The sequence below is a fragment of the Patulibacter americanus DSM 16676 genome (assembly GCF_000420025.1).
Taxonomy (GTDB): domain Bacteria; phylum Actinomycetota; class Thermoleophilia; order Solirubrobacterales; family Solirubrobacteraceae; genus Patulibacter; species Patulibacter americanus.
The window spans coordinates 1-56,289 of record NZ_ATUD01000016.1; the positions used below are offsets into that span (position 1 = coordinate 1).

Genomic DNA, 56,289 nt, shown 5'->3' on the forward strand with positions numbered 1-56,289 from the left:
TCGCCCGCGTCGCCGATCGACTACCTGCGCCTGCCGCTGCACACGCTGAAGGTCGGCTCCTACGGCACCCACCACGCCCTCGGCCTGGCCAAGAAGCACCGCGCCCGCTTCCTCCTCTTCTCCACCTCCGAGGTCTACGGCGACCCGAAGGTCCACCCGCAGGACGAGTCCTACTGGGGCCACGTCAACCCGATCGGCCCCAGGGGCGTCTACGACGAGGCCAAGCGCTACGCCGAAGCCCTGACGATGGCCTACCACCGCCAGCAGGGCGTCGACACCGCGATCGTGCGGATCTTCAACACCTACGGCGCGCGGATGCGCCCGCACGACGGCCGCGCGATCCCGACGTTCTTCCGCCAGGCGCTGGCCGACGAGCCGATCACGATGTTCGGCGACGGCAGCCAGACCCGGTCCTTCTGCTACTCCAGCGACCTGATCCGCGGCATCATCGCGCTGGCCGAGTCCGGCGAGCACGACCCCGTCAACATCGGGAACCCCGGCGAGTTCACGCTCATGGAGCTCGCGAAGACCGTCATCGACGTGACCGGCTCCAAGAGCGAGATCGTCCACCAGCCGCTGCCCAAGGACGACCCGCAGCAGCGCCGCCCCGACATCACACGCGCCAACCAGCTGCTGGGTTGGGAGCCCACCATCGACCTGCGCGACGGGCTGCAGAAGACCATCGAGCTCGCCGGCCGCGAAGGCCTCCTCGGCATCGAAGTGCGGGGCGTCTGACTGTGCGCATCCAGCTCTGGTCCTACAACTACGCGCCCGAGCCGCAGGGCATCGCGCCGCTCAGCGCGATGCTGGCCGAGGCGCTCATCGCCCGGGGCCACGACGTGCTCGTCGTCGCCGCGCATCCGCACTACCCCGAGCCGGCGTGGGGCGTGCGCGTGCGGCCCTACCGCGAGAACCGCAACGGCGTGCCGGTGCTGCGCCTGCCCCTGTGGCCGGGCCGGTCCTCGGGACTGGCCCGTGTGCGGCAGGAGCTGACGTTCACCGCCGCGCAGTCGCTCGCCGCGCCGCTGCTCCCGGACGCCGACGTGATGATCGCCGTCACCCCGTCGTTCCCGGCGCTGGCGCCCGCGATGGCCTTCTCGAAGGCCCGCGGCATTCCGTGGGTCATGTGGCTGCAGGACATCGTCACGGACGGCGCAGCCACCACCGGTCAGCTCTCCGAGGGGCCCGCGCTCAAGGCGGCCCGCCGGTTCGAGCGTGCGGCCTACGCGTCGGCCAGCAAGATCGTCGTCATCTCGGACGAGTTCCGGCGCAACCTCGAGCGCAAGGGGGTTCCGGCGGACAAGATCGTCCGGGTCTTCAACCCCTCCAGCCGCCAGGCGGACACGCCGAACGACGTGCGCGCGAACGCGGCGGCCGACCGGCCGAGCGTCCTGGTGATGGGCAACATCGGCCACAGCCAGGGTCTCGACAAGATCGTCGACGCCTGGCAGGACAACGACGAGCTGGCCGCCCGCGGCGCCCGCCTGGTGATCGCCGGCGGTGGCGTCGCCGCCGATGACGTCCGCGCCCGGATCCGCACCGACCGTGTCGAGATGACCGGCGTCCTCTACGACGAGGAGCTGACCCCGGTGCTCCGCGAGGCCGCCATCGGCGTCGTCAGCCAGCGCGCCGACGTCGCCGAGTTCAACCTGCCGTCCAAGCTCATGAACTACATGGCTTACGGCCTTCCCGTTGTCGCCTCGGTCCGCATCGGTAGCGAGACGGGGCGGATTGTCGAGGAGTCCGGGGGAGGGTGGGTCACGGACGCCTCGCAGCCCGAGGCGTTCCCGGCGCGCGTCGCGGAGGCGCTCCGAGATGGAGACGCGCTCGCCGACCGTGGCGAATGCTCTTTCCGGTTTGCTCACGACTCCTTCTCGCCGACGATGGTGGCGGAACGGTTCGTGAACGTGATCGAAGGTATGGAGGCAGGACCAAGTGGCGGTGCAGGGAGTAAGCTGCGCGCCTCGTCGGCCGACACGGTTCAGTCGCGTCCTGCTTCGAACACGTGAACCGGTGACCACACCCATGTCTCAGACTTTTGGTGCCGACCGTAATGAGTCTGCGGTGACGCACTACGCGCGGATCGTACGGCACAACCTCGCGCTAGTACTGGTGCTGACGCTCGGTGTGCCGCTCGTGGCGGTGCTGGTCTCCTTGACGCAGGAAGACCGCTACGCAGCGACCAGCACGGTGCTGGTGAGTCGCCAGAGCGTTGCGAACCAGCTTTCCGGCGGGACGGATGTCGGGCTCCAACAGCAGAGCTTTCAGCAGATCCTTGTGACACAGGCGCGCCTGGCGCGGACGCCGACGGTGTTGGGGAAGACGCTCTCCGCTATCGGCCTCCCCGCGACGGACGGGACGGTCAAACAGCTCGAAGCCGACACGACGGTCGAGGCCGAGCAGGACAGCGACCTGCTCAACTTCACCGTCACGAGGGGTGCGCCCGACCAGGCTCGACGCCTGGCGGTCGCCTACGCGAATTCGTACATCGCGTACCGGCGCGATCTCGATGGCGCTGCCCTCGAAAAGGCGCTGGAGGACGTGGACGCTGCGCTTGTTGCCGAGCGAGCCGCTGCTCGACCGTCATCCGCCCGTATCGAGCGGCTGAGCGCTAGTCGGCAGGATCTCGAACAGCGTCTCGTCCTTCAGACCGCGAACGCTCAGGTGGTTGCGGTGCCCAGCGAAGCGCCCCAGGTGCAGCCGCGTCCGGCACGGAACGGGCTGGTGGGTTTGATCCTCGGCGCCCTGCTCGGGATCGGGGCTGCGCTGCTCCGGAATGCCGTCGACACGCGCGTCCGCTCTGGATCTGAGGCGGAGGCTGTGCTCGACACCCCGGTGCTTAGCCGGCTTCCCCGTCCACGTGGTCGGAACCGGAAGGGTGATTCCGCCGCGTTGGTGATGCGCGCAGCGCCCGGCGGTCCGGAGGCCGAGGGGTTCCGCATCCTGCGGGCGAACCTGAACTTCGGGTTGGTCGCGCACTCCGCCAAGACCGTGATGGTCACGAGCGCGGTTCAGGGGGAGGGAAAGTCGACAACCGTCGCAAACCTCGCTCTGGCGACCGCCATGTCGGGCAAGCGGGTTGCAATCGTCGACTTCGACCTTCGACGCCCCACGCTCGCAAGGCTGTTCGAGATTAACTCGGGTGTCGGCATCACCACGACCGTCGTCGACGGCGCCACTCTCGACGAGGCCCTCGTGGAGGTGGACCTCCCCGGGCTGTCCGAGGGCGCGGCGCTTCCACGGACACGCGGTTCCCTCCACGTCCTGCCCAGCGGATCGCTGCCCCCTGATCCTGCAGAGTTCGTCGGGTCGAACGCCGTCGTTGAGGTCATCCGCGACCTGCGGGAGCGCTTCGACATCGTCTATATCGATGCCCCGCCGGTGCTGGCTGTCAGTGACGCGACCATCATCGCTTCCTACGCCGACGCTGCCTTTATCTGCGTGCGGATCGGCGTCGTCCGCCGTGCGATGTTGCGCGAGACCCATCGGGCGCTCGACCGCCTCGACGTCGCGATACTCGGGCAAGTCGTCACAGGCGCCGAGACTGATGCTGAGGGTCGCTACGGCGACTACTACACGTACAGTGCCTCGACATCGCAGCCGGGCGAGACGGTCGCGGCTCCGTCCGCTCCGTAGGCGATCTGGAACTCGGGTGCGGATGGGCGGCGCAGTGAATCGGCTGCTTGATCGCTCTGGGCGGAGTCACACGGGTTCAGCCTCGGCGATTCTGGTCGGGCTCGGCGTCGCAACTACGGTTGGCGTCGCCGTAGCTCAGTGGCCGCGTGCGACGTTGATCGCCGCGATGGTCGTCGTGGTCGGGCTCGTCGTATCGCGTGGAACATTGGCCGCGAATCGCCGGCTTCTGTCGCTGGGGCGGTCGCTGACACGCGCCACACCGCGTCTCGACACCCTGCAGTACGTGGGCGTGGGCTCGCTGGCGGTGGCCATGCTGACAATCAGCTGGAACGGCGTTCGGCTTGCTCCGGGGCTCACCGTCTCCGATCCGTTCCTCATGGTGGCTGCGGCGGCCTGGATCGCGTCCCCGCGGACCCGGACCCGGCTGTCCGTGGTGCCGGGCTGGATGGTGTGGAGCGTCTACCTGTTGCTGCTCGCGATGCTCGTCTCCGCGCTGACAGGCCTAGGCCCTCTGGCCGACGCTTCTGAGGGTGTGCGGCTCGGCGTCGCCGTCGTTCTCACGACCCTCGTGATCGGCACGGTCGGCCACGGCAGCGGCTTGCTCGGTTTCTTTGTCGACCTGTGGCTCGCTTCGGTCGCCGTGAGTGCCGCCGTGGGCGTAGCCGACATCGTGGCCGGTACGTCGATCGGGACCTCACTGACCGGGGTGGAGATCGTCGACCGTGCTGCGGGCCTCACGACCCAGGTCAACCACCTGGCGGTGTCGGCGGCGATGGCGGTTCCGGTCGCGTTCTCGCGGTTCGCACACGCACACACCCCGAGACAGCGGTTGGTCTACGCCGCGCTCTTCACGATTGCGGTCATGGGTTGCTTGGTGTCAGGCTCCCGAGCTGGAGTGATCGGCCTCGTCGTGGGCCTCGCGGTGCTCCCCTTGATCCAGCCGTCATCGAGCGGTCGCATAGCACGGTGGATGGCGATTGCCGGGGCCGTAATCTGCGTGGTGCTGCTCGCCATCCCGGGCGACAGCACTACGATCGCCGTGCAACGGCTGACCGGGTCGTCTGGAGTCGCGGCCAGCGTTTCGGACTCCGATCGCGAGCGAAGCGTCGCTATCCGCGATGCTCTCGAACGCATCAACGAGTCCCCAGTGGTGGGATCGGGCTTCGGCGAGCTGCGCCGGGCGCACAGCGTCTATCTCCAGCTCTATGCCGCTGGGGGCGTGCTGGGAATCCTGGCGTTCGCGTTCTTCACGTTGGGGCCGATCCGCGAAGGTCTTCGGCTCGCACGTGCCGCATACCTGTCAAGTGCGCTGGCCGGTGTCGCGGCCGCATCGTCGGCATCGATCATCGCGCTGGTGGTGATGTCCATCCGCTCGAACCAGCTGTTCGACCGCTATCTCTTCGTACCCGCTGGCTTGATCCTTGCGGTGCACCTCTTGGGACGCGACGCTTCCCCGGCGTCGGAGGAGGGACACCCGCAGGAAGATGAACGTGCGTCTTCGAGGCGAGGCCCGGCAGCGTTCTCCGATCAAGCCCACGTCCCGAGGGGTGCCTCAGCGGGCCACGGCCCGGTACAAGCAAAGCACTGATTCGCCGTAGGCTCGGAACGAGAATTGCTCCACTGCGGCGCGATAGGCGTTGTGGCCCATCGCGTGACGGCCTGCCGCGTCATCCACAGATCGTCGAAGAGCCCGTTGCAACGCTTCAGGGTCGTCGGTGGGCACCACGATTCCCGCTCCGTAGCGTTCCACGACATCGGCAACCCCGGACGTCCGAGTGACGATGACCGGGGTTCCACTAGCCATGGCCTCTGCAGCCACCATTCCGAAGCACTCGTACTGAGAGGGCATGGCAAGGAAGCGGATCGAGGCGAAGAAGGCGGCCTTCTGATCCGCAGGCACGAACCCGACGAACCGCACGCGGTCGTCGACTCCCAGCCGTCGAGCGTGCTCGCGGAGTTCCGCGTACTGCTCCGGGGGGTGGTTGCCCCCGACGACCAGAGTTGCCGGGCCGTCCGTCGATGCGACCGCGTCGAGGAGGAGCCCGACCCGCTTCTTCTCGTGAAGGCGGCCAAGGAAGCCGAAGTCAATGGGCGGCTCCGAGACCGGCCTATCGTCGGCTTCCAGCTCGGCGGCCCGCATGACGGGGTGCGGCACGACAGCTGCCAGGTCTGCCGAGAGTCGGCTGTCGCGGCGCTCGAGTTCGGACGCCACGATCACCTTGCGGATCGAGCGGAGCAGCAGCCACCGCACAGCCCGTTTCTGCAGCGTTCGCAGCCGCGAACGTGAGACCACGATGTCGAACTCCGTCAGCGACTCATGGGGGGTCATGACGACGGGGCGACGCCACAACAGGCCCGCCAAGACGCCGGCCACGGTGCCCACGGACCACACGTAGTGCACGTGGATCACGTCGAACGCCCGGCCGTTGCGGAGGATCCAGCGCACGAAGCCGACGCTGATGCCCCAACGTGCGGCGAGCTCAGCCGCGACCCCGATGCGCTTGAAGCGCAGGTGGCGCACGCCGGCCTGCTCCAGGCCAGGAGGAGCGAACCCTCGGTCGCCGAGCACGTCCGTAGAGACGAGCGTCGTCTGAACGCCGGCCTCCTGCTCGGCGATCGCGGCGTTCGTTGCCGAGTACGACGGCCCGCCCACGTGGGGCTCGACCGTGGTGATGATGCGTAGGACCTTCATTGGTGCGTCTCCGTCAGCCGGATGGGTCACGGGACAGTGGTGCTTGCGGCAGGCCCGTCGATGGCCCAGCCGCCTGGGCGTAGCGTGAGGTACCCGAGGACGGCGGCACTGACCGCGTACGAACCGACCAGCACCCAGGCGACCCCGTAGAGCCCGAACGGACCGGCAAAGACGAGGAACCCCGGAACGAGGACGAGCCAGGACAGCATCTCCGCGCGCGACCCTGCGCTCTCGAAGCCTGCGCCCCGCGTCGCGTCCGTGAGCACCCGTCGGACGCACAGGAGGAACGTGGCGATTAGGAGGACACGGAGGGGCCCGGCCGCCGCCTCGAATTCTTGCCCGAATGCGATGGTCACCAGCGGGTGCGCCAAGATTGCGAGCCCGCCGCAGACCACGAAGCTGAACAAAGAGCCGAGGCCGAGGAACCCCAGGGTGGCTGTTCGTTTCTCGACGGGTGAGGTGGCCCGGCTCACGCTTGGATATGCGACCAGGCCAACAGCTTGCGCGACGAAGCGAGGGAAGTTCGTGAACGCGAGTGCAGCGACGTACAACCCCAGGCTGTGAGAGGAGAGCACGAGCCCCACGACGAGTTGATCGACACGGAACGTCTCGGTCGGGGACGCCCATCCGAGGAGGCCGCGCAACCCGAACCGCCGCATGCTGGCGACGTCGGGGCGTCGATTCTGCGTCGCGGCGGCGGGCGCACGTTGGAGACATTGGACTAGCACCCATATCGTCACGGCGGCCGACGCCGCGTAGCTTCCGATCCACGCCCACGTGACTGCGAGCAGGGTCGGATTCCCGATGACGGCCAGCGCGATGAGAGCTGCGGCATAGAGCGCGAGCGGGAGCGTTCGAAGCAGGTTCAGTGTGCGGAACTCCCGCAAGCCCTGGAGCACCGCGAGCCCGAACATCTGGGCGAGCATCGGGGGCAGGACGACGAGCGAGAGCCACGCTGCCGCCGGCGGGAGAGACGTGAACGACACGAGCGCCGCCACGGTCGCGGCGTGCACTAGGGACACGACGGCTATCTGCACCAACACCGGCCTGCGCAGCTCGCGAGCCAACGCCCGGGCATCGGTGTCCCGCTGCGCCGCCTCCTTCGTGACGGCAAGGGGCAGACCCAAACTGCCGAGCTGCGACAGGGTGAGCGTGACGGTCCAGATCAACGCGAGGTTGCCCCGGTCACCAGGACCGAGCAGGCGCGCTGCGGCGATGCCGCTGATGAGCACGCACGCCTGGATGAGGACCGAGGATCCAAGCCCGTCGATGATCGCCCGGACCTGCGGGCTGCGGAGTCGCGCGATCACCGAGTGGCGGTCAACAGGTAGTGCGTGGCGAGGTCTTCGGCACGACGCCGCTCGATCGCGTCCTCGTAGGCGAGGTACGCCCGGCTCGCCACTTTCGAGAACCCGAAGTACCGGGCCCCGGCGTAGAACGGGGCCACGTCCACGGCGGTCCACTCTCGCAGCATCGTCCGCAGCCTGCCCGCCGTGCAGCGGTCGTAGTAGGCCGGGAAGACCGGGTTGCGATCCGAGCGGCCCATGACCTTCTTCACGATCGGCGCGCCGATGTGGAAGGGGATGGCGCGGTTGACGAGGGCGAACGCGGAGCGGCCACCCGAGAACATCGCGACAAGGACGCCGCCCGGCTTGAGGTAGGCCCGCATGCAGACGAACGCGGCGCCCAGATCCTCCACGTGTTCCAGGACCTGCCAGCTGACGATGAGGTCGAAGCGGCCGATGAGCTCGTCCTGCAGCGCCCCGACGTCGGCGACGGCGTGTTCGTCGTAGGCGCGGGGGCCGGCGGCCTCGAGCTCCTCACGGGAGAGGTCCAGGCCCACGTACGTGGTGCCGCCCGGGCGCTCGTCGGGGAGGATGGTCGGGTTGCGGCCCGAGCCGACGTCGAGGATCGCCATGCCGGGGCGCAGCGTCCGCTCGATCGCGTCGCGGAACGGGGCGTCCCACACGGCCTGGTAGCGCGGGGGCAGGGGGACGCGGTCGGGCGGGGCGGACCCGTCGCCGCGGGTCTGCGGCCGGAGAGCCATCAGGCGACCGCGCTCCACTGCTCCACGTTGGCGTCGTGGATCTCCTGCAGCACCTCACGGATCCCGTACTCCAGCTTGAAGCTCGGGTACTTCGCCTCGAAGTCGGAGAAGTCGCTGACGTACCAGCGGTGGTCGCCGGCGCGGTTCTCGGACGAGAGCGTGTACTCCAGCTCGCGGCCGGCGATCTCCTGGCACAGCGCGATCGCCTCGAGCATCGAGACGTTGCTCTGCCGCCCGCCGCCCAGGTTGTAGACCGCCGAGGCCGTCGGGTCGCCGTGGAACAGGTCGAACGCCTTGACGACGTCGGCGGCGTGGATGTTGTCGCGCACCTGCTTGCCGTCGTAGCCGAAGATCGTGTACGGCGTTCCGGAGACGGTGCACTTCATGAGGTAGCTCAGGAACCCGTGGAGCTTGGCGCCGGCGTGCGCGGGACCCGTCAGGCAGCCGCCGCGGAAGCAGACGGTCGGCATGTCGAAGTAACGCCCGTACTCCTGCACCATCACGTCGGCCGCGACCTTCGACGCGCCGAAGACGGAGTGCATGGTGCGGTCGATCGACATCGAGGTGTCGATGCCGCCGTAGAACTCGTGGTCCTCGGGCAGCTCGAGTCGCGTCTCGGTTTCGATCAGCGGCAGGAAGTTCGGCCGGTCGCCGTAGACCTTGTTCGTCGACATGTGGATGAACGTCGCGTCGGCCTTCTCGTGCCGGACGGCCTCGAGCATGTTCAGCGTGCCGTTCGCGTTGACCGTGAAGTCAGCGATGGCGTCGGACGCCGCCCAGTCGTGCGACGGCTGCGCCGCGGTGTGGACGACGAGCTCGAGCCCGCCGGCGTTGTCGCGCACGAGCTTGCGGACGCCCTCCGTGTCGCGGATGTCCATGTCGACGGTGCGAAAGTGCTCGGGGTAGCTGTCGGCCAGCCGGCTCGACGTCCGCGAGGTCGAGGCCTCAGGCCCGAAGAACTGGGCCCGCATGTCGTTCTCGACGCCGATGACGTCGAAGCCACGCCCGACGAAGTGCTCGACCGTGGCGGATCCGATGAGGCCACCGGACCCGGTGACGATTGCGAGAGGCATGTGCGACTTACCTTTGGGACGAGGCGTGAAGGACGGGGCGTGCGCGGTCGCCCGGGGCGACGGCGTTGATGAACAGGAGGTCGGCCTGGAGCGTCTGACCGCCCTGGCCGGTGGCGAGGCCGTGGACGCCGGCGAGCCGGAACCCGTGGGAGAAGAGAAAGGCGATCACCTCGTCGGCGAGGGCCTGTCCCTCGTAGAGCTCCACGAAGGAGCACTCGACGAAGATGGTGTCGACGGCGGCGGCGAGGGCGTCGCCGGCGCCGCGGAGCACGTCGAGCTCGAGGCCCTGGACGTCGATCTTCAGGAGCACCGGCCCCGCGAGCCCCTCGTCGATGACGTCGTCGAGGGTGACGACCGGGACCTCGAGCTGGCGGGCCTCCTGCGTGCCCGGGAACTCGGCGAGCTGTCGCTCCCCGATCGGCAGGAGCGACGACGAGTCGTCGGCGGCCGACACATGCATGCTCGCCGTGCCCGCCTCGGCGCCGACGGCGACGGGACGCAGCTCGACGCGGTCACCCAACACGCGGCGGAGGGTCTGCTGCGATGCCGGCAACGGTTCGAAACAGACGATGCGCGCGTCGGGATAGCGGTGACGGGCGTGCAGCGCGAACTGCCCCCGTGAGGCGCCCACGTCAAGCACGGTCGCGTACGGTCCGCCGAGCGGCGCGCGTTCGTGCTCCACGGTCGGGACGACGCCCGCCCGCACCGCGGGCCAATGGCTCGGAGTCCGTGCGAGGGCGAGGGCCTTGGACGCGCGGACGCGTGCGAGCCGGATGCGGCTGTGAAGGGATGCGCTCATATGAAGGTGGGTCGAGAGGGCGGGCGGCGTCGGGACCGGCGGGTCAACGCGCACCACGGCCGGCGATGACGGCGGGCAGGGTCTGGAGCAGCAGCTTCACGTCGCCCCAGAGCGACCAGTTGTTCACGTAGACGTAGTCGAGCTTCACCATCTCCTCGAAGGGCACGGACTTGCGACCGAGCACCTGCCAGAGGCCCGTCAGGCCGGGGGTGATGTCGAGGCGGCCGCGAGCCCAGCCGCCCACGCGAGCGTCGTCGCGGACGGAGAGCGGGCGGGGACCGACGAGCGACATGTGGCCTGCCAGCACGTTGTAGAGCTGGGGCAGCTCGTCGAGGCTGGTGCTGCGCAGGAACCGTCCGACGCGGGTGATTCGCGGGTCGTGCTCGAGCTGCAACCAGTGCGGGTCGGAGCTGTCGGCCATCAGGCGCTCCGTCATGGCGTCCGCGTCGGGGACCATCGTGCGGAACTTGAGGAGCTGGAACCGCCGGCCGCCGCGGCCGATCCGCTGCTGGCGGAACAGCACGGGGCCCGACGAGTCCATGCGCACGGCCACGGCGATGGCGACCATCACGGGCAGTAGCAGCACGATCCCCGAGGCCGCTCCGAAGAGGTCCAGGGCGCGCTTGAGCGTGCGGGCCGTGCGCGAGAGCGCCGGCGGCTGCAGCGACACGACGGTCGCGCCGCGGACCTGATCGATGGCGGCGCCGACGCCGACGATGTCGAAGTGCTCGGGCAGCACCGTCAGGCTGACGTTCACGCGGCGGCTCCAATGCAGGAAGTCGCCGACGGCGGTGTCGCCCAGCTCCATGGTCGACAGCAGCACGCGGTCGACCTGCTGCCGCACGACGATGCGCTCGAGGTGGTCGACCTCGACTTCCTCGTCGTTCATCTCGCGCCGCCACTGACCGGGCAACCCGACATGGTCGACGACGACGATGTCGCGGCGCACGTCGAGCGCCTGCTCGACCGTGGCCGTGGCCGAACCGGTTCCTACGAGCAGCACGCGTTCTGGGCCTACGAGCCTCGTCAGTACCTGCCGCGTGATCAGCCGCAGGAGCGGGAGCAGCACGATCGCCGAGCCGAGGAGGACGGCAAGGGGACGGCTGAGGGCGTCGGCACCCCACGCGGTGAGGCAGAACCCCGATGCCACCGTGCTCACGAGCGCGGCGTGAAAGAGCGTCGGGAGTTCGTTGAGCGTCGAGGTCGTGACGTACCGCGGGAACCGTGGGTAGAGCCCGTAGAGGTGGAGCAGCAGCACCCAGATGGCGGCGACCGAGACGGACGCCAAGGTCGGTACCTGCAGCCCGAACGCGCCGTTCGAAAGGTTCAGCAGGTACAACGGCGCGGCGACCGCCACGGCGTCGCCGCTGACGAGGAAGAGCTGGCGTATACGCCCACGGCGGTACCTGCGGACACCGGCGATGCGAATCGCTTCGTCGTCAGCAGACGGCGACGATGCCGCGGACCGGCGAAAGCCGGAGGCGACCCGCGAAGGCGTGGCGGTTGGGTGGTTGGGACGGTTCACGAATTCGGACGTACGGCGTCGGCTACCGCTGTTACGCGGCGCGCGGGGTGCAGCATAGACGGGCGGGAGGGGGTGTCATTGAGTCATTCGGATAACGGCATGAGCTTTGTGACATCCCGAGTGGTGATCTTCGAGGTTTCGCCGCTATGGTCCCGCCAGTTCCGACCCGTGTCCCCGTGCTCGACGTCTCCGCCATCTACACGAGCCACCTGGACCGGGTCTATGCGTTCTTCGCGTATCGCGTCGGTCGCACGTCCGACGCCGAGGACCTCACGTCGCAGACGTTCGAGCGGGTGGTGCGCCACGCCCGCCGGTTCGACCCCGACCGCGGCGGGGTCACCACGTGGGTGTTCGCCATCGCCGAGCACGTGCTCGTCGACCACTACAGGCGTCAGGGGCGCCGGGACGAGCGGGCGTTCGACGACGAGCGTGACGAATGGGCGGCGGAGGAGATGCGGCCCGCCATCGGCATCGACCCGCGCCTGCAGGAGGCCATCGCGTCCCTCGGCGACCGCGAGCGCCGCGTGATCGGGCTGCGCTTCGGCGCCGACCTAAGCGGCCGCGAGATTGCCCGGCTGATCGGGACCACCGAGGCCAACGTCCACCAGATCCTGTCGCGCGCCCTGCGGCGGATGCGCGCGGAGATCGGCGACGCTAGCGCGGTCCGCTGAGGGCCAGGACGACGGACGCGGCCAAGAGTGCACCGCCCGATACGACGAACGCCGCGGCCCGCGGGCGCAGCGCCCGGCGCGCGAACGCCGCGGCCACCCGGTCGCCGACGCGCCGCCGCAGGCGGGGGGAGGGGCGCGGCGCGTCGGCGCGCAGGCGCTCCGCGAACGCCTCGTCCTCCGGCGAGAGCGGCTCGCCCTCGAAGGGATCGGCTTCGTGGTCGACGGTCATGGGGCGAGCAGCTTCGAGTTCGGGTTGAGCTGCCGGGCGCGGCGGAACGCCGTCACGGCCTGGCGGTCGCGGCCCCGGGCCGTCTCGACCCGGGCGAGGACGAACCAGGGACGCCAGTCGTCCGGCGTGCGGCGCGTGGCGGCCCGCGCGGCCGAGGCCGCCGCTGCCAGCCGGCCCTGCTGCTCGCGGACCGTGGCGAGCTGCAGGAGCGGGCTGGCGGCGAAGTCGGCCGCTGCCGCGCCGTCCGCCGCCCGGGCCGCGGCCTCCGTGGTGTCTCCCCGCGCGGCCGCAGCGCGGCTGGCGTCGACGGCCTGCGGGGCGACCAGGGCCGTCGAGAGCACGGCGATGGAGCCGACGGAGACGAGGGCAATTGCGACGGTCCGGACCATGGCGCGACGCCGACCGCTGGGGCCGGACGGCGCGGCGCCCGGCGCGGTCGTTGCGTCGGGGTGAGGGCGCGCGACCGCGACGGCGGCCAGTGTCATGCCCGCGACCGCGAACGCCGAGATCTGCCAGTTCCAGTCGATGAGGAGCGCGACGCAGAAGGCTACGAGGGCGGGAGCGACCAAGGCGGCGTCGGAAGCGAGCGCGCGTCGCCGCAGGCCGCTGACGAGGCCGCTCAGCAGCGGGATCCCGACGACGGCGAGGAACAGGAGCCCGCCGATCAGGCCGAGCTCGGCCGCCAGCTCGAAGGGCTGGGAGTGGGCGTTGCGCACGAATCCGGTGTCGGCCCGCCGTGGGTTCCACCACGACTCCCACGACCCGAGCCCGATGCCGGCTAGGGGGTGCGCCGAGGCGGCGTCCCACGCCCCCGACCACACCTGGTAGCGCCCGTTGCCCGAGATGCTGCCGAGCCGGTCCGAGCCGCCGGCGTTCGCCACGGTCGCGCTGACCGTGGGCACCCGGAAGTCGTCCCAGGCCTGCGAAACCCGGTCGGGGGCGCCTGCCACCACTGCAGCGAGGACCACGGCAACGACCGCGGCCGCGACCGCCGCGGCGACGACGCGACGGCCGCGGGGGCGGGGGAGCCGTGGCGTCCACCAGGCACGGTCTGCCGTCGTCCATCCCGCCTGCAGCAGCGCGACTCCGGCGGTGGCCAGGATCGCCACGGCGATGACCCGCCCGCCGGCATCGGACTGGGCGGCGCCGCCCGTGGCGTCGACGAGCGCCGGGGACCGCCACGCCGCACCGACGACCGTGGCGGCCCCGATGGCGGGCCCGACGAGCGTGCGCAGGACGACGGGCCGCGGGGCGACGGTCAGCAGTAGGGCCAGGAGGCCGCAGGCGGCGGCCACGATGCCGCCGCGGGAGAGGGTGAAGGCGATGCCCAGCACGAGCACCGGAACGGGGGCTACGGCCAGCGCCGCGGTCCAGGTATGGCGCGCCCGTGCGGCCAGGGCGATCCCCAGCGGCAGGGCCATGGCCCCGGCCGCCGCGATCGCGTTCCAGTAGTTCAGCGGCCACGACGTGCGCTCGCGCGTGGCGAGGAACTCGGCGGTGGTGCCGGCCGCGGGGAACAGGTCGGGCTGCAGGCGGGACAGCACGGCCGCGGCGACGATGGCGGACAGGCCCGCGAAGACGCCGCCGGCGAGCACGCGGGCGTGGCCGGCGCGGACGGCGCTCATCCCGAGCAACAGGGTGCCGCCCGCGACGACCATCCGGGCCACCTCCGTCAGGCCGCGTTCGGCGTCGGCGCTCCAGCCGAGCGAGATCCCGCCCCACACGGCTAGCGCGAGCAGGCTGCCCAGCACGACGCGGCCGCCCGTGGTGGGAGCGGGGCGCGGGAGGGCGCCGGTGAGGAACCCGACGAGGACGAGCCACCAGAGCGCCACGCCGTACCCCGCGACGGTCGCGACCTCGTAGCCCCCGTTGCTGAACCCGAGGAGTACGACGGGGCCGCCGCCCGCCAGGAAGGCGCCGACAGGAGGGACCCAGCGGCTCAGGTGCTCGAGGGCATCTAGGCGCGCGTGCGTGGCGGTGGCGGTGGGCATTCAACTCATGTACGTCGTGCGTCACGGGTTCCTGACGCGCCGCGGGGAAGCCCGCGGTGGAGCGATCACGTCCCCGCGTCAGGAATGCGGCCGCCGGAGCGTATGGAAGGGCGTGAAGGTTCGCCAGATCGCATCGATCGCCGCCCTCGCGCTCATGGTGCCGTCGGCGGCCCAGGCGCAGTCGGCCGCGCCTCCGGGCAGCGCCGCCGTGGACCAGTACCGCGAGCAGGCGCCGCCGGCGGGCTCGGGCGGCGGCAGGCTCTCCGACGAGCGTCGCCGTGAGCTCGAGTCCCGCGGCCCGGAGGGCCGGGCGCTGGCCGACGCGCTGGACCGCAACGGCGGCGTGCCGTCGGGGCCGTCGAGCGCCGGGTCGGGCGCGGCCGGGGGTGGCGAGTCCACGGACGACGCAGGCGGCGGCAGCGCATCGGGCGGCGGGGACGACGGCACGGGGCATAGCGGCTCCGGTGGAGCGGGCCGCGACGCCGCGGCGAAGCCGTCCGGCGGGGACTCCTCCGCGGCGGACGGCGGGCAGGCTCCGGCGACGGCGGACGCCACCGCGGCGCCGAAGACGTCGCTCGCCGAGTCGAGCGCGACGAGCACCGTCGGCGGGCTCCCGGTGTGGAGCCTCCTCGTCGGCGCGATGGCGATCGTCGGCGTCGGTGCCGTCGTTCGCGGTCGTCGCGCGTCGTGACCGTCCGCGCCGGGCGCGCCCGGCCGCTGCCGCCCGGGCTGGCCCGGTGGGTCGCGCTGCTCGCGGTCGTCGCGGGCCTGGCGGTGCCGGCGAGCGCCGGCGCGGCAACCTCGGCCCTCCGGCTGGGGTTCACGCCCACGCAGGAGTTCTCCGGGGCCGACGCCGGCGCGTGGCTCGATCGTGCCCGCGCCGAGTCCGGCTCGGTCGTGCGGGTCTACGCCTCCTGGGGCGCGGTCTCGCCGAGCCGGCCGACCGACGACCAGGCGTCGGACCCGGGCTGGCCGGGCTACCGGTGGACGGCCGTCGACGCGCAGGTGCGCGCCACGGTGGCCCACGGCCTGCAGCCGCTCGTAATGATCAACGACGCCCCCGCGTGGGCGCAGGGTGCCGACCGGCCCGGGGGCAAGACGACCGCGGCGTGGAAGCCCGACGCGGCGGCGTTCGGGCGCTTCGCCGGAGCCGTCGCCCGCCGGTATTCGGGGAGCGTCGCCGACCCCGCGATGCCGGGCGCGACGCTGCCGAAGGCGACGCAGTTCCAGCTCTGGAACGAGCCGAACCTCGACTTGCACCTCGCCCCGCAGTGGGACGGCGGCAAGCCGTTCGCGCCCGTGCGCTTCCGTGACCTGGTCAACGCGGGCTACGTGGCAGTGAAGGCCGCGCAGCCGTCGGCCACCGTGGTGACCGCGGGCCTGGCCCCGTTCGGCGACTACGGGACGCGGAGCGGCACCCGCACGCCACCGGTCGCGTTCCTGCGCTCGATGCTCTGCCTGGACGGCAGGCTCGAACGCAGCTGCTCGGCCACGACGCGTTTCGATGCCCTGTCGCACCACCCCTACGGGGTGCGCAAGCCGTCGAGCCCGGCCCTGAACGCCGACGACGTGACGGTGCCCGACCTGGGCAAGCTCACGCGGGTCCTGCGCGCGGCGCGCAAGGCCGGGACGCTCGGGCCGACGACGCCGGGCCTGTGGGTGACGGAGGTGTCCTACGACTCCGACGGGCCCGACCCCGATGGCGTTCCGAGCACGACGCTGGAGCGCTGGATCCCCGAGCTGCTCTGGCGGCTGTGGCGCGAGGGCGTGGGCACAGTCCTGTGGTTCCAGGTCCGCGATCAGCTGCCGACACCCAGCTTCGACAGCACCTACCAGTCCGGGATGTACCTGAACGACGGGACCCGCAAGCCGTTCGCGCAGGCATTCCGGTTCCCGGTCACGGTCACCGGCAGGACGGCGAAGCGCCTGAAGGTCTGGCTGCGCTCGCCCGTCGCAGGCACGGCCAAGGTCCAGGTTCGCCGTGGTGGCCGGTGGGTGACCGTGGCCCGCACGGGCGTGCGGGCGGCGGGCGTGCGGACCCTGACCGTCCCCCGCCCGCGGGTGACCGGCGTGCGCGCGGTGGTAGGCAGCGAGACGAGCTCCGTCGCCGCCGCCCGCTGAACCGGCTGAAAAGAAACCTCAAGGGCTTGTCAGGAAATCCTGGCTTCCACCGTAATCCCAGTCAACGAGGGCGCAGTAGCGCGCTCGGCCCCTCGATAGGAGTTCCCGTGAAGAAGCAGTTCCTCATCGCCGCCGCGACCGCGGCAGCCGCAGCAGGTTTCGCCACGTCCAACGCGAGCGCGCAGACGACCTGCCCTCCCGGCAGCACCAACCCGGCGTACTGCCCGCAGACCCCGCCCCCCGGCACCCCGGTCACGATTCCGCCCGGAGCGACCGGCCCCGTCAACATCCCGGCCGGCGCCCCCAGCACCGTCTCGGGTGACCTCAGCAACGTCACGCTCGTCCTGGCCCCCGGCGCCAGCGTCGTCGTCGCGCCGTCCACGCCCAACCAGGAGATCGAGATCCAGGGCACCGGCGCCACGGTCACGATCCAGGGCACCGGCACCGTTGCCAACGTCACGGGCGCCGGCAACACGATCACGGCCTCGGGCCAGAACAGCACGGTCAACGCCCCCGGCGCCAACCAGACGATCACGGCGACCAACGGCAACAGCACGGTCGTCGCGGGCTCCGGCTCCGCCGTCACGACGGGCGCCGGCACCGACAGTGTCAACGTCGGTCCCAGCTCCACGGTCAACACCGGTGCCGGCTCCGACTCGATCACGGCCGGTGCGGGCAGCATCGTCGACTCGGGCTCCGGCTCGGACTCCGTGACCATCGGCGGCGCGGCCTCCTCGGCGCGCTCCGGTGCCGCGCGCGCCACGACGCGCGCCGCCTCGATCAAGCTGGGCGACGGCAACAACCGCCTGGTCACGAAGGCCGGCGCCGGCGACGTCAACGTCTCGGCCGGCAGCGGCAAGGACCGGATCACCCTGACGAAGGCGCGCAACGTCGTCGTCCGCGGCGGCGCCGGCAACGACATCATCACCGCCGGCACGGGCACCGCCAAGATCTCCGGTGCCGGTGGCAACGACACCATCAAGGGCGGCGCCGGGACGACGACGATCTCCGGCGGCGAGGGCAACGACAAGATCACCGCCGGCAAGGGCCGCACCACGGTCATCGGCGGCGCGGGCAACGACCGCATCGTCACCCGCAACGGCAAGGTCAACACGATCAACGGCGGTCCCGGCCGGGACCGCGCCACGGTCGGCGCGCGCGACAAGGTCCGCAACGTCGAGACCGTGACGCGCTACCGGTAGACCGGCCGCGAGCGCCCCGCGCTCGCACCGCGACACCGCAGGCCCAGCAACACCCGACGCCCCCGCACCCGCGGGGGCGTCGCCCGTTCCGGCCGGCTCTCCGCCCGCAGGCGCGCCCCGGGGCGCCACGCCACGACCGCCGTGGTGCGCCGCCACCGGGGCTACCCTCGCGGTCATGTCCCGCCTGCGCCCCCGCCTCAGCTACGCCAACGTCGTCGCCACGCTCGCGCTCTTCGCCGCGCTCAGCACCGGCGGCGCCTACGCCGCCGACCGCCTCGACGGCCGCGACCTGCGCACCGGCAGCGTCACCGGCGCCAAGATCAAGAACCGGTCGCTCACCCGCAGCGACATCAAGAACGGCACGCTCAGCTCCAAGCAGCTCAGCGCGTCCGTGCGGCGCCAGCTCGCCGCGAAGGGCGGCGGCGGTACGGGCCCGCAGGGGCCCGCGGGCAAGACGGGGCCCCGCGGCCGCACCGGCGCGACCGGCAAGACCGGGAAGACGGGGCCGGCCGGCAAGACGGGCGCCACCGGGGCGCGCGGCGCCACCGGTCCCGCCGGCGCGACGGGTCCGATCGGCCCCGCGGGTCCCGCCGGCGCCGCCGGCCCCGTCGTGGCCCTCCGCAGCACCGTCGCCGAGGAGACGACCGTCGGCACCACCCCGCGTACCGTCGCGCTCACCTGCCCCGGCGACGGTCTGGCGCTCGGCGCCACGGCGACCTCGCCCGACGGCGCCACGTTCAGCGCACCGCAGTACGGGCGCTCGACCTCTCAGGTCACCGTCACCGGCGCGGCCTCCGGCTCGCGCTACCGCGTCGAGCTGACCTGCCTCTCCCTCTAGCGTGCGAGGGGGTGGGGGAGGCACCCCGCCCCGCTACCGCGGCAGCGTCTCGTAGCTCGAGACGAGCGGGTACTTGCTGACCGGCGAGGAGATGACGACGCGGTAGTTGCGGCGGCTGCGCACGCCGCCGGTCGCGTCGGAGACGGCCACGCGGTTGGCGCCCGCCTTCGCGCAGACGTTGATCGTGCGGACGAGCGTGGTGCCGCGCGAGACCTTGCGGTGGACCGCGACGGTGATCGGCGCCGCGCGGCGCATCGTCACGCGCACGTTCATGCCGCGCCGGCCGCGCTTCGTGGTCCGCACGTCCCACAGGGGGCTCTCGCCGCCCTTGCCCTCGCCGAACCCGGCGCACGTCGACAGGTCCTCCACGCCCGCCTTCGTGCCGGCGCGGGGCCCGGATCCCCCGGTCGAGCCCGACGAGCGGCCCGCACCCACGTACGTCACCTTGCGGCAGCCGACGACGACGTCGAACGCCTTGTCGGCGCGCACCGTGCCGGCGTAGCCCGCGGCGCACGAGATCCGCTCGGGGCAGCCGTCCGCGGCCTCGAGCGCGCCGGTCCCGCCGCCCAGCCGCACCGCGACGGGGATCCAGGCGCAGACGCCGCTGCCGCCCTTCGCCTTCGTGTTGAACTGGATCACGGAGCGCTCGCCCTTCGCCGCCGCGTCGATCACGAGCTCGCGGAACCGGCGCATGTCGCAGCGCCACGACGCGTACGGGTTGTTCGTCGCCGGGCAGCCGGCGGGGGCGGCCAGCGCGGGGGCCTTGTGGTCCACGAGCCAGACGCACGGCACCTTCATGCCGGCGAACGGGCCGGCCGCGGTCGGGTCGACGGCGCAGCGCAGGTGGGAGAGGACGTTGACCGAGTCGCTCGAGCCCGCCAGCGTCCAGTGCAGGGTGCTCGTGCCGTCGGCGTTGGGCTCGGCGACGAGCGGCGCGGAGGGTGGAGACCCGGCGGCCGTCGCGGGGCCGGCGGCACCGACAGCGCCCGCGAGGACGAGGAGCAGGAACACGCAGGCACGGCGAAGCGGCACCCCGTCACGGTACGCCGTCGCACCGCGCACAGGCGCCGGCGTCGACAACCGTCCGGGTGCACGCAGCCCCGCACGTTGCGCCGAACCGTCCGCCTTCGTATCGTGCGCCTCCCAACGCGTGCACCGTGCACGCGCGTCCCACACCAGGAGTGCCTCACCCATGAGTTCCACCACGCCGGCCCGGCGCACCCGGCCGCGTCGCGTCGCCCGCATCGCCGTCGTCGCGAGCACCTTGGCGTGCTCACTCGTGGCGGCCGCAGGGGCGCACGCCGCCGGCCCTCGCATCGTGTTCGACATCGCGGTCTACCCCGCCGACTTCATGTGGGACGGCACCACCCAGCCGGCACCGACGGACACCGCGTCGCACTACGGCCACTACGTCCCCGACCGCGACAACTACGACAGCGAGACCCCGTCGCCCCGGTTCCTGCAACTCCGCGGAGGCGCCGTCGTCCACGAGTTCGGGACCGACGCCCCGCCGCAGGCGCCGTTCGCCGTCACCGCCGGCGACGTGTTCCGCATGGTGCGCGCGTCGGACGGCGCGGTCCTGGCCGAGACGCAGTTCACGGGGCACCCGGCCATCACCTCCAGCGTCCTCGGGCAGACCCTCTTCGCGGGGACCACCACCGCCGACGCGACGGATCGCACCGTCGACCTCTACCGGCGCATCGCCCGCACCGCAGTCGGCCGGCACTACATCCCGACGACGTACCGCTGGGTCGACACCACGCCGCGCCCCGCGGACGCGCCCGACTACGACGAGAGCGCCCGCGTCGACGACGGCGGGTACGTGCCGTCGGCGCCCGGCACGCCGGCCCCCGACCACTACTGGAAGCTGACCGTCGACCGGCCCGGGTACCACCAGACGTCCGTGCAGACGTCGAACGATCCGGAGATCATCTCGGCGGGCAAGCTCGAGGCCGTCACGCCGACCGCGTTCTCCGGCTCGTTCGCCACACCGGCGATCGCCGGCGACTGGGTGCAGGTCCGCCAGACCACGCTCGGCTACGCGAACGACTCGCGCACCCAGGTCAGCTTCACCGTGACCGGCCACGCCGGCGTCGTGCCGCCCCCGCCCGCCCCCGACGCCACGGCGCCGAAGGTCGCGGCGCTCGAGCTCGGCACGCGGTCCATGACCGTGGCGTCGTTCCTGAAGGACGGGCTCCGCACGTTCACCACGCTCGACGAGCCCGGCGCCGTCGAGCAGCAGCTGCAGGTCTTCGTGAAGGCGGCCAAGAAGGCCCCGAAGAAGAAGAGCGGCAAGGGCCGCAAGGGCAAGAAGAAGGCGGCGGTCCAGATCGCGGCGAAGGCCAAGCTCGTCGTCGTCGGCACCGGCACCGGCTCGACCGCCGTCGCCGGCGGCACCGCGAAGGCCGCGGTGCGCTCGGTGAAGGGCGCGAAGGCGGCGCTGGCCAAGACGGGCAAGACCGTCGTCAGCGCCAACCTCGTCACGGTGGTCAAGGACGCCGCCGGCAACGCCACGACGGTCAACACCCCGGTCAAGCTGACCGGCAACAAGGTCGCCAAGGCGACGAGGAAGACCACGAAGAAGTCCCCGAAGAAGGGCAAGGGCAAGAAGGGCTCCAAGGGCGCGCGGAAGTAGGCGCGGGCGGCGGGCGGCGGGCGGCGTCGGCGGCCCGCCCCGCCCCCGAATCCTGGTTCGTTTGATCCTGCAAGTCTTCGGGTAAGTGACCCCGATCACGGTCCCGACCAGGGGGACCGATGGAGGAGGGAGACCCGATGAGCAGGAACGCGGAGCTGGGCACCATCAAGACGGACGTCGCGGCGCGACTCGACCGTCTCCCATGGTCACGCTGGCACTGGATGATCGTCATCGGCCTCGGCACGGTGTGGATCCTCGACGGCCTCGAGGTCACGCTCGTCGGCAACGTCGGGGGGCGCATCGCCGAGGAGGGCAGCGGTCTCGACATCAGCGCAGCCGAGATCACCGGCCTGGCGGCGTCGCTCTACGTGGCGGGCGCGTGCGTCGGCGCCCTCTTCTTCGGGCGGCTGACCGACCTCTACGGCCGCAAGAAGCTCTTCATCATCACCCTGCTCGTCTACCTGACGGGCACGGCCCTGACGGCGATCTCGATGAACCCGCTGTGGTTCTTCGCCTGCCGGTTCCTGACCGGGTTCGGCATCGGCGGCGAGTACGCGGCGATCAACTCCGCGATCGACGAGCTGATCCCGAGCCGTGTGCGCGGGCGGGTGGACCTGATCATCAACGGCTCGTTCTGGCTCGGGGCCGTCGGCGGCTCGCTGCTGTCCATCGTGATGCTGAACGAGTCGCTGTTCGCCCCGAACCTCGGCTGGCGGCTCGCGTTCGCCCTCGGCGTCGTGATGGGCTTCGTCGTCCTCCTCGTCCGCCGGCACGTGCCGGAGAGCCCGCGGTGGTTGTTCATCCACGGTCGCGAGGACGAGGCCAACGCGCTCATCGACGACATCGAGCGGCAGGTCGAGGAGTCCATCGGCCGCAAGCTCGAGCCCGTCGACTCGACGATCACGATCCACCAGCGCAAGGCGATCGGGTTCGGCGAGATCGCCAAGGCGCTCGTCCGGCTCTACCCCAAGCGGACCGTCCTCGGGTTCTCGCTGTTCGTCGGTCAGGCGTTCCTCTACAACGCCATCACCTTCGGCTACGCGACGATCCTGATCGAGTTCTTCGACATCGACAGCGGCCAGACGGGCTACTACTACGCCGTCATCGCGCTGGGCAACTTCATGGGGCCCCTGCTGCTCGGCGGCCTGTTCGACTCGATCGGCCGGCGGATCATGATCTCCGGCACCTACATCACCTCGGGCGTGCTGCTGCTCGTCACCGCGTGGCTGTTCCAGGCCGGCCACCTGTCCGCCACCACGATGACGCTCTGCTGGTGCGCCGTCCTCTTCTTCGCCTCGACGGGGGCGAGCTCGGCGTACCTGACGGTCTCGGAGGTGTTCCCGATGGAGACCCGGGCGATGGCGATCGCGTTCTTCTACGCCATCGGCACCGCGGTCGGCGGCATCACGGGCCCGCAGGTCTTCTCCCGCATGGTCGAGAGCGGCGAGGAGTCCCAGGTCGCCCTCGCCTTCGCCATCGGCGCCTCCCTGATGCTGATCGCGGGCATCGTGGCGATCTTCTTCTCGGTCGACGCCGAGGGCAAGAGCCTGGAGGACATCGCCCGGCCCCTGACGGCGGGGGACGACGACGCGGCCCCGCCGAAGGCGTCCGCGGCTGCCACCGGCTGAAGGACGGCGCGTCCGACCCGCGGCGGGGGAGACCCCGCCGCGGGAAGGCCCGTGCGTCGTGCCCAGGCGCTTGGGCTTGCAAGGCGCGCGGACTGGACGGCGCGCGGACTGGGGGGCGCGCGACATCCGTCCGCTCGCGTTTCGAAACACGCCCGAAGCGCCGTCCCGCGCCGATGCGCGATCATGACCGCGATGCCGACACCCGCCGAGACCAAGCTCGGACTCGACCCCGAGCTCCCGAAGCACATCGAGAAGCCGTGGGGCCACGAGGTGTGGTTCGCCCACACCGAGCGCTACGCGGGCAAGATCATCACCGTGCTGGCCGGCCACAAGCTGTCGCTGCAGTACCACGAGGCCAAGGACGAGACCTCGCACCTGGTCTCCGGCCGCATGCGCCTGTGGCAGGGCACGGACCGCGACGCCCTGACGGAGACGATCATCGAGCCGGGCGCCACGTGGCGCAACACGGCGGGCACGATCCACACCGTCGAGGCCATCGAGGACGCCACGTTCTTCGAGGTCTCCACCCCCGAGCTCGACGACGTCGTGCGGCTCGAGGACCAGTACGGTCGCGAGGGCACCTCGGCCCCGTAGTCGCCGGCCGCTCGGACACGCGTCCAGCGGCGTTCAGGTCTCCGCCATCCGGCCGAACAGGCGGGCATGACCCTGCTCCTGTTGGCCGTGGCCGGTTGGCTCGTCGCCAACGTCCTCTTCGTCGTCTGGGTGACGCACCTGTCGCGGCGCGGGCAGGAGCGGCGCCGTGCGACGCGCGACGGCGGCCGGCGCGGCGTGCTGACGCAGGAGCGCGTGACGGACTCCCGCGCCGCCGGGCAGGACCACGCAGCCGCCTGAGCTAGCGGCGGAACCAGCGGCGGCGCTCGGGCGCCGGCTGGAACGGCGGGCGCGGCGGGATCGGGATGCCCGCCAACATGGAGCGCGGCACCTGCTCGCCCATCCACTCCGTGAGCGGGGCGTAGCCGGCCTCCTCCATCTCGTGGATCAGGCCGGGGGAGCGGTGCGTGGCGTCGTGGCTGTCGGAGCTGACCACGTGCACGAGGCCCGCATCGACGTAGCGACGCGCCGAGGCCTGCACCGTGCGACCGAAGAACCCGGTCAGCGCGTTCGCGGTCACCTGGGCCCGGCAGCCCCCTGCCACGAGGCGGGCCAGCAAGTCGGGGTCGGTGTGGAACGACGCGCACCGCTCCGGGTGAGCGAGCAGCACGCGCACCCCGCGGCTCTGGACGATCCCGACGAGACCCTCCACGCCGGGCGAGTCGACCGAGATCGGGGCCTCGAGCAGGAGCCACGGGCCGTCGCCCAGGCGGAACCCGGCGAGCTGCTTCGCCGTCAGGTCCACGGCGCGGGTCAGCGCCACCTCGGCGCCGGCGAGCACCTCGAGCTCGATGCCCTCCTCGCGCAGCGCGGCGTTCAGCGCGGCGACGCCCGTCGTGATCTCGTCGGCCGTCGTCGGGTAGTCCCAGCTGACGTGCGGCGTGGCGATGACGGTGCGGGTGCCGCGGGCCACGTGTTCGCGGGCCATCGCCAGGCTGCCCTCGAGGTCGGCCGGGCCGTCGTCGACGCCGGGGAGGATGTGGCAGTGCAGATCGATCACGGGCACCACCGATGATGCAGGATGGGGCAGGGGCGCGCGGACGGCGCGCCGACCGCCCCACCCGTCCGGCGGAGCCGGTGGCTCAGGCCCCGGACGCCCAGCGCGTCAGCGCGGCGCGGCCGAGCGTGGTCAGCTCGCCCGACGTGTTCATCCAGTCGGCGCGGTGCAGCGCGATCGCGGCCTCCACGGGCTCGGGGAGCTCGGCCTCCTCGCCCGTGTAGAGCTCGGGGAGCAGGTCGCGCGGGTCCTGGATGTCGTCGGGCTCGGCCTGCCACTCCGTCGAGGTCGCGGACCACCGGCCGAAGATCGAACGGGCCACCCAACGGCCGGAGTCGAACGCGGCGAGCCAACGGCCCTCCTGATCCGTCGGCATGGCGGTGGGGCGGTCAGGAGACATGAGTCAAAGAATATTTCTTGTGGTGGCCGGATGTCGTACGGATGGAACACTACGACCAATGTTGTAACTCTCCCTGAGGGGAGAATCGGGTGGCGCCGGTGACGCACATGCCCAGGTCCCGACCCTGCGAAGCAGGCTCGTCGCGCATTCCCGATCGAGTATGGGGCCTGGGGCGGCCGGTCGGCCGTTCCCGTGTCCGGCCCGGCGGGCCACTACGCTCGGACCATGAGCATCCCCGAGCGCGTCCAGGCCGACATCACCGCCGCGATGAAGGCGGGCGACAAGGGACGCGTCGGCGCCCTGCGCCTCGTCCTCTCCGAGCTGCAGAAGGACGCGAAGGAGGGCAAGGACGACGCCGTCGCCGTGCTGCGGCGCGAGCGCAAGCGGCGGGAGGAGTCGGCGGAGACCTACGAGCAGAACGACCGGCCCGAGCTCGCCCGGGCCGAGCGCTACGAGGCCGAGCTGCTCTCGGGCTACCTGCCGCAGGAGCTCACCGACGACGAGCTGCAGATCCTCCTCGCCGACGCGATGGCCGAGGTCAACCCCACCTCGCAGAAGGACATGGGGCGCGTGATGCAGGCGGTCATCTCCGCGGCCGAGGGGCGCGCCGACGGCAAGCGGGTCTCCGCCGCCGTGCGACAGGCGTTGCAGGCGCTGTAGCCGGCCTCGTCCGTCTGTCCGGCGGGCCCGGCGAACATCAAGCGGGGGCCGCGGGAGCCGACCAGAGGGGAGACACCGTCCACGTCGCCGTCCCGAGCCCCCGTGTTCTTCGCCCCCTCCACCTCATCCCGCCTGCGGCGCACGGCCGACCACGTCGGTGCCCCCGGCGACGGTCGGGCGGCCGTGGTCGCCCACCTCGACCGCTGGCGGACGGGTGAGGACGGCGTGTTCGTCCGCGGCGCCCTCGTGGTGCTGGACGTGGAGACGGACGACGCGCTGCCGACCTGCGGCCCCGCGGCCCGCCGCCGGCTGGGCCGGACCGTCGAGCGCGCGGTCTGCTCCCGCGTGGTGGCCGGCGACGTCGTCGGGCGCCTCGACGAGGGACGCTTCGTCGTCCTGCGCCGGCTGCTCCGGCTCGACCAGGGGGCCGGCGACCTCGCCGCCGCGCTGGCGGGCACCGTCGAGCACGCCCTCATCGGCCGGCCCGAGGGCCAGGGCGTGCGGATCACCGCCGGAGGCGCCGTCCTCGGCGGCGGCCCGATCCCGCCCGGCCGCGAGGCGCTGAGCGCCGTCACCACGGCGATGCTGCGCTACAAGCTGTTCTCGGACGAACGCGTCGCGATCGTCGTGGCCTCGGTCGAGCAGCCCGTCCTGGGCTGACCCCCGCCGCGTCAGACGACGATCGTGCGCTCCGCGGCCTCGCGCACCAGGCCGTGGTCGTTGTCGTACGTCAGCAGCTCGATCGCCTCGTTCGGCGTGACCCAGCGCAGCTCGTCGACCTCGTCGTTCTGCGTCCACTCGCCGCCGGTGATCGTCATGAGCCAGTAGCGCACGAGCTTCGGACGGCCCTTGTGGTCGTCGTAGCGGATCTCGGTGAGCTCCTCGCCCAGCGCGACCTCGTAGCCGGTCTCCTCGCGGATCTCGCGCAGTGCGGCCTCCTCGAAGGTCTCGCCCGCGTCCAGCTTGCCCTTCGGCAGCGACCAGTCCTCGCGGTGTGGACGGTGGACGACGGCGATCCGGCCGTCCTGGACGATCACGCCACCGGCAGCGTGGACCTCTCGGGGGAACATGCCTGGAGGATAGGCGCCCACGCGGCGCGGTCGCGAGTCCCGGGGGGAGCTCAGCGGCGCCGGTGGCGCTGCGCGGCGGTGGTGACGTACCGGCCGCGGGTCCCCTGGTGCCGGACGACGGGGCCACCGGGGGCCACGGTACGACCGGGACCCGGGGCACGCAGGCCGGCCGAGGGAGGCTGCGTGGTGGCGGAGCGGCCGGCGGGGGGACGGCCGGTGGCGGAGCGGCGAGTGGCGGAGCGGCGGTCGGCGGCGGGACGGCCGGTGGTGGAGCGGCCCCGGCGGGACAGGAGCACGACGACGCCCGCCGCGGCGAAGCTCGCGACGACCCAGACGGCGACGGCTATGACCCACCAGGTCATCACCTCATCGTACCGCGCGGCTAGAACCTTCGTCGAGGGTGGTGGTCAGCGGCGCTCGGACCGTATACGCACGAGCGCGCCGAACAGGCGGGAGAGGAGCGAGCGGCGCGGGCGGGCCCAGCGCGGGGGCCGGACGCGCGTCAGCCGGTGCTCGTGCGCGGACGGCCAGCTCGTGATGCCCTCGCGGCCGAGGACCGTGACGGCGGTGAACGCGTCGTCGCCGCGCCGCGGGTCGCGCATGAGCACGAGCAGCAGCCACCCGCCGATCTGCACGAACGCGTCGGCGTCACGACGGGAGTGGGCCCACCGCGGGCGGTCGTGGACGACGCGGCCGTCTCGGGCGACGAGGGCCCGGAGCGCGCCCTCGAGGTCCGCCCGTGATCGGGTGGGCACGCCGCCGCGCTCGCAGAACCGCTGCAGCGCGTGGTCGGAGTAGCCGATGCGCAGCCGCCGGGTCTCGACGGCCGGTGCCGCCGAGCGCCCGCGGCTCACTCCGCCTCGGGGTCGCGCCGCGCGGCCGCGCGCGCCGCCTGCTCCTCGGACTGCGCCTCGTGCTCGCGGCGGGCCCGGTTCGAGGCGTCGCGCATCTCGAACACGTCCGTCGCCCACGAGCCGACCTCGCGCGCGACGTCGCGCACGGCGCCGGTGACGATCGTGGCGATCCGGCCGACGTGGGTCGCACCGGACTCCACGGCCTCCTGGACCTGGTCCTTGCGGGTCTCGAGCGGGCCGGGCATACGCCGCAGCCTAGTCGAGGCCCGGGGTGGCGAGGTGTGGGTGGCCGCACGCCCGGCCGGACGGGGCTGTCCGGCCGCCGACGTAGGCCAGGCCGGAGAGCGAGGGTGTGCCCGGCCGGACGTTGGCCCGGCCGGACGTTGGCCCGGCCGGACGGCGGCCCGGCCGGACGTTGGCCCGGCCGGACGGCGGGGGTCAGGCCGCGTTGGCCGCCACGGCCCCGCGGGCGCCGGCCACGGCACCCTCGACGGCCCCGCGGGCCACCCCCACCGTGCCGCGGGCTGCGCCGCGGGCACCACGGAAGGCGCCGGCGGCCGTCTTGACCAGGCGGCTGGTGCGCGGGCGCTCCACGTAGTCCTGCAGCTCCGCACCCGTCGGGACGGAGAGCCGCACGATCTTGCGGAAGACCGTGAACAGCTGCCAGGGCAGCGGGCCGGCGTGGTAGTCCAGGCCGTAGCGCTCGCAGGCCTCCTTGACCTCGACGGAGATCTCGGCGTAGCGGTGCGCCGGGATGTCGGGGAAGAGGTGGTGCTCGATCTGGAAGCTCAGGTTGCCCGACATGAGGTGGAAGAACGGGCCGCCCGTCAGGTTCGCCGAGCCCAAGAGCTGCCGGACGTACCAGCCGCCGCGCGTCTCGCCGGCCGTCTCCTCCTCCGTGAACTCCTCGACCCCGTCGGGGAAGTGGCCGCAGAAGATGATGGAGTAGGTCCAGACGTTGCGGACGATGTTCGCTGCGACGTTGGCCGACAGCGTCGCCGGGAAGAACGGGCCGGCGAGGGCGGGGAAGAGGACGTAGTCCTTCAGCGCCTGACCCTTGACCTTGTCGAAGATCGCCTTGAGCATCGGCAGCCGCGCCTGGAGGTCCCACTTGCCGTAGCGGATCTCCTCCGTCTCGAGGTCGTGCACCGCTACGCCGTACTCGAACAGCAGCGCCAGCAGCGTCGCGTAGACGGGGTTGCCCAGGTAGTAGGGCTCCCACGGCTGGTCCTCGCTCATCCGCAGGATGCCGTAGCCGATGTCGCGGTCCTTGCCCACGATGTTCGTGTGGGTGTGGTGCATGTAGTTGTGGCTGTGGCGCCACTGGTCCGCCGGGCAGGCGGTGTCCCACTCGAAGGTCCGGCCGTTGAGCTCCTCGTCCTGCATCCAGTCGTACTGGCCGTGCATGACGTTGTGCCCGATCTCCATGTTGTCGATGATCTTCGACGCGGAGAGGGCCGCCACGCCGCCGAGCCACAGCGGCGGGAGGAACGCGAACTCGAGCATCGCGCGGCCGGCGATCTCGAGCCGGCGCTGCGCCTTGATGACGGACCGGATGTACGTCGCGTCGCGCTCGCCGAGGTCGTCGACGTGCTTCTTGCGGATGGCCTCCATCTCGCGCCCGAACGCGTCGAGCATGTCCTGGCTCAGGTGCGGGACGGCGTGCAGCGGGCCCGGGACGGCGGAGGTGTCCTTCGCGTCGCCCTTCGACGGCCCGGCCTCGCGGTCGGGGGCCTTGGGCGAGAGCGGCTTGTCGGACCGGGCGACGGCGAACGTGTCGTCCACGTCGACGTGCGTGCCGTTCTTGGCGGGGGCGGGGGCGGTCGGGGTGCTCATGGCGTGCTCCTCGGGTCGAGTTGCTGCGGAAGGGGGTGCGGTCGCGGGGGTGCGGGGTCGCGGTACGGCGGGGTGCGGTCGCGGGGTGCGGGGTCGCGGTGAAGCGGGGTGCGGTCGCGGGGGTGCGGGGTCGCGGTGAAGCGGAGTGCGGTCGCGGGCGGTCGGGACGGCCGACGCGGGCGGGGTCGCGGTGGAGGTCGGGCGGCTAGAGGTCGAGGGCGACGTCGCCGACGGGGGCGGAGACGCAGATGCGGATCTCCTCGCCGGGCGTGCCGTGGATCTCGCCGTTGAGCGTGTCGCGCACCTTGCCGTCCTGCAGGGTGCACTTGCAGGTCAGGCAGATGCCCATCCGGCAGCCGTGCGTGGGGGAGAGCCCCGCCTGCTCGGCCTGCTCGAGCAGCGTCGAGCCGTCGGCCTCGGCGGTGACGCCGGAGCCGGTGAACGTGACGGTGCCGAGCTGGTCGGGGTCCAGGTCCGGCAGCACCGGCGGCGCGAAGTGCTCGAACCGCAGCGGCGTCCGGAGACCCTCCTCCGCCCACAGTCCGCGCACGGCCTCGACGAGCCCGCCGGGGCCGCAGACGAACGCGGCGGCGTCCTCGTCGTGGGGTAGCGCGCGGCGCAGGTGGTCCAGGCCGAAGCGGCCGGTCAGCTCGCCGTCGTCGCCGCGGGTGAAGCAGCGCAGCAGCTGGACGTTCGGGTGCCGCGTCGCGATCCGGTGCAGGTCGCCCGCGTAGAGCAGGTCGGCGGCGGAGCGGGCGTAGTGCAGGAAGACGATCTCGCCCCGGTGGCCCTCGTCCGTGAGGGTGCGCAGCATGGAGAGCACGGGCGTGATGCCGCTGCCGCCGCTGATGAGGACGATGCGACGCGGCCGCGTCTCGGGCAGCACGAACTCCTCGCCCTGCGGCACGGACAGCCCGACGAACATGCCGACCTTCGCGTGCTCCTTGAGGTACCGCGAGACGACGCCCTCGGGGTGGCGGCGGACGGTCAGCTCGATGTTGCGGCTCTTCGGGTGCGCCGAGGCGGAGGGGGAGTAGCAGCGGCGGTGGCGGACCCCGTCGACGTCGACCGCGATCTCGACGTGCTGGCCGGCGCGGAACCCGGGCCACGTGCCGGTGGGACGCAGCGTCAGCGTGACGCTGTCGGCGTTCTGGTGGCGCACGTCGACGATCTCGCCGCGGATCTTCCGCACGGCCCAGTCGGGGCGCAGCAGCTCGAGGTAGTGGTCGACGTCGTGCGGGCCGGCGAGCACGTCGGCGACCTTCGTGCCGAGCAGGCGCTGGGCGAGACCGCCGCGGCGGGCGGGCCGCGGGGCGGCGGGGCGGACGAACTCGGTCTCCACCGGGCGGGCGGGATCGGGGGCCGCGCGGCGGTCGGACTCGGGGGCCGCGGGGCGGTCGAACTCGGGGGCCGCGGGGCGCGGCTTCGCGTCGGCGGGGCGGGCCTCGACGGCGGAGCGGACGTCCGAGTCGATGGCGCGGACGTCCGAGTCGGCGGGGCGCGGGGGTGTGGCGGTGGCGGGAGGGGTCATGGGTGTGGCGTTCCTTACGGCGGTCGGGAGGGCCGAGCGACAACCGAGACGCGGCGTACGCGTGTTCGGTGAACGGCTGTGCACAAACGTACGACCCGACGCCCGGGTGGGTCAAGGGATCCGTAGGCTCTGGCCGTGACATCGGGCACACCGCAGGGGTGGGGTCCGGATCACCTGCTGAGATGAGACGCGTGCACCCCGAGCAGACGGCCCCGCAGGGCGGCCGCGCATGACCCCGCAGCCCCGGCCCGTCGGACGGCCCGGCGCGTCGCTTCGCCTCGTGGAGACGTCGTTGGACGAGCCACCGCTCTCGCGGCAGGAGCGCAAGGAGCGCACCCGCCAGGCGTTGCTCAACGCCGCGCTCGCGCAGCTCGAGGACCGCAGCTTCGGCGCGATGAGCCTGCGCGAGGTCTCGAAGGCCGCCGGCATCACGCCCACCGCCTTCTACCGCCACTTCGACAGCATGGAGGAGCTCGGCCTCGTCCTCGTCGACGACTCCTTCGCCTCGCTGCGCGAGCTCATGCGCGCCGGCCGCTCCGAGGTGGCCGAGCCGGGGGACGACATCCGCACCTCGGCCGCGATCCTCGTGCGCCACGTGCAGGAGCACCGCCTCCACTACCGCTTCATCGCGCGCGAGCGCTCGGGTGGCATCGCGAGCCTGCGGGCCGGCATCGCCCGCGAGATCCACTCGTTCTCGAGCGAGCTCGTCGGCGACCTGCGCCGCTACCCGGTGCTGGGCGAGCTCGACACCCCGTCCCTGGACATGATCGCCAGCCTCTTCGTCACGGTGATGGTCGCCACCGCCGAGCGCCTGCTCGACGCTCCGGAGGCCGAGGGCGAGATCCGCGCCCGCACCGAGGACCAGATGCGCATCATCGTCCTGGGCGCGACCCAGTGGCACCGGGTCTGAGGGACTCGCGTCGGCGCCGCGCGGCGTGACCTCGACGCAGGACCCGGATCGCGGTCGTCGTCGCCTCGAGCAGCGCCTCGCGATGACGGCCGGCCCACCGGGTCCGCCACGTGACCCAGACGGCCTCGTTCCACGGGCCGACGGGTAGCGACTCGACCGTCTCGAACTTCCGGGGCCGTCGATCGATGTGGTCGCGATGCGGGTTCGGGACGCTGCGAGTCGTGAGTGCCGCTTCGAGCTCGCCGTATGCGAGTGCGCGGGTCAGCGGCCCGGGGCGCTGTTCGGAGACCTCGACTCGCCAGCCGGGATCGACGCGCTCGAGGCCGAAGATCAACGCGTCGATCAGCGGGGTCCGACGCGGGAAGATCCCGATCCTCACGACGCCGTTCGTGCCGGTCGCGACAGCCTGTGCCTCCCGCGCATGGAGCGCCGCCGCCTCGACGAGGCGCCGCGCCGCGGGCAGCACCGCATGTCCCGCGGGCGTCAGGGCGATGACGCACCGGTGCGACCGGTCCACGAGCGTCTGACCGACCGCCGCCTCGTAGGCGCTGACGCGTGAGGCGATCGCCTGCCGCGACACCCCGAGCTCTTCGGCGACCAGGCCGATGCGGCGACGGTCCGCGACGCGTACGAACGCCAGCACGGCGTTCAGGCTCGGGGTCTCGTCCATGGTTCCGACCGTGCCACCTCGAGTTCCTCCGCGCCCGTTCTTTCGCGCGAAGTCGCGATGTCGGGGCCACCTCGCAACGGAGTGCGCCCGTTTCGCATCGAGGCGGGGTCCCCGGACGCGGGACGTCGCCCCTCGCGGCGCAGTATGAGAATGCCGAGAAGTCTTGTCATTCTCATACTGCGCCGGGGGAGCTCTCTCGGCGCAGGCCGACACCCCGAGGAGCACCCATGGCAGTCGTGAAGATCAACGCGATCGAGGTCGATCCCGCTCGCGGTCCCGAGCTCGAACAGCGGTTCGCCCAGCGGGCCGCCGAGGTCGAGTCGATGCCGGGGTTCCTCGGATTCGAGCTGCTGCGCCCGACTGAGGGCGAGACCCGCTACTTCGTGTACACGCGCTGGGAGACCGAGGAGGACTTCCAGGCCTGGGTCAAGAGCGCGGAGTTCCGGCGCGGCCACGCGCAGGCGTCGGCGGACCGCGGCGCGGAGAAGCCGGTCGCGCACGGGTCTAGCGTGCTGAGCTTCGACGTCGTGCTGGCGGTCGGGGCTGCGGACGCTGCTGCGTCGGCCTCGGCCGAGACCTCCTGAGGCACGGACATAACGACGGAACCCTCGATCTCGACCTCAGTGGGGTCGAGGGCCGTCGAGCATCCCGCCTTCGGCCGTTCGTTCATGAGAGTTCGGCGCCGCCGCGCCGAGTCCTCCCCCGGTGAGCGTGCTCAGGCCAGCTCCGGGTACGCCCCGCGGCTGAAGACCATGGGGTGGTCGCTCTCCGTCACCCCGAGGTCTCGCACCGCGCCCACCACGAGGGAGTGGTCGCCGAGCTGGATCTCGCGCTCGAGCTCGCAGTCGATCCAGGCGACGATGCCGTCGAGGATGGGGGCGCCCGAGTACGGCCCCGGTCTCGTGGGCAGGCCGGCGAACTTGTCGCCGCCTCGGCGCGCGAACCGTGCCGCCATCGCGTTCTGCCCCTGGGCCAGGACGTTCACGCAGAACCGGCCCGCCTCGCGGATCACGGGCCAGCTCGTCGAGGTGTTCGCGGGGTAGAAGCCCACGAGCTGGGGCTCGAGTGAGATCGACGTGAAGGAGCCCACCGCCATGCCCGCGGGACCGTTGGGGGCGATCCCGGTGACGACGACCACGCTGGTCGGCACGTGCGACAGCACGTGTCGGAAGTGCTCGGGGTCGCCGTGCTGCTCGGGGCCGGGGGAGGGTGCGCTCATGGGACGGAATTCCACTCGGGATTCGGAGAAAGTCTACGCCGCGGACATCTCGGGGCCGTTGCAGAGGGTGGTCGAGGATGGTCGAGGGGGGTTGAGGTGCCGCAGGCGTCCCGCCGATCACGTACGCTCAGCGTCTTCTGTGCGAAAGGTCCGGTTTTCCGGAGCCACGTCCAGAAACACCGATACCAAGCTGATACCGAGCGAACCGCCCGCGGGGCCGCCATCGAACGCCGTTAATAAACAGACGGCCGATGCTGGTGGACAGTGCCCCTCCCCGGACGTAGCTTGCTCGAGTTTCCGCACCCGGAGGAGAGAGCCTGTGCGCTCAAGGACCATCAGGACCATCGGCAGCCCGCCACGTAGGGCGTCAACCCGCTCGCGTCTCATCGCGGCAGCGGCTTGTGCGGTTCCCGCGCTCGCCATGTTCGGCGCCACCAGCGCCCAGGCCTACGAGATCGACAACTTCTCGGCGCAGCTGCTGAACGGCAGCACGGGGCCGACGGGTACGTTCGCCAGCCAGGCGAGCGACCACCCCGACTTCGGCGTCATCAGGTTCGACACGAAAATCACTCCGGTGAACAACGCCGGCGTGAGCCCGGTGACGGAGCAGAACGGGTCCACGAAGACGATCCGCGTCGACACGCCGCCCGGCCTGGTCCCCAACCAGGAGGCGACGCCCAAGTGCGAGGACGAGGACCTCGAGGCGAACACGTGCGCCCCGGCCACGCAGATCGGCATGGTCGAGCTGCGCCTGCGCACCTACATCCCGCCGAATGCCCAGGCCGGCCTCGGCTTCCCGCAGGGCGCCAAGGGCACGGTGCGCGTGCGCATCGGCCTCTACAACATGGAGACGCACGAGGGCGAGCTCGCGCGCTTCTCGTTCAACCCGCAGCAGGCCCCGAACGCCACGGGTGAGGTGGTCGACATCGTCGGCGGCATGCGCCCCGAGGACAACGGCCTCTTCTTCACGATCAACAACGTCTCGACGCCGACGGCGGCGAACCCGACGACGCCGCTCCTGACCGGCTCGACCCTGACGTTCTGGGGCACCCCGGGCTCCGCTCTGCACGACGCCGAGCGCGGCTCCGCCACCCTCACGCTCGTCAACACGGACAACGCCGGCACGTGGCCCGGCGGCGGTCCGTTCCCCAGCCCGCCGTTCCCGCCCATGGGCACGCCCATCGCGGCCGGCCCGACGAACGTGCCGCTCGGCGCCCGCCCCGCCACCGGCCCGCTCGGCATCACGAACCGCACTTCGGCGTTCCTGACGAACCCGACGACCTGCGTCGGCCCGCAGACGGCCACGCTCACCCTCGACTCCTACCAGGGCGATCGCCGCACCCGCGACGACATCGTCGGTGAGGAGACGAACGGTCTGCAGGGCTGCGACCAGGTGCCGTTCTCGTCGCAGACGAGTTTCGGCCCGAGCTCGATGCAGAACGACGCTCCGGTGCCGCTCTCCGTCGCCCTCGACATCCCGCAGACCGAGGACACTAACGTCCTGGGCACGTCCCACGTGGACGACGTCTCCGTGACGCTCCCGCCCGGCATGACGATTTCCCCGTCGGCCGCCAACGGCCTCGAGGCCTGCACCGACGCCCAGCTCGGTCAGGGCACGAACGACGCGATCGCCTGCCCGGCGAGCTCCCGCGTCGGCGCGATCAGGATCGCCACCCCGGTGCTCGACTCGCCGCTCGAGGGCAACGTCTACATCGGCCAGCCGCTCTCGGGCAACCGCTACCGGCTGTTCCTCAACGCGGACGGCCACGGCATCTCCATCCGCCTGAAGGGCACCGTCACGCCGAACCCGGAGACGGGTCAGGTCACGGCCGTCTTCGAGAACAACCCGCAGCTCCCGTTCTCGCAGTTCAAGCTCGACTTCGACGGTGGCTCCAAGGCCATCATCGCCAGCGCGCAGACCTGCGGCGCCGCTGAGGGCAGCGGCACGCTGACCGCCTACTCGGGCCACCCGGCCTCCCGCACCGCCTCGACGGTGCAGACGGTCGGCTGCAACGGCAACCCGTTCGCTCCGTCGGTGAGCGCCGCGTCCGTCTCGACGCTGGCCGGCAAGTACTCGCCGATCGGGGTCGTCTTCGGCCGCCCCGACGGCAACCAGTTCCTCTCGGGTCTCTCCGCCACGCTGCCCATCGGCATGACGGCGAAGATCAAGGGCGTCCGCCAGTGCAGCGAGGCGCAGGTCGCCGCGATCACCTGCACGAACGACTCGCGCATCGGCACCGTGTCGGTCGCCGCCGGCCCCGGTGAGGCGCCGTACCGCCTGACCGGCACGGCGTACCTGACCGGCAGCTACAAGGGCGGCGCCTTCGGCTCCGTCGCCGTGATCCGCGTCATCGCCGGTCCGTACGACCTCGGTCACGTCGTCGTCCGCCAGGCCCTGCGCGTGGATCCCGAGACGGCCCAGGTGACCGTCGACAGCGATCCGCTCCCGCAGATCAAGGAGGGCATCGTCCTCCGCCTCCGCGAGCTCAAGCTCGACGTGGACCGCAGGGACTTCCTGCGCAACCCGACGTCGTGCGGCCCGGCCATCATCGAGGCCAACCTGACCGGCAACGCCGGTGGCACGGCCACCCGCGGCGCGCGTCAGACCTTCACGGACTGCAAGAAGCTGCCGTTCCGTCCGAAGATCACGGTCGCGTTCGGCGTCAAGTCGCAGATGAAGAAGGGCCGCAACCCGAGCGTCACCGTCACGGCGACGCAGCGCGAGTCCGAGGCCGGCATCCGTTCGACCCAGGTCGCGCTGCCGAAGGACGTCTCGCTCAAGGCGGCCAACGCCGAGACGCTCTGCACCCAGGTGCAGATGCGCGCCGACAAGTGCCCGAAGGCGTCCATCGTGGGCTCCGCGCGGGCCACCACGACGATCCTGAACCGTTCGCTCAAGGGCCCGGTCTACTTCGTCAAGGGTGAGCGCACGACGGCCGCGGGCAAGGTCGTCCGCACGCTGCCGGCGCTCTACATCCCGCTGTTCGGCGAGGCACGCATCAACGTCCGCGCCCAGACGTCGGTCAGCCGTGGCCGCCTCGTGACGACGCTCCCGGCGATCCCGGACGCGCCGATCACGAAGTTCACGCTGAAGATCAACGGCGGCAAGCGCGGCATCATCAACGCCAACCGCGACCTCTGCAAGCGCAGCGTCAAGGCGTCGGCCCGGTTCGCGAGCTGGAGCGGCAAGAAGGCTCCGACCCGCAAGCCGCGCATCTCGCGCTCGGTCTGCAAGACGAGCTCGAAGTAACCCCGGTCGGCCGCCGCCCGGCGGCCGACCGACACTCCCCGCCGGCGACGGCGGGGACGCAGCACCGAGGCCCCGGACCACCGTCCGGGGCCTCGGTCGTTCACCGGCAGGAGTCGAACACGAAACGCAACACGACCGCAACGCGTTTCTGGTGGACAACCGTGCTCCCACCCCGTAGCCTGCTCGCGCCGCACACCCTCGACTGCGGTGCCCCCGAGGAGAAGACATGAGCCCAACGGTCGTCGCGGTCCCCCACCGCACCACACCCGCATCCCGCCGAGGAGTCGCGCTTCTGGCGCTGCTGCTGCTCGCCGTGTTCGGCGTCGGCATCGCCGGCGCATCATCGGCGCACGCCTACGGCATCGTCGACTTCAAGGCCGGGCCGCTCAAGAGCCAGGCCGACGGCGCCGAGCAGGACCGCGCGAACGACTTCTCGCAGTCCGCCGGCCGCCCGACCTACGGCATCACGGACTTCACGTTCGCCCAGGGTGCGAACGACGAGCCGGTCGCCAACACGAAGAACGTCCGGGTCGACATCCCGGCGGGTCTCACACCGAACCCGCGGGCGGTCCCCACGTGCTCCGATGCCGACCTCCTCGCCACCCGGTGCGCGCCTGAGACCCAGGTCGGCGTGAGTCAGCTGACCATCCGCGGCACGCTGACGCTCCCGCTCATCCAGCTGCCCCTGTCGCGGCAGACGATCATCGCCCGGGTTCCCGTCTTCAACATGGAGCGCCGGCCCGGCCAGGTCGCGCGCTTCTCCTTCAACCCGCGGCAGGCCCCGGGCGCCGACCTCCTCGGCGGCGACCTCGACCCGATCGACATCGTGGGCGGCGTGCGCAGCGAGGACGCCGGGCTGTTCTTCACGATCACGGACCTGCCGCAGGATCCGGCAACCATCCGGTCGAAGCTCATCTTCTGGGGCCAGCCCGGCGCGGACATGCACAACCGCGAGCGCACTCGGGCCTCCGCCGACATCCCGGCCCTCGAGGCCATCCCGCTGGTCGGTGCGTTCATCCAGATCGCGACCGCCGACACCGGCGGCAACCGGCCCGTCCCGAACAAGACCCGCGCCTTCTTGACAAACCCGTCCTCCTGCGCCGGCCCGCAGACGTCGACCGTCGCGACGGAGTCCTACGCCGGCGAGCGCGCGTCGCGCAGCTACGCCACGCCGGTCGGCATCTCGGAGTGCGAGACCACGCCGTTCGGCGCGGAGATGGGCCTCGGCCCCCAGCAGGTCACCCGCGACAGCCCGAGCGGCCTCGAGGTCGGCCTGAGGGTTCCGCAGAACCAGGACTCGGAGCGCGGGACGGGCCACGTCAAGGACGTCTCGCTGACGCTGCCCCCCGGGGCGACGATCAGCCCGTCCGTGGCCAACGGCCTGGAGACGTGCTCCGACGCCGCGTTCAAGAAGGGCACGAACGAGGCGATCGACTGCCCCGCCGCCTCGCGCATCGGCTCGACCGAGGTCGTGACGCCGCTGCTCGACAACCCCCTGACCGGCAACGTGTACCTCGGCGACCCGATGCCCGGTGACCGCTACCGCCTGCTCATCAACGCGGACGGTCCCGGCTTCTCCATCCGCCTGACCGGCTCCGTCAAGCCGGACCCGAAGACGGGCCAGCTGACGACGGTCGTCAGCAACGCGCCGCAGGTGCCGTTCTCCGACTTCAACCTGCGCTTCGACGGCGGCCCGCGCGCCGTCATCGCGACGCCGCAGACGTGCGACACGGCGACGGGCTCCGCGAGCCTGGCCCCGTGGGCGGGCACCGCGCCCGCGACGCCGACGGCCAACCTGAACGTCACGGGCTGCGAGGGCGGGTTCAACTTCGCTCCCGCGTTCGGCGCGAAGGCCTCGCCCACGGCCGGGGCGTTCCAGCCGCTGTCCGTGAGCTTCGGGCGCAACGACGGCGACCAGTTCCTCGAGAAGATCGCCGTCGACCTGCCGCCGGGCCTCCTGGCGAAGATCAAGGGCGTCACGCGCTGCTCCGAGGCGCAGGTCGCCGCGGCCGCGTGCCCGGCGGCGTCGCGGGTCGGCACCGCCAGCGTGCAGGCCGGTCCCGGCTCCGCGCCCTACGGCCTCTCCAGCCCGGTGTACCTGACGAACGCCTACGGCGGCGGCAACTTCGGCTTCGCGACGATCATCCGCGCGATCGCCGGCCCGTACGACCTCGGCAACGTCACCGTCCGGCAGGCCATCAAGATCGATCCGAACGACGCCCACGTGTCGGTCGTCTCCGATCCGCTGCCGCAGATCCAGGAGGGCATCCTGCTCCGCCTGCGGGCGCTCGAGCTGAACGTGAACCGCGCCGGCTTCACGCGCAACCCGACGTCGTGCGGCCCGAAGACGCTGACGGCCAACCTCGGTTCGCCGAACGGCGGGACGGCGCAGCGCACGACGAGCCTGACGTTCGCCGACTGCGCGAAGCAGAAGTTCGCGCCGAAGATGCGGCTCTCGTTCACCGGCAAGAAGGACATGAAGGCCGGCCGCAACCCGGGCGTCACCGCGAAGGTCACGCAGAAGGAGGGCGAGGCCGGCATCAAGTACACGACGGTCGTGCTCCCGAAGTCGGTCGCGCTCGCCTCGAGCAACGCCAACACCCTCTGCCCCACCGACGCGGCGCTGCAGGACAAGTGCGGGAAGAACACGATCGTCGGCAGCGCGTCGGCGGAGACCCCGATCCTGGGCACCAAGCTCTCGGGCCCGGTCTACTTCGTCAAGGGTCAGCGCACGACCGCGACGGGCAAGGTCGTCCCGACCCTCCCGACGCTGTTCGTGAAGCTCCAGGGCGAGGCCACGATCTACCTGCGGGCGGTGACCGCGGTCAACAAGGGCCGCCTGACCACGACGTTCCCGGCGATCCCGGACGCGCCGCTGACGAACTTCACGTTCAACATCAGGAGCGGGAAGGGCGGCATCATCAACGCGAACGCCGACCTGTGCGCGAAGCGGCAGCGCGGCAGCGCGCGGCTCGCCTCGCACTCGGGGGCGCAGCCCAAGGCGTTCAAGACGACGATCGCCACGGCGTGCGGCAAGTCGCCGAAGCTCAAGGTGCGCTCGATCAAGCGCTCCGGGACGACGCTGCTGGTCAAGGGCACCGTCACGAAGAAGGCCAAGGGCCGCGTGACCGCCCGCGTCACGTGCGGCAAGACGACGGTCCGTACGACGGCGACCCCCAAGAAGGGCCGCTGGACGGCGAAGGTCCGCCTGACCAAGGGCTGCAGCAACGCGTCGAAGGCGACGCTGAAGGTCGGCGTGGCGTCCAAGGGCGCCTACGCCTCGCAGACCGCGAAGAGCCGCAAGCTCAAGCTGCGGTTCTGACGCGGGTAGGCTCGGGCGCATGAGCGTCCGAGCCGAACCGATCGGCGTCGCCATGCTGGGCGCGGCCTTCATGGGCCGCGCCCACGCGCACGCCCTGCGGATCCTGGGGGGCCCGGCCGGACCGGGCGGCCCCGGGGACGCCGCTCCGCCCCGGCTCGAGGTGCTGGTCGGCCGCGACGCCGAACGCGCCGCGACCGCCGCCGCCGGCCTCGGGTTCGCCCGCTCCACCACGGACTGGCAGGCGGCCATCGCCGACCCGGCCGTCCACCTGTTCGACGACGTCGGACCGAACGACCAGCACGCCGAGCCGATCATCGCGGCCGCGCGGGCCGGCAAGCACGTGCTGTGCGAGAAGCCGCTGGGCCGCACCGCCGACGAGGCGCACGCGATGTGGACCGCCGCCCACGAGGCCGGCGTCGTCCACGCCACCGCGTTCAACCACCGCTGGCTCGCGGCCGTCCGCCACGCGCACGACCTGATCGCCGCCGGCCGCATCGGCGCGGTCCGCCACGTGCGGGTCCGCTACCTGCAGGACTGGCTCGCCGACCCGGACGCCCCGTGGTCGTGGCGGCTGTCCCGGGAGCGCTCCGGCTCCGGCGTCATCGGCGACCTCGGCTCGCACCTCGTCGACCTCTGCCGGCACCTCGTGGGCGAGATCGACGAGGTCTCCGCGCTCACCCGCACGTGGACGACGGAGCGTCCGGGCGGCACGGTCGACGTCGACGACAGCGTCGACGCCACCCTCACGTTCGCCGGCGGGGCCACCGGCACGCTCTCCGCGTCCCGCGTCTCGCACGGCCGCGTCAACAGCCTGACGCTCGAGATCACGGGGGAGTCGGGCACGATCCTCTTCGACCTCGAGCGATTGAACGAGCTGCGGCTGATCGTCGCGGGCGAGCCGTCGACGGAGCAGGGACTGCGCACCATCCTCGTGACTGACCCGGGGCACCCGTTCCTGCGCGACTGGTGGCCCCCCGGCCACACCCTCGGCTGGGACGTCGGGTTCGTCCACGAGCTCCACCACGTGCTGCAGGCCATCCGCACCGGCGAGCCGATCACGCCGCTGGGCGCCGACTTCGAGGACGGCTACCGGGCCGCCGAGGTCTGCGACGCCCTGGTGCGCTCCGCGGCGGGGGGCCGGCCGGTGCGGCCCGTGTACCGGGCGGTCGGGGCGTAGGGGGCGGGCCCCTACGCCACCCCGTTCTCCCGCGCACGGGCCACCGCGGCCTCGAGTCCGCCCGTCCAGGCCGGCCCGTGGCCCGTGAGGCCCTTCGAGGCGCCCGTGGCGGCCAGGGCGTCGAGGGTGCGGAGGTTGCGCTCGCTGTCGGCCGTCGCGGCGCGGGCCACGACGCGGGGGCCACGCTTGCCGGTGTAGGGGTCGAGCATCACGAAGGCGTCGCCGACGATGACGGCGTCGCGATCGCGGAGGTGCAGCGAGGTGTGGCCGAGGGTGTGGCCGGGGGTGCGTACGAGGATCGGGTCGCCGGGGACCGCCAGCGTGTGGGTCGCGTCGTCGTAGCGGACGACCTCCTTGATCGCCGCCGGCCAGAACGCCCGGTTGCGGACGAGCGAGGCCACGATCGGCATCGCCTTGACCTGGGTGGCGAGGTAGAGGGAGCGCGGCCGCTCGTGGTCGTAGCGCGAGGGGTGGCGCGTGAGCGGGGCGTCGTTCTCGTGCACGTGGATCGGCACCCCGAGCTCCTTGCGGGCGCGCTCCGCGAAGCCGACGTGGTCGAAGTGGGCGTGGGTGAGGACGACGGCACGGACGTCGTCCGTGGTGCGCCCGATCGCCTTCAGCGCGTCCTGGAACGACCCCCACGAGGTGGGCACGCCGCAGTCGACGACGGTCAACCCGGCGTCGCCCTCGACGAGGTACCAGTTCGTGTAGGCGTCCTCGATGCGGTGGACGCCGGGTGCGACATCGGTCTCGAGCATGTCGCGGGGATACCCCATCGCCGCAGGGATACGCGCGCATGGCGCCGGGTTCCGCGGGTACCTCGCGAGGATGCTCTTCTTCTCCTCCGGCCTGGGCTGCTTCGGCTCCCTCGTCCTGTCCGTCATCCTCACGCTGGCTTTGCTGTTCGTCCTGCGCGTCATATGAGGGCCGCCGTGCCCGCCCCGATCCGTGCGGGCCTGGCCGCGGCCGACCGCCTGCACGAGCGCCTGTTCGTCGCGGGGTACACCCGGGTGCAGGAGCGCTCCGAGGCGGCCGGCATGCGCGGGATCCGGCGGGCGCTCGTCGCCGACGCCCACGGGCGGGTCCTCGAGGTCGGCGCCGGCACCGGGCTGAACGTGGAGCACTACGGGGCCGGGGTGGACGAGCTGCTGCTCGTCGAGCCCGCGCCGGCGATGCGGGAGGCGCTCGTGGCGGCCACGGATGGGCGCTCGTCGGCGCCCGCCGTGCGGGTCCTGGACGGCACGGGGGAGGCGCTGCCCGCCGCCGACGGGTCCGTCGACACCGTGGTGGGGACCTTCGTGCTGTGCAGCGTCGACGACCCCGCGGCCGTGCTGCACGAGGTCGCGCGCGTGCTGCGGCCTGGCGGCCGCTACCTGGGCCTGGAGCACGTGCGCGCGGACACGCGGCTCGGGGCGGGGGCGCAGGACGCCGTCGCGCCGGCGTGGCGGTTCGCGGTCCGCGGCTGCCGCTGCAACCAGGACGCCGTCGCCGTCGTCGGCGCCAGCCCGCTCGAGGTCGAGGCCGTCGACCGGTTCGCCGGCCCGCGCCAGCCGTGGCCGGTGCGTCCGGGCGTGCGGATCGCCGCGCGGCGCCCCTGACGCCGCGAGGCTCACGACCGACCAGCTCCGGCCGCGTCCGACCGGCTCCGCCGGGATCGCGACCGATCCCCTCCGCCCGCGTCCGTAGCATCGCCCCGATGGTCCCCCCGCTCGACCCCGCTGCCGCCGGTCGCCCCGCGTGACCCTGCGCGAGCTCCACGAGCGGATCGCGGCCACGCAGCCCGCGCACTGGCGGCTCCTGCCGGCCGGGCCGGGGTTCGGCGGCGGCGGGGCGACCCGGGCGGTCGCCGAGGAGGACGAGGGCGAGGGCGACGGCTCGGGAGCGGTCCAGGGAGACGACGCCGGCGCCCGGCCCGGCACGCCGAACGCCTCGGACGCCGGCCACCTCCACCGCGCAGTGCTCCGCGCCGACGTCGACCTCGTCCTCACGTGGGGCCTGCGCGAGTCGCCGCGGGACTACTTCGAGCCGTGGCTCGGCAACCTGGGCCGGATGAGCGAGGTGCGCTGCGACCGCATCCTGCTCGACGTGCTCTGGCGGGGGTCGCTCGTCGACCGGCTGCTGGGCCTGGCGTTCCGCGACTTCCTGCTGCCGTTCCCGCGCTCACGCACCCCGCGGGTCAAGGGCCTGCCCGACCGCTTCTACGCTCGCGACGAGACCCCGGCGTGGAAGCTCGCGCACGAGCTGACCTTCCCCGACGGCGTGGCGTTCGAGCGCGTCGGGCACCGCTCGGGCCTGCGGGTCGAGTAGGCCGCCGAGGTGGTCGCCGCCCTCGCGGGTCCCCGCGTGATGTCGGTGCTCGGCGCGCTGACGATCGCGTTCTCGAGCATCCTGGTGAAGGTCGCCGACGTCTCGCCGTCGACCGCGGCGATCTTCCGCTGCGTCTACGCCATCCCGGCCCTCCTGCTGCTGGCGTGGTGGGAGTCCCGGGGCGCCGACGCGCCCGTCCGCGGCGCCCGGGAGCGCCGCCTGGCGTGGGCGGCCGGCGTGTTCTTCGCGGCGGACCTGCTCTTCTGGCACCACGCGATCCAGGACGTCGGCGCCGGGCTCGCGACCGTGCTCGCCAACCTGCAGGTGGCCCTCGTGCCGCTCGTGGCGTGGGCCGTGCTCTCCGAGCACCCCGGCCGCCGCGTGCTCGCCGCCCTCCCGGTGGTCCTCGGCGGCGTCGTGCTGATCTCGGGCGTCCTCGACCAGGGCGCCTACGGCGAGCACCCGCTGCGCGGCGCCGTCTTCGGCGTGCTCACGGGCCTGACCTACGCCGGATTCCTGCTGCTCCTGCGCGCGGCCACCGTCGACCACACCCGCCCCGCGGGACCGCTGTGCGACGCGACGATCTCGAGCGCCCTCGTGGCGATCGCGGCCGGCCTGGTCGTCGGTGACGCCGACCTGCTGCCCTCCTGGCCCGCGCACGCCTGGCTGCTGACCCTGGCCCTGACCTCGCAGGTCCTCGGCTGGATGCTGATCTCGCGCGCCCTGCCGCAGCTCCCGGCGGCCCTGACCTCGGTGATCCTCACGATCCAGCCGATGGGCTCGGTGCTCCTGGGGGTCGTGCTGCTCGGGGAGTCGCCGACCGCGCTGCAGCTCGTGGGCGTGGGCGCGGTCCTGTGCGGGCTGGTGATCGTGACGGCCCCGTCGCGGCGGGGGCCGCGGGGCGGGGCGGACGGGGCATCGGTGGCGGCCGGCGAGGCGCCGACGGGGGCCGCGGCGCGATAGGGAACGGTCGATGGACGTCTCGCGCAAGAACGCCTGCTCAGTCGTACATCGCCGTCCCGGCCCCGATGCATAGGCCTCCGCGTGCGAACATACGTTCGCCTTGGATCCCTCGAGTCACGAGCTGCGCGGCGCGATCATCGACTACCTCCGCGACGTGGTCGGGATGGACGACCGCTGGGCCGAGCACCACGGCCGCAACCTCGCACGCACCGCCCTGCAGATCGCGGGACGCGACGCGCTCGTCGAGGCGACGCGGTGCCGGCGGATGCTCGACCACGAGGTCGCCCGCTCCCGCGCCGCGCAGGCCGAGCTCGTCGCGCTGCGCGTGGCGCTGCACCGCTACGCCACGCAGGAGCACGACGAGGGGGCGGCGGCGCGGGCGGTGTTGCGCGGGTTCCTGCGGTGAGGGCGTCGGGACGTCCCGGGCGCTCCCCGCCGGCGGGGCCCATCGGCATCCCTTCTGGCTCCGGGCCGCTTCGTTCTTGGCGACGGGGGCCTCCGGGGTGAAGCTGGCTTGGTCCGCCGCGGGCGTCCGCGGCGCCGCCCGCCCCGTACCTCGGCGGGGGTGGAGTGGGTCCACGGCGGGCACCGGCATCGACTCGAAGGAGCAGGACCTTGTCCGCCAAGTTCACCGGACGCTGCGAGTGCGGCGCCATCACGTACGAGTTCAACAACGCCCCCGACTTCGTCGCGGACTGCTACTGCAAGGACTGTCAGCGGTCCTCGGGTGGCGTCATGGCGTCGTACTTCAGCGTCGCCGAGGACGACTTCAAGCTCCTCAGCGGCAACCCGCGTCCCTACGCCTACGTGGCCGACAGCGGCAACACGCTCGAGCGCAACTTCTGTCCCGACTGCGGCGCCCGCGTCTTCACGAACAAGCTCTCGGGCTTCCCGGGCACGGTGTTCGTGATGCTCGGCAGCCTCGACGACCCCGAGACCGTCAGGCCGCCGATCACGGAGATCTTCACGGCGCGCCGCATCTCCTGGACCAAGCCGCTCGACGTGCCGCAGCACTGGGCCCGTCCCGACGTGGACGAGGGCATCGCCCGGCAGCACATGCCCGGAGGCTGCGGCTGAGGGCCGCGCCCGTCCAGCCCCCCAGAACGACGAAGGCCCCGCCATGCGGGGCCTTCGGTGTTCATGGGCATAACTGGACTCGAACCAGTGACCTCTCGCGTGTGAAGCGAGCGCTCTAACCAACTGAGCTATACGCCCGGAGAGTCGTAGAGAGTAGCGCGCCGCGCGCGGACGCGTCCTCTGACGGCGGGTCGTCCCGCCCGTGCTACCCGCGCGCCGCCGTTCATGGGATCCTTAGGCGATGGAAGAGCGCGAAGAGCCGTACGGGCGCGAAGAGGCGGCGAAGGGGACCATCAACGACTCCGAGGCCGCGGGCCTGCACCGCACGGACGATGAGGGTCCGGCGCAGCCCAGCGACGAGGCCGAGGACCGCAACAAGTCGCCCCGTGGCGGCGCCCGCTTCGACGACGACGAGATCGCCGTCGACCCGGAGGACGCCCCCACGGCCAACGCGTTCCTCATCCGCATCACCGGCGTGATGTTCGTCCTCGTCGGCCTGCTGGTGCTCGCGGGCATCACGCACTCCACGGTCTTCCTCGTCATCGCGCTCGTCGCGATCCCGGTCGGCGCGTACTTCGTGCTGAAGGCCGTGTTCCAGATGATGGCCGGCGACTGACCGACGACACCGTCGCCTCCGGGCGACGTGCGCGGTCCGGCCGCGGCCCGGCCGCGAGCACCGAGGTCCGGCCCCGGCCGCTCGCGCAGCGCCGGCGCCCGGTCACCGCGGCGCCGGGCAGGGCGGGCGCCCGGTCTTCGCGGCGCTCGCTAGGATCGCCAGACGCGTACGGCGGGATGAGCCCGTCGTCGACGGCATCGATGGGGGAGTCCCCGTGCGACGCCGGCCCGTGAACCAGGTCAGGTCCGGAAGGAAGCAGCCTTAAGCGGTAGTCGGTGGGCGCGCGGGTGCCTCCCCCGGAGTCGTCGGCGACGGGCTGATTTCGTGTCGGCGCCGCGGCGCATAGGGTGGACGGCATGACCGGCCTCGCTCCCGCGATCACCCTCCACGTGCTGCCGCCCTCGCCGCCGTGCCACACGGTCGAGGCCGCGCTCCAGCTCAAGGGCCTGCCGTACGAGCGCGTCGACTTCGCGCCCGGCCCGCACGTGGCGCAGATGGAGGAGATCTACGGTGCGGGCCGCACGACGGTCCCCGGGATCCTCGTCGACGGCGAGCCCGTCCACGGCTCCGTCACGATCCTCGAGCGGCTCGAGCAGATCCAGCCCGAGCCCGCCCTCTACCCGGCGCCGATCGCCGAGGCCGTGCACGAGGCCGAGCGGTGGGGCGAGGCGGAGTTCCAGGACCTCGCGCGGTACATCCCGTGGGGCGCCCTGTACTTCCGCCCCGAGTCGCTGGGCACCTTCGGCGGCGCCGGCCAGCTCGACGCGGCCGGCACGGACTACGCCATCAAGGTCATCCGCGCCACGTGGAAGTACCACGGCCTGACCGCCCAGACGCTGTTCGACAGCCTGCAGGGCCTGCCGGAGAAGCTCGACCGGATCGACGCGCTCGCCGCCGACGGCACCATCGGCACCGACCACGTCACCGCCGCCGACCTGCAGATCGGGGCGTCGCTCCGCACCCTGCTCGTCGTCGAGGACCTGCACCCGCTGATCGTGGGCCGCCCGGGCGAGGAGATCGCCCGCCGCCTGTTCCCGGACAACCCGGGCCTCGTGCCCGCCGGCGCCCTGCCCAAGGGCTGGGTGCCGACGCGGTAGGGGCCGCTACCAGGCCACGACGCCCTCGGCCTCGAAGAACGTGCCCGTCGGGCCGTCCGGGCCCAGCAGCGCGGCCTGCACGATGGGCTCGACGCCGACCTCGACGGTCAGCGGCCCGAGGTGGTCGTTGAGGTCGGTGGCCGAGAACCCCGGGTTGACGGCGTTGACCCGGGCGCGGGGCAGCGCGCGGGCGAGTTTCACGGTCACCATGTTCAGCGCCGCCTTCGACGCGGGGTAGGCCACCGGCAGGTAGCCGTGCTCGAACAGCTCCGGGTCGGTGGTGGAGCGTCCGAGCGAGCCGAGGCTGCTCGAGACGTTCACGACGACGGGGGCCGGCGACGCCTGCAGCAGCGGCCAGCAGGCGATGGCGAGGCGCATCGGGCCGAGCACGTTGGTGTCCATGATCGCGTTCATCGCCGCGACATCGGTGTCGACGAACGGCGTGGCCATGCCGTCGGCGATGGCGGCGTTGTTCACCAGCACGTCGAGGCCGCCCGCGGCGGCGATCGTCGCGACGGCAGCGTCGATGGTGTCCTGGCGCGTGACGTCGAGGGCGACGAAGCGGACGCCGAGCTCGTCCGCCGTCGCGCGGCCGGCCTGCTCGTCGCGGGCGCCGATCCAGACGTCGTGGCCGGCGGCGTGCAGGCGGCGGGCGGTCTCGCGGCCGAGGCCCTTGTTGCCGCCGGTGATGAGGGAAGTGGTCATGGGCACAGCGTTCCGCGCTTCCTCGTCCGGCAAAAGAGACCGCGTGAGGCGGGTACCCGCAGGGCGACCTTCCGCCCGCCGGAACGCGCGATCATGGAGGCGTGGATCCGAACGACCTCGGGAGCTGCCTGCGCACCTGGCGCGACCGCCTCGACCCCGCCGTCGCCGGCATCGCACCCACGCGTCGGCGGCGTACGCCCGGCCTGCGTCGGCAGGAAGTGGCCACGCTCGCCGGCCTGTCGGTCGAGTACCTGGCCCGTCTGGAGCAGGGGCGTGCGGCGCGGCCGTCGGCCGAGGTCCTGGGGCCGCTGGCGCGGGCGCTGCGCTTGAGCGCGGACGAGCGCGACCACCTCTTCCGCCTGGCCGGCCACGCCGTCCCCGGGGCCGGTAGCGCGGGCCGGCACGTGACGCCCGCGGTCGCGCGCATCGTCGATCGCCTGGGCGACGCCGCCGTTCGCGTGATCGACGTGGAGTGGAACGTGGTGCTCAGCAATCCCCTCGCGGTCGCCCTCCTGGGCCCCGAGGCGAGCGCCCCCGGTCGGCCGGGCAACGTGCTGCTTCGCCAGTTCACCGACGTGCCCAGCCGTGTCGTCCAGACCGTGGAGGAGCGGGACGCCTTCGAGGCGCACGCCGTCGCGGACCTGCGCGACGCCCTGGGCCGCTTCCCCGGGGACGACCGCCTGCGGGCGTTCGTGGACGACCTGCGGCGGACGAGCGACCGCTTCCGCACGCGGTGGGAGACGGGCGCCGTCGCGCCCTCCCGGGGAATCCTCAAGCGGATCGTGCATCCCGATGTCGGCGAGATCGTCGTGGACTGCGACGTGCTCGCGGACGCGTCGTCGGACCTGCGGCTCGTGGTCTACAGCGCCGAGACGGGTACGCCCGCGGCGCGCGCCCTCGCGCTGCTCGACGCGATCGGCACGCAGGACCTGGCGGTGGAGTCGGCCGGCTGAGGGAGCCTCAGCCCTCGACGCGGCGGCGCAGCGCCGTCAGGAACTGCGCGGCGTAGAGCCCGTCGAGCGCGCGGTGGTCCCAGCCCATGCAGAGATGCACCATCGGGCGGATCCCGATGCTCTCGTTGCCGTCGTCGTCCGTCACCACGACGGGGCGGCGGACGATCGCCTCGAGATCGAGGATCGCCACCTGCGGCAGGTTGATGACCGGGGTGGCCAGGAGGGCGCCGGCGGCCCCCGGGTTCGTGATGGTGAAGGTGCCGCCGCGGACCTCGTCCGGGCTCAGCCGGCCGGCGCGGGCGCGGGCCGCCAGGTCCTTGATCCGCCGGGCGAGGCCCTCGACGCTCAGGTCCTGCGCGTCGTGGATCACCGGCGCGATCAGGCCGTCGTCGCCGAGGGAGACGGCGATGCCGAGGTGGACCCGTTCGCCGTAGCGGACGGCCGTCTCGCCGTCGAAGGTCGCGTTGAGCGCGGGGAACTCCCGCAGGGTGCGGATCGTGTGGTGGGCGAGCAGGGGCAGGGCGGTCAGGCCGCGCTCGCGCCGCTCGCGCTCGATCCGGCTCATGTCGCACTCGACGACGGTCGTGCAGTGCGCCGCGGTGTCGAGCGAGCGACGGACGGCCGCGCCGATGGAGCGGCGCATGCGGGACGCCGGCTCGGGGACCCCGCCGAGGTCGGTCGGCACGACGGGCCCCGGGCCCGGGGCGGCGGCGTCGGCGGACGGCGGGCCCGGGGTGGCCGACCGCGCCTCGGACCCCGGCGGGCCGGGGTCCACCGCGGTCGCCTCGACCGGTGCCGGTCCCGCCACGGGGATCGACGGGTCGTGCCGGTACGGCGACTCCGTGTGCATGAGCGCGGGCGCCTGCGCGACGGGGGCCTCGGCCGCCGCGAGCACGTCGCGCTTCGTCACCCGGCCGTTGCGGCCGGTGCCCCGCAGCTCCAGGACGTCGAGGCCGTGCTCGGCGGCGAGGCGGGCGGCGACGGGGGAGGAGCGGCGCAGCGCCTCGCGGCGGGACGGGGCGCCGTTGCTGGGCGTCGACGCCGCGGCGCCCTCGGCGGGCCTCGCGGTGGCCGCCGGGTCCGGGGTCGCCCCCGGCACCGCGGTGGACGTCGTGTTCGCGGCGGCTGCTGGGTCCCCCACCGCGGCGTCGAGGCTGGGCGCCGCAGCGGCCGCGACGCCGTCCCTCGCCGCCAGCCGGGCGATGACGGCGCCCACGTCGAGCGTCTCGCCCTCCGCGGCCACGAGCTCCGCCACGACACCGGCCGCGGGGGCGGGGCACTCCACGTCGACCTTGTCCGTCGTGACCTCGCACAGGACGTCGTCGCGCTCGACGGCGTCGCCCACGGCCACGCGCCAGGCGACGACGGTGCCCTCGACCATCGAGGTGCCCATCTGGGGCATCAGGACCTCGACGGTGGCGGCGGACGCGCCGGGCACCGCGCCCGGGGCCGCGGACTCAGTAGGCGAGGAGCTCACGCGCGGCCTCCGCGATCCGGTCGGCGGTGGGCAGGACCTGCTGCTCGAGGACGGGGGAGAAGGGGATCGGCACGTCCGGCGCGGCGACGCGGCGGACGGGGCCGTCGAGGTCCGAGAACGCGCGGTCGGCGACGAGCGCGGCGACCTGGGCGCCCGCGGCACACGTCTCGTTGGCCTCGTCGACGATCAGGACCTTGCTCGTGCGGCGCACGCTGGCGAGGATCGCCTCCTCGTCCAGCGGCACGAGGGAGCGCAGGTCGAGGACCTCGACGCGGCCGGGCTCGAACCTTGCCGCGGCCTCGAGCGCCAGGTGGAGCATCGCGCCGTAGGCCACGATCGTCAGCTCCTCGCCGGCCCGCGCCACGCGGGCGGTGAACGGCTCGAGGTGCTCGCCGACGGGCACCTCGCCCTTGATCCGGCGGTAGAGGTGCTTGTGCTCGAGGAAGCAGACCGGGTTGTGGTCGCGGATCGCGGCGCTGAGCATGCCCTTCGCGTCGGCGGGCGTCGACGGCGCGAGCACCTTCAGGCCCGGGGCGTGCATGAACCACGCCTCCGGGTTCTGGGAGTGGAACGGGCCGCCCGCGAAGCCGCCGCCCGAGGGCAGCCGCAGCACCATCGGGACGGCGAGGCCCGTCCGCCAGTGCATCTTGCCGGCGACGTTGACGAGCTGGTCGAAGCCCGTGGCGACGAAGTCCGCGAACTGGACCTCGCAGACCGGGCGCAGGCCGGCCAGCGCGGCCCCGACGGAGGTGCCGATGATCGCCGCCTCGGCGATCGGCGTGTCCTGCACGCGGTCGGCGCCGAACTCGTCGAACAACCCCTCCGTGGCCTTGAACGCGCCGCCGAAGGCGCCGACGTCCTCGCCGAGGACGAAGACCCGCTCGTCGCGGCGCATCTCGACGCGCAGGGCGTCCGTGATCGCCTGCAGGTAGGTCATCGTGGCCGTGGCCGGCGCGGTGGTGTCGAGGGTGCTCATCGCGGGCTCCCGGCCGCGGGCCCGGCGCCCTCGATCGTCGTGTCCCCGGCCGGGGGGTCGCCCGCCGCGGCGTCTCCGGCCGCTGCGCCGCTGCTCGTCGCCGCGTGCCCGCTCCACGGCGCGTCGCCCCGGCCCAGCGGCCGCGGCTCCGTCGTGCAGAACAGGCCCTCGGTGGCCGAGGACGGGTCGGGCAGCGGGGTCGCCAGCGCGGCCTCCACCGCCGCGTCCAGGCGCGCGAGGACGGCCGCGCGGATCGCGTCGACGTCGATGCCGTCGGCGCGCAGGCGGGCCTCGTAGGTCGCGATCGGGTCGCGCTCCGCCCACGCGGCCAGGAGCTCCGGGTCGACGTAGCGGGCGTCGTCGTGCGAGCCGTGGCCGTTCATCCGCATGGTGCGGGCCTCGATCAGGGTGGGGCCGTCGCCGCGCAGGGCGCGCTCGCGGGCGGCGTGCGTGGCGGCGAAGACGGCCTCGACGTCGTTGCCGTCGACCACGACGCCCGGCATGCCGTAGGCGGCGGCGCGCTCCGCCGGACCGACGGCGAACTGGGCGCTCGACGGCGTGGAGTACGCCAGGCCGTTGTTCTCGCAGACGAGGATCACCGGCTCGCGGCGCAGGCCGGCGAAGTTCATCGCCTCGTGCCACGCGCCCGGCGACGTCGCGCCCTCGCCGAAGAACGTCAGCGCCACCCGGCGCTCGCGGCGCAGGCGGAACGCCATCGCCAGGCCGACGGCGACGACCATCATGTCGGGCAGCATCGAGACCATCCCGACCACACCGCGGTCCACGTCGCCGAAGTGCACGTTGCCCTCGCGGCCGCGGCTCAGGCGGTTGTCGCGGCCCAGGTGGTGGCGGATGATCTCCGTCAGGTCGGTGCCGCGGACGAGGTGCGCGCCGAGGTCGCGGATCAGGGGCGAGCAGATCACGTCGTCCGGGCCGAGCGCGAACGCGGCACCCACGGAGATCGCCTCCTGGCCGCGGCCGTCGTAGAAGGATCCGGGCGTGCGGCCCTGCTTGTAGAGGGCGACGCCGCGCTCCTCGAAGGTCCGCATGCCGACGAGGAACCCGAGCAGGGCCTCCCGGTCTGCGCGGTTCAGCGACGGGACGGTGGACGGCGGGGCGGGGGACTCGGCGAGCACGACGGGCCCGATTCTGCCCCATCGGGAGGCGGTCGCGGAGGCCGCCCGGGGACGGGAATCCCCTGCTGTACCGGGGGTTTGCGTGGGGTACGGCCGCCGGTATCGACGGCGGTACGCGGAGGGGCATGAGGGGGCCCCAGGGCTCGCCCGCCGGAGGGGTCCGTGGCGCATCCGCCTTGACGCCATCCTGCATCCTGGATACAAAAGGCCTGTGCTGTTCGTCACGCAGGTCCGGCGAAGCACGGCCCGCCAGGTCCTCCGTCACAAAGGTGCCGCTGTGCCCCGATTCGTTCCCCAAGCCACTGCACTGCTCGCCGCCGGCGCGCTCTCCGCCTCGCTCGCCGCCTGCGGTGGCACGAGCACGAGCTCGAGCGGGGGCGGGGACGGCGCGAAGGAGCAGAACGTCGCCATCGGCCTCACGGTCGAGCCGGAGAACCTCGACTTCAGCACCACGGACGGCACGGGCATCCCCGAGGCGATGCTCGTCAACGTCTACGAGGGCCTGGTGAAGCTCGACCAGGACGGCAAGATCGTCCCGCTGCTCGCGAAGTCGTGGGAGATCAGCGACGACCGCAAGACCTACACCTTCGAGCTGCAGGAGAACGCGAAGTTCTCCAACGGGTCGCCGTTCGACGCCGAGGCCGTGAAGTTCTCGATCGACCGCGTGAAGAGCGACGACTGGAAGGTCTCGCTCAAGTCGAACATGGACGTCGTCCGGCGCGTGAAGGTGCTCTCGCCGACGAAGGTCGCCGTCGAGCTGAAGAAGCCGTCGAACGGCTGGCTCTTCCAGATGACCACCCGCATCGGCGCGATGTACACGCCCGACGGCGTGGACGACCTGCCGACGAAGCCCGTCGGCACGGGCCCCTACGTGCTTAAGCGCCGCACCCGCGGCGACTCCATCGTCCTGGCCCAGAACCCCGCCTACTGGGGCGACAAGCCGGCGATGAAGGAGGTCACGCTGAAGTACTTCAAGGACGGCACCGCGCTGAACAACGCCATGCTCTCCGGCGCGATCGACGTCGTGGGCGACGTCCAGGCCCCCGACTCGCTCTCGCAGTTCGAGGGCGACGACCGCTTCGTGGTCACCGAGGGCACCACGAACGGCGAGCTGACGATGGCGCTGAACAACGCCAGCGGTCCGATGAAGGACCCGAAGGTCCGCGAGGCCATCAGCCTCGGCATCGACCGGGACGCCGTGCGCAAGGCCGCCTGGGCCGGTCGCGGCACGCCGATCGGCAGCATGGTCCCGCCGACGGACCCCTGGTACGAGGACCTGAAGGCCGCGCACCCCTACGACGCCGCGAAGGCCAAGGCGCTCCTGGCGCAGGCCGGCAAGTCCAACCTGAAGCTGCGCTTCCGCATCCCGAACCTGCCCTACGCCGTCGCCCCGGCGCAGGTCGTCAAGTCGCAGCTCGAGAAGATCGGCGTCGACGCCGACATCGAGATCCTGGAGTACCCGGCCCGCTGGCTCGCCGAGGTCTTCACGAAGAAGGACTACGACATGTCGCTCGTGCGCCACACGGAGCCGCGCGACATCGTGACCTTCGGCAACGAGGACTACTACTGGGGCTACGACAACGCCCAGGTGCAGTCGCTGCTGGCGAAGGCCGACTCCGGCACGGAGGAGGAGCAGGTGGCCGACATGAAGCAGGTCGCCCGCAAGATCTCCGAGGACAACGCCGCGATCTGGCTCTACCTCATGCCGAGCCTGCTCGTGGCGGACAAGGACGTGAAGGGCCTGCCGAAGAACCGCGTCAGCGAGGCCCTCGACGTCACCACGATCTCCCGCTAGCCGATGACCCGCCTCGGCCACACGCGCAAGGGGGTCGGCACGTGCTGCTGACCGTCCTGCGCCGGACCGCCGTCTTCGTCGCCTCGATCGTGGCGGCGTCGGTCCTCGTGTTCCTGTTCATGGCCGTCCTCCCCGGGGACGCGGCCGAGGTCTCCCTGGGCACGAACGCCACGCCCGAGGCGGTGGCCGCGGTGCGGGCCGAGTTCGGGACGGACCGCCCGCTGCCCACCCAGTACGTCGACTGGGCCGGCGGGCTGCTCACGGGCGACTTCGGGCGCTCGCTCATCAGCCGCGAGTCCGTCACGGCCCAGATCTCCGACCGCCTGCAGGTCACGATGATCCTGGTCTTCGCCGCGATGGTCGTCTCGCTGCTGATCGCGCTGCCCCTCGGCACGCTGGCCGCCGCGCGGCACCAGCGGGGGAGCGGCTTGGCGCTCTCGGGCGTCAGCCAGCTCGGCGCCGCGGTGCCCGCGTTCCTCGCCGGCATCCTGCTCGTCGCGCTCTTCTCCGTGACGCTCGGCTGGTTCCCGTCCTCGGGCTGGACCGCGCCCGACGACGACTTCGTCGGATTCCTGCGGCAGCTCGCGCTGCCCGCGATCTCGCTCGGGCTCGTCGAGGGCGCGGTGCTCACGCGCTACGTCCGCTCCGCCGTGCTCGAGGTGCTGCGCGAGGACTTCCTGCGCACCGCCCGGGCCAAGGGGCTCACGCGCTCGCAGGCGCTCGTCCGCCACGGGCTGCGCAACGCCGCGATCCCCGTCGTCACCGTCCTCGGGCTCCAGCTGGCCGCGCTGCTGATCGGCGCGGTCGTGATCGAGCGCGTCTACGTCATTCCCGGCCTGGGCAGCCTGCTGCTCGACGGCGTCTCGAGCCGCGACCTGCTGCTCGTGCAGGGCGTCGTGATGGTGCTCGTCGTCGCGGTCCTGCTCATCAACTACGTCGTCGACCTGCTGTACACGGTCATCGACCCCCGTCTGCGCGGCTCCTGATGCCCGCCCGTTCCCCCTCGGAGGTGGTGCGATGAGCACCGGTGTCGCCGGCATGGCGCCGGACGTCCAGGAGCCCGCCGTCGTCGCGACGCCGCGGCGCCGGCGGCCGATGACGCCCAGCATGCGGATCGGCCTGACGCTCGTCGGCCTGATCGCGCTACTCGCCCTCGTCTCGTTCGTCTGGACCCCCTACGACCCGACCGCCATCGACGCCGACGCGCGCCTGACCGGCTCGAGCGCCAGCCACATCCTCGGCACGGACAAGTTCGGCCGCGACGTGCTCAGCCAGATCATGTGGGGCGCGCGGACGACGCTGTTCGTCGGCGTCGTCGCCGTCGGCGTGGCCGCGCTGCTCGGCACGCCGCTCGGCGTGCTCGCCGGGATGGCCCCGCGGGGGGTCGACCAGTTCATCATGCGCGCCTGCGACCTGCTGCTGGCGTTCCCGGCGCTGCTGCTGGCGATCATGTTCGGCGCGGTCTTCAGCGCCAGCACGCTGACCGCGATGCTGGCCATCGGCCTGGCGACGGTGCCGGCGTTCGCCCGCATCGCCCGCGGCGGGACCCTGCAGGTGGTGCGCTCGGAGTACGTGCTGGCCGCGCGCTCCGC

Annotated in this window: 55 protein-coding genes, 1 tRNA gene and 1 other RNA gene (1 of these 57 only partly in view); 32 read left to right on the forward strand and 25 right to left on the reverse strand. The window is 72.4% G+C overall.

All coding sequences use genetic code 11. The annotated features are described in order from the left end of the window. The 4 genes from F593_RS26725 to F593_RS0119005 all read left to right on the forward strand — a co-directional run. The coding region (locus F593_RS26725; protein ID WP_022930329.1) for an NAD-dependent epimerase/dehydratase family protein at positions 1 to 735 on the forward strand (735 nt) is incomplete at its 5' end. A gap of 2 nt (positions 736 to 737) precedes the next feature. After that, a complete protein-coding gene (locus tag F593_RS0118995) occupies positions 738 to 2,009 on the forward strand; it encodes a glycosyltransferase family 4 protein (protein ID WP_022930330.1) in 1,272 nt (423 codons plus the stop codon). Positions 2,010 to 2,064: 55 nt separating this feature from the next. Continuing rightward, entirely contained in the window at positions 2,065 to 3,636 is a 1,572-nt protein-coding gene (locus F593_RS0119000; RefSeq protein ID WP_022930331.1) for a polysaccharide biosynthesis tyrosine autokinase, read from the forward strand. Positions 3,637 to 3,802: 166 nt separating this feature from the next. Continuing rightward, entirely contained in the window at positions 3,803 to 5,224 is a 1,422-nt protein-coding gene (locus F593_RS0119005; RefSeq protein ID WP_169449227.1) for an O-antigen ligase family protein, read from the forward strand. On the opposite strand, the gene F593_RS0119010 is transcribed toward F593_RS0119005, so the two are convergent. The 6 genes from F593_RS0119010 to F593_RS28855 are packed head-to-tail and all read right to left on the reverse strand — an operon-like array spanning position 5,189 to position 11,604. Continuing rightward, positions 5,189 to 6,358 carry a glycosyltransferase family 4 protein gene (locus F593_RS0119010; protein ID WP_157251998.1) on the reverse strand — a complete coding sequence of 390 codons (1,170 nt, stop codon included), beginning with the start codon at positions 6,356 to 6,358 and terminating at the stop codon, positions 5,189 to 5,191. The two genes, F593_RS0119005 and F593_RS0119010, sit on opposite strands and share 36 nt — an antisense overlap. Further along, complete coding sequence (locus tag F593_RS0119015) at positions 6,355 to 7,638, reverse strand: lipopolysaccharide biosynthesis protein (protein ID WP_022930334.1); 1,284 nt, start codon at positions 7,636 to 7,638, stop codon at positions 6,355 to 6,357. The genes F593_RS0119010 and F593_RS0119015 overlap by 4 nt, the downstream gene beginning before the upstream one ends. Continuing rightward, positions 7,635 to 8,375 carry a class I SAM-dependent methyltransferase gene (locus F593_RS28850; RefSeq protein ID WP_157252000.1) on the reverse strand — a complete coding sequence of 247 codons (741 nt, stop codon included), beginning with the start codon at positions 8,373 to 8,375 and terminating at the stop codon, positions 7,635 to 7,637. The genes F593_RS0119015 and F593_RS28850 overlap by 4 nt, the downstream gene beginning before the upstream one ends. Then, positions 8,375 to 9,448: an NAD-dependent epimerase/dehydratase family protein gene (locus tag F593_RS0119025; protein ID WP_022930336.1), complete on the reverse strand. Its 1,074-nt coding sequence runs from the start codon at positions 9,446 to 9,448 to the stop codon at positions 8,375 to 8,377. Before F593_RS0119025 ends, F593_RS28850 begins: the two co-directional genes overlap by 1 nt. Before the next feature lie 7 nt (positions 9,449 to 9,455). Then, a complete protein-coding gene (locus F593_RS26735) occupies positions 9,456 to 10,247 on the reverse strand; it encodes an FkbM family methyltransferase (protein ID WP_084630212.1) in 792 nt (263 codons plus the stop codon). A gap of 43 nt (positions 10,248 to 10,290) precedes the next feature. Beyond that, on the reverse strand, positions 10,291 to 11,604 hold the full coding sequence (locus F593_RS28855) for a sugar transferase (RefSeq protein WP_022930338.1): 1,314 nt from the start codon (positions 11,602 to 11,604) through the stop codon (positions 10,291 to 10,293). Positions 11,605 to 11,948: 344 nt separating this feature from the next. Between F593_RS28855 and F593_RS26745 the strand changes: the two genes are divergently transcribed. After that, positions 11,949 to 12,443: an RNA polymerase sigma factor gene (locus F593_RS26745; protein WP_022930339.1), complete on the forward strand. Its 495-nt coding sequence runs from the start codon at positions 11,949 to 11,951 to the stop codon at positions 12,441 to 12,443. Here the strand turns inward: F593_RS26745 and F593_RS0119045 are convergent. Next, on the reverse strand, positions 12,427 to 12,672 hold the full coding sequence (locus F593_RS0119045; RefSeq protein WP_022930340.1) for a hypothetical protein: 246 nt from the start codon (positions 12,670 to 12,672) through the stop codon (positions 12,427 to 12,429). The genes F593_RS26745 and F593_RS0119045 overlap by 17 nt on opposite strands. Further along, entirely contained in the window at positions 12,669 to 14,663 is a 1,995-nt protein-coding gene (locus tag F593_RS0119050; RefSeq protein WP_022930341.1) for an O-antigen ligase family protein, read from the reverse strand. Before F593_RS0119050 ends, F593_RS0119045 begins: the two co-directional genes overlap by 4 nt. Before the next feature lie 112 nt (positions 14,664 to 14,775). On the opposite strand from F593_RS0119050, the gene F593_RS0119055 reads away from it, so the two are divergent. From F593_RS0119055 to F593_RS30105, 4 genes are all read left to right on the forward strand, one after another. After that, entirely contained in the window at positions 14,776 to 15,354 is a 579-nt protein-coding gene (locus F593_RS0119055; RefSeq protein WP_022930342.1) for a hypothetical protein, read from the forward strand. Continuing rightward, positions 15,351 to 16,784 (forward strand): hypothetical protein, encoded by a 1,434-nt coding sequence (locus F593_RS0119060; protein WP_022930343.1) that lies wholly within the window; start codon positions 15,351 to 15,353, stop codon positions 16,782 to 16,784. Before F593_RS0119055 ends, F593_RS0119060 begins: the two co-directional genes overlap by 4 nt. Positions 16,785 to 16,891: 107 nt before the next feature. Then, positions 16,892 to 17,986 carry a calcium-binding protein gene (locus tag F593_RS0119065; protein ID WP_022930344.1) on the forward strand — a complete coding sequence of 365 codons (1,095 nt, stop codon included), beginning with the start codon at positions 16,892 to 16,894 and terminating at the stop codon, positions 17,984 to 17,986. Between the two features lie 175 nt (positions 17,987 to 18,161). After that, positions 18,162 to 18,824, forward strand: a complete 663-nt coding sequence (locus F593_RS30105; RefSeq protein WP_051160598.1) for a collagen-like triple helix repeat-containing protein — start codon at positions 18,162 to 18,164, stop codon at positions 18,822 to 18,824. Between the two features lie 33 nt (positions 18,825 to 18,857). On the opposite strand, the gene F593_RS0119080 is transcribed toward F593_RS30105, so the two are convergent. Beyond that, entirely contained in the window at positions 18,858 to 19,856 is a 999-nt protein-coding gene (locus tag F593_RS0119080; protein WP_157252002.1) for a hypothetical protein, read from the reverse strand. A 160-nt stretch (positions 19,857 to 20,016) separates the two neighbouring features. Here F593_RS0119080 and F593_RS0119085 point away from each other — a divergent pair, with 160 nt between their 5' ends. The 4 genes from F593_RS0119085 to F593_RS30110 all read left to right on the forward strand — a co-directional run bounded on the left by F593_RS0119085 (position 20,017) and on the right by F593_RS30110 (position 23,939). After that, positions 20,017 to 21,459: a hypothetical protein gene (locus tag F593_RS0119085; protein WP_022930347.1), complete on the forward strand. Its 1,443-nt coding sequence runs from the start codon at positions 20,017 to 20,019 to the stop codon at positions 21,457 to 21,459. Between the two features lie 137 nt (positions 21,460 to 21,596). Further along, a complete protein-coding gene (locus F593_RS0119090; protein WP_028721813.1) occupies positions 21,597 to 23,087 on the forward strand; it encodes an MFS transporter in 1,491 nt (496 codons plus the stop codon). 192 nt (positions 23,088 to 23,279) lie between these two features. Next, entirely contained in the window at positions 23,280 to 23,681 is a 402-nt protein-coding gene (locus tag F593_RS0119095) for a cupin domain-containing protein (protein ID WP_022930349.1), read from the forward strand. Positions 23,682 to 23,747: 66 nt separating this feature from the next. Beyond that, the gene (locus tag F593_RS30110) at positions 23,748 to 23,939 is read left to right on the forward strand and encodes a hypothetical protein (RefSeq protein WP_157252004.1); all 192 of its coding nucleotides are present in this window, start codon (positions 23,748 to 23,750) and stop codon (positions 23,937 to 23,939) included. 1 nt (position 23,940) lies between these two features. On the opposite strand, the gene F593_RS26755 is transcribed toward F593_RS30110, so the two are convergent. Together F593_RS26755 and F593_RS0119110 are read right to left on the reverse strand one after the other, a co-directional pair. Further along, the gene (locus F593_RS26755; protein ID WP_022930351.1) at positions 23,941 to 24,705 is read right to left on the reverse strand and encodes a tyrosine-protein phosphatase; all 765 of its coding nucleotides are present in this window, start codon (positions 24,703 to 24,705) and stop codon (positions 23,941 to 23,943) included. 76 nt (positions 24,706 to 24,781) lie between these two features. Next, entirely contained in the window at positions 24,782 to 25,096 is a 315-nt protein-coding gene (locus F593_RS0119110) for a hypothetical protein (RefSeq protein ID WP_157252006.1), read from the reverse strand. 225 nt (positions 25,097 to 25,321) lie between these two features. Between F593_RS0119110 and F593_RS0119115 the strand changes: the two genes are divergently transcribed. Next, a complete protein-coding gene (locus F593_RS0119115; protein ID WP_022930353.1) occupies positions 25,322 to 25,756 on the forward strand; it encodes a GatB/YqeY domain-containing protein in 435 nt (144 codons plus the stop codon). A gap of 102 nt (positions 25,757 to 25,858) precedes the next feature. Beyond that, entirely contained in the window at positions 25,859 to 26,416 is a 558-nt protein-coding gene (locus F593_RS0119120; RefSeq protein ID WP_022930354.1) for a hypothetical protein, read from the forward strand. A gap of 11 nt (positions 26,417 to 26,427) precedes the next feature. Here F593_RS0119120 and F593_RS26760 read toward each other — a convergent pair whose 3' ends face one another. The 6 genes from F593_RS26760 to F593_RS0119150 form a co-directional block, all read right to left on the reverse strand. Beyond that, positions 26,428 to 26,826, reverse strand: coding sequence for an NUDIX hydrolase (locus F593_RS26760; protein ID WP_022930355.1), 399 nt, complete (start codon positions 26,824 to 26,826; stop codon positions 26,428 to 26,430). Between the two features lie 50 nt (positions 26,827 to 26,876). Then, positions 26,877 to 27,188: a hypothetical protein gene (locus F593_RS30675; protein WP_022930356.1), complete on the reverse strand. Its 312-nt coding sequence runs from the start codon at positions 27,186 to 27,188 to the stop codon at positions 26,877 to 26,879. Positions 27,189 to 27,233: 45 nt separating this feature from the next. Beyond that, positions 27,234 to 27,680: a hypothetical protein gene (locus F593_RS0119135; protein ID WP_022930357.1), complete on the reverse strand. Its 447-nt coding sequence runs from the start codon at positions 27,678 to 27,680 to the stop codon at positions 27,234 to 27,236. Continuing rightward, positions 27,677 to 27,925, reverse strand: coding sequence for a hypothetical protein (locus tag F593_RS0119140; protein WP_022930358.1), 249 nt, complete (start codon positions 27,923 to 27,925; stop codon positions 27,677 to 27,679). The genes F593_RS0119135 and F593_RS0119140 overlap by 4 nt, the downstream gene beginning before the upstream one ends. Before the next feature lie 193 nt (positions 27,926 to 28,118). Further along, positions 28,119 to 29,318: a fatty acid desaturase gene (locus F593_RS26765; RefSeq protein ID WP_084630223.1), complete on the reverse strand. Its 1,200-nt coding sequence runs from the start codon at positions 29,316 to 29,318 to the stop codon at positions 28,119 to 28,121. 403 nt (positions 29,319 to 29,721) lie between these two features. Further along, positions 29,722 to 31,047: a ferredoxin reductase gene (locus tag F593_RS0119150; RefSeq protein ID WP_022930360.1), complete on the reverse strand. Its 1,326-nt coding sequence runs from the start codon at positions 31,045 to 31,047 to the stop codon at positions 29,722 to 29,724. A gap of 229 nt (positions 31,048 to 31,276) precedes the next feature. Here F593_RS0119150 and fabR point away from each other — a divergent pair, with 229 nt between their 5' ends. Then, entirely contained in the window at positions 31,277 to 31,957 is a 681-nt protein-coding gene (gene fabR, locus F593_RS0119155) for an HTH-type transcriptional repressor FabR (protein ID WP_022930361.1), read from the forward strand. Here the strand turns inward: fabR and F593_RS0119160 are convergent. Then, positions 31,920 to 32,627: a LysR family transcriptional regulator gene (locus tag F593_RS0119160; RefSeq protein ID WP_022930362.1), complete on the reverse strand. Its 708-nt coding sequence runs from the start codon at positions 32,625 to 32,627 to the stop codon at positions 31,920 to 31,922. The two genes, fabR and F593_RS0119160, sit on opposite strands and share 38 nt — an antisense overlap. 227 nt (positions 32,628 to 32,854) lie before the next feature. Between F593_RS0119160 and F593_RS26770 the strand changes: the two genes are divergently transcribed. After that, complete coding sequence (locus F593_RS26770; RefSeq protein ID WP_051160600.1) at positions 32,855 to 33,211, forward strand: antibiotic biosynthesis monooxygenase family protein; 357 nt, start codon at positions 32,855 to 32,857, stop codon at positions 33,209 to 33,211. 131 nt (positions 33,212 to 33,342) lie between these two features. On the opposite strand, the gene F593_RS26775 is transcribed toward F593_RS26770, so the two are convergent. After that, positions 33,343 to 33,846 (reverse strand): flavin reductase family protein, encoded by a 504-nt coding sequence (locus F593_RS26775; RefSeq protein WP_051160601.1) that lies wholly within the window; start codon positions 33,844 to 33,846, stop codon positions 33,343 to 33,345. 421 nt (positions 33,847 to 34,267) lie between these two features. On the opposite strand from F593_RS26775, the gene F593_RS0119175 reads away from it, so the two are divergent. The 3 genes from F593_RS0119175 (at position 34,268) to F593_RS26780 (ending at position 41,595) form a co-directional block, all read left to right on the forward strand. Then, positions 34,268 to 37,096, forward strand: coding sequence for a hypothetical protein (locus F593_RS0119175; RefSeq protein ID WP_022930364.1), 2,829 nt, complete (start codon positions 34,268 to 34,270; stop codon positions 37,094 to 37,096). A 226-nt stretch (positions 37,097 to 37,322) separates the two neighbouring features. Beyond that, complete coding sequence (locus F593_RS0119180; RefSeq protein WP_245540829.1) at positions 37,323 to 40,418, forward strand: hypothetical protein; 3,096 nt, start codon at positions 37,323 to 37,325, stop codon at positions 40,416 to 40,418. A gap of 19 nt (positions 40,419 to 40,437) precedes the next feature. After that, the gene (locus F593_RS26780) at positions 40,438 to 41,595 is read left to right on the forward strand and encodes a Gfo/Idh/MocA family protein (RefSeq protein WP_022930366.1); all 1,158 of its coding nucleotides are present in this window, start codon (positions 40,438 to 40,440) and stop codon (positions 41,593 to 41,595) included. A gap of 11 nt (positions 41,596 to 41,606) precedes the next feature. Here F593_RS26780 and F593_RS0119190 read toward each other — a convergent pair whose 3' ends face one another. After that, on the reverse strand, positions 41,607 to 42,353 hold the full coding sequence (locus F593_RS0119190; RefSeq protein ID WP_022930367.1) for an MBL fold metallo-hydrolase: 747 nt from the start codon (positions 42,351 to 42,353) through the stop codon (positions 41,607 to 41,609). Between the two features lie 174 nt (positions 42,354 to 42,527). On the opposite strand from F593_RS0119190, the gene F593_RS28865 reads away from it, so the two are divergent. The 5 genes from F593_RS28865 to F593_RS0119220 all read left to right on the forward strand — a co-directional run bounded on the left by F593_RS28865 (position 42,528) and on the right by F593_RS0119220 (position 45,942). Continuing rightward, the gene (locus F593_RS28865) at positions 42,528 to 43,193 is read left to right on the forward strand and encodes a class I SAM-dependent methyltransferase (protein ID WP_211216190.1); all 666 of its coding nucleotides are present in this window, start codon (positions 42,528 to 42,530) and stop codon (positions 43,191 to 43,193) included. A 139-nt stretch (positions 43,194 to 43,332) separates the two neighbouring features. Then, complete coding sequence (locus F593_RS0119205) at positions 43,333 to 43,902, forward strand: hypothetical protein (protein ID WP_022930370.1); 570 nt, start codon at positions 43,333 to 43,335, stop codon at positions 43,900 to 43,902. A 9-nt stretch (positions 43,903 to 43,911) separates the two neighbouring features. Continuing rightward, the gene (locus F593_RS26790; RefSeq protein ID WP_022930371.1) at positions 43,912 to 44,865 is read left to right on the forward strand and encodes a DMT family transporter; all 954 of its coding nucleotides are present in this window, start codon (positions 43,912 to 43,914) and stop codon (positions 44,863 to 44,865) included. A gap of 100 nt (positions 44,866 to 44,965) precedes the next feature. Further along, positions 44,966 to 45,271, forward strand: coding sequence for a hypothetical protein (locus F593_RS0119215; RefSeq protein ID WP_022930372.1), 306 nt, complete (start codon positions 44,966 to 44,968; stop codon positions 45,269 to 45,271). Positions 45,272 to 45,480: 209 nt separating this feature from the next. Continuing rightward, on the forward strand, positions 45,481 to 45,942 hold the full coding sequence (locus F593_RS0119220; protein WP_022930373.1) for a GFA family protein: 462 nt from the start codon (positions 45,481 to 45,483) through the stop codon (positions 45,940 to 45,942). Between the two features lie 64 nt (positions 45,943 to 46,006). Here the strand turns inward: F593_RS0119220 and F593_RS0119225 are convergent. Then, positions 46,007 to 46,080: transfer RNA gene (locus tag F593_RS0119225), tRNA-Val, on the reverse strand. Positions 46,081 to 46,183: 103 nt separating this feature from the next. Between F593_RS0119225 and F593_RS0119230 the strand changes: the two genes are divergently transcribed. The 3 genes from F593_RS0119230 to F593_RS26795 all read left to right on the forward strand — a co-directional run bounded on the left by F593_RS0119230 (position 46,184) and on the right by F593_RS26795 (position 47,655). Next, positions 46,184 to 46,558, forward strand: coding sequence for a hypothetical protein (locus tag F593_RS0119230; protein WP_022930374.1), 375 nt, complete (start codon positions 46,184 to 46,186; stop codon positions 46,556 to 46,558). 202 nt (positions 46,559 to 46,760) lie between these two features. Then, positions 46,761 to 46,859, forward strand: an RNA gene (ffs, locus tag F593_RS29565) — signal recognition particle sRNA small type. A gap of 55 nt (positions 46,860 to 46,914) precedes the next feature. After that, entirely contained in the window at positions 46,915 to 47,655 is a 741-nt protein-coding gene (locus F593_RS26795) for a glutathione S-transferase family protein (protein ID WP_022930375.1), read from the forward strand. 6 nt (positions 47,656 to 47,661) lie between these two features. Here F593_RS26795 and F593_RS0119240 read toward each other — a convergent pair whose 3' ends face one another. Continuing rightward, a complete protein-coding gene (locus F593_RS0119240; RefSeq protein WP_022930376.1) occupies positions 47,662 to 48,360 on the reverse strand; it encodes an SDR family NAD(P)-dependent oxidoreductase in 699 nt (232 codons plus the stop codon). 101 nt (positions 48,361 to 48,461) lie between these two features. On the opposite strand from F593_RS0119240, the gene F593_RS0119245 reads away from it, so the two are divergent. Further along, on the forward strand, positions 48,462 to 49,313 hold the full coding sequence (locus F593_RS0119245) for a helix-turn-helix domain-containing protein (RefSeq protein ID WP_022930377.1): 852 nt from the start codon (positions 48,462 to 48,464) through the stop codon (positions 49,311 to 49,313). A gap of 7 nt (positions 49,314 to 49,320) precedes the next feature. On the opposite strand, the gene F593_RS0119250 is transcribed toward F593_RS0119245, so the two are convergent. From F593_RS0119250 to F593_RS26800, 3 genes are read right to left on the reverse strand one after another with little or no spacing between them, the layout of a single operon-like run. Next, complete coding sequence (locus F593_RS0119250) at positions 49,321 to 50,790, reverse strand: dihydrolipoamide acetyltransferase family protein (protein WP_245540830.1); 1,470 nt, start codon at positions 50,788 to 50,790, stop codon at positions 49,321 to 49,323. Continuing rightward, on the reverse strand, positions 50,771 to 51,766 hold the full coding sequence (locus F593_RS0119255; protein ID WP_022930379.1) for an alpha-ketoacid dehydrogenase subunit beta: 996 nt from the start codon (positions 51,764 to 51,766) through the stop codon (positions 50,771 to 50,773). The genes F593_RS0119250 and F593_RS0119255 overlap by 20 nt, the downstream gene beginning before the upstream one ends. After that, positions 51,763 to 52,902 carry a thiamine pyrophosphate-dependent dehydrogenase E1 component subunit alpha gene (locus tag F593_RS26800; protein ID WP_022930380.1) on the reverse strand — a complete coding sequence of 380 codons (1,140 nt, stop codon included), beginning with the start codon at positions 52,900 to 52,902 and terminating at the stop codon, positions 51,763 to 51,765. The genes F593_RS0119255 and F593_RS26800 overlap by 4 nt, the downstream gene beginning before the upstream one ends. A gap of 277 nt (positions 52,903 to 53,179) precedes the next feature. On the opposite strand from F593_RS26800, the gene F593_RS0119265 reads away from it, so the two are divergent. The 3 genes from F593_RS0119265 to F593_RS0119275 form a co-directional block, all read left to right on the forward strand. Next, positions 53,180 to 54,697: an ABC transporter substrate-binding protein gene (locus F593_RS0119265; RefSeq protein WP_028721818.1), complete on the forward strand. Its 1,518-nt coding sequence runs from the start codon at positions 53,180 to 53,182 to the stop codon at positions 54,695 to 54,697. Between the two features lie 41 nt (positions 54,698 to 54,738). Then, positions 54,739 to 55,683 carry an ABC transporter permease gene (locus tag F593_RS0119270; RefSeq protein ID WP_022930382.1) on the forward strand — a complete coding sequence of 315 codons (945 nt, stop codon included), beginning with the start codon at positions 54,739 to 54,741 and terminating at the stop codon, positions 55,681 to 55,683. Between the two features lie 109 nt (positions 55,684 to 55,792). Next, positions 55,793 to 56,289 carry the 5' portion of an ABC transporter permease subunit gene (locus F593_RS0119275; RefSeq protein ID WP_028721819.1) on the forward strand. Its footprint extends 313 nt past the window's final position, so 497 of the gene's 810 nt are visible here — the first part of the coding sequence; its start codon is at positions 55,793 to 55,795; its stop codon lies off the right edge, out of view.

Excerpts from the sequence above, each read along its gene's own strand:
- F593_RS0119005 (WP_169449227.1), top strand. The coding sequence starts at position 3,803 with ATGGTCGTCGTGGTCGGGCTCGTCGTATCGCGTGGAACATTGGCCGCG.
- F593_RS28850 (WP_157252000.1), bottom strand. The coding sequence starts at position 8,375 with ATGGCTCTCCGGCCGCAGACCCGCGGCGACGGGTCCGCCCCGCCCGAC.
- F593_RS0119025 (WP_022930336.1), bottom strand. The coding sequence starts at position 9,448 with ATGCCTCTCGCAATCGTCACCGGGTCCGGTGGCCTCATCGGATCCGCC.
- F593_RS26735 (WP_084630212.1), bottom strand. The coding sequence starts at position 10,247 with ATGAGCGCATCCCTTCACAGCCGCATCCGGCTCGCACGCGTCCGCGCG.
- F593_RS0119045 (WP_022930340.1), bottom strand. The coding sequence starts at position 12,672 with ATGACCGTCGACCACGAAGCCGATCCCTTCGAGGGCGAGCCGCTCTCG.
- F593_RS0119050 (WP_022930341.1), bottom strand. The coding sequence starts at position 14,663 with ATGCCCACCGCCACCGCCACGCACGCGCGCCTAGATGCCCTCGAGCAC.
- F593_RS30105 (WP_051160598.1), top strand. The coding sequence starts at position 18,162 with ATGTCCCGCCTGCGCCCCCGCCTCAGCTACGCCAACGTCGTCGCCACG.
- F593_RS0119085 (WP_022930347.1), top strand. The coding sequence starts at position 20,017 with ATGAGTTCCACCACGCCGGCCCGGCGCACCCGGCCGCGTCGCGTCGCC.
- F593_RS0119090 (WP_028721813.1), top strand. The coding sequence starts at position 21,597 with ATGAGCAGGAACGCGGAGCTGGGCACCATCAAGACGGACGTCGCGGCG.
- F593_RS0119095 (WP_022930349.1), top strand. The coding sequence starts at position 23,280 with ATGCCGACACCCGCCGAGACCAAGCTCGGACTCGACCCCGAGCTCCCG.
- F593_RS30110 (WP_157252004.1), top strand. The coding sequence starts at position 23,748 with ATGACCCTGCTCCTGTTGGCCGTGGCCGGTTGGCTCGTCGCCAACGTC.
- F593_RS0119110 (WP_157252006.1), bottom strand. The coding sequence starts at position 25,096 with ATGTCTCCTGACCGCCCCACCGCCATGCCGACGGATCAGGAGGGCCGT.
- F593_RS0119115 (WP_022930353.1), top strand. The coding sequence starts at position 25,322 with ATGAGCATCCCCGAGCGCGTCCAGGCCGACATCACCGCCGCGATGAAG.
- F593_RS26760 (WP_022930355.1), bottom strand. The coding sequence starts at position 26,826 with ATGTTCCCCCGAGAGGTCCACGCTGCCGGTGGCGTGATCGTCCAGGAC.
- F593_RS30675 (WP_022930356.1), bottom strand. The coding sequence starts at position 27,188 with ATGACCTGGTGGGTCATAGCCGTCGCCGTCTGGGTCGTCGCGAGCTTC.
- F593_RS0119140 (WP_022930358.1), bottom strand. The coding sequence starts at position 27,925 with ATGCCCGGCCCGCTCGAGACCCGCAAGGACCAGGTCCAGGAGGCCGTG.
- F593_RS26765 (WP_084630223.1), bottom strand. The coding sequence starts at position 29,318 with ATGCTCGACGCGTTCGGGCGCGAGATGGAGGCCATCCGCAAGAAGCAC.
- F593_RS0119150 (WP_022930360.1), bottom strand. The coding sequence starts at position 31,047 with ATGACCCCTCCCGCCACCGCCACACCCCCGCGCCCCGCCGACTCGGAC.
- fabR (WP_022930361.1), top strand. The coding sequence starts at position 31,277 with ATGACCCCGCAGCCCCGGCCCGTCGGACGGCCCGGCGCGTCGCTTCGC.
- F593_RS0119160 (WP_022930362.1), bottom strand. The coding sequence starts at position 32,627 with ATGGACGAGACCCCGAGCCTGAACGCCGTGCTGGCGTTCGTACGCGTC.
- F593_RS26770 (WP_051160600.1), top strand. The coding sequence starts at position 32,855 with ATGGCAGTCGTGAAGATCAACGCGATCGAGGTCGATCCCGCTCGCGGT.
- F593_RS26775 (WP_051160601.1), bottom strand. The coding sequence starts at position 33,846 with ATGAGCGCACCCTCCCCCGGCCCCGAGCAGCACGGCGACCCCGAGCAC.
- F593_RS0119175 (WP_022930364.1), top strand. The coding sequence starts at position 34,268 with ATGTTCGGCGCCACCAGCGCCCAGGCCTACGAGATCGACAACTTCTCG.
- F593_RS0119180 (WP_245540829.1), top strand. The coding sequence starts at position 37,323 with ATGAGCCCAACGGTCGTCGCGGTCCCCCACCGCACCACACCCGCATCC.
- F593_RS26780 (WP_022930366.1), top strand. The coding sequence starts at position 40,438 with ATGAGCGTCCGAGCCGAACCGATCGGCGTCGCCATGCTGGGCGCGGCC.
- F593_RS0119190 (WP_022930367.1), bottom strand. The coding sequence starts at position 42,353 with ATGCTCGAGACCGATGTCGCACCCGGCGTCCACCGCATCGAGGACGCC.
- F593_RS0119230 (WP_022930374.1), top strand. The coding sequence starts at position 46,184 with ATGGAAGAGCGCGAAGAGCCGTACGGGCGCGAAGAGGCGGCGAAGGGG.
- F593_RS26795 (WP_022930375.1), top strand. The coding sequence starts at position 46,915 with ATGACCGGCCTCGCTCCCGCGATCACCCTCCACGTGCTGCCGCCCTCG.
- F593_RS0119240 (WP_022930376.1), bottom strand. The coding sequence starts at position 48,360 with ATGACCACTTCCCTCATCACCGGCGGCAACAAGGGCCTCGGCCGCGAG.
- F593_RS0119255 (WP_022930379.1), bottom strand. The coding sequence starts at position 51,766 with ATGAGCACCCTCGACACCACCGCGCCGGCCACGGCCACGATGACCTAC.